General features: G+C 41.5%; 68 protein-coding genes (1 of these 68 only partly in view). 46 read left to right on the forward strand and 22 right to left on the reverse strand.

What is annotated here, in order from left to right; all coding sequences use genetic code 11:
• The 30 genes from HGJ91_RS09740 to rplQ all read left to right on the forward strand — a co-directional run.
• The coding region (locus HGJ91_RS09740; RefSeq protein WP_291346414.1) for a hypothetical protein at positions 1–117 on the forward strand (117 nt) is incomplete at its 5' end.
• A gap of 20 nt (positions 118–137) precedes the next feature.
• Entirely contained in the window at positions 138–446 is a 309-nt protein-coding gene (gene rpsJ, locus HGJ91_RS09745) for a 30S ribosomal protein S10 (RefSeq protein ID WP_291347553.1), read from the forward strand.
• A 17-nt stretch (positions 447–463) separates the two neighbouring features.
• Positions 464–1,084, forward strand: coding sequence for a 50S ribosomal protein L3 (rplC, locus tag HGJ91_RS09750; RefSeq protein ID WP_367142595.1), 621 nt, complete (start codon positions 464–466; stop codon positions 1,082–1,084).
• 74 nt (positions 1,085–1,158) lie between these two features.
• Positions 1,159–1,779: a 50S ribosomal protein L4 gene (rplD, locus tag HGJ91_RS09755; RefSeq protein ID WP_291347555.1), complete on the forward strand. Its 621-nt coding sequence runs from the start codon at positions 1,159–1,161 to the stop codon at positions 1,777–1,779.
• Position 1,780: 1 nt separating this feature from the next.
• The gene (gene rplW / locus HGJ91_RS09760) at positions 1,781–2,068 is read left to right on the forward strand and encodes a 50S ribosomal protein L23 (protein ID WP_291347556.1); all 288 of its coding nucleotides are present in this window, start codon (positions 1,781–1,783) and stop codon (positions 2,066–2,068) included.
• A gap of 12 nt (positions 2,069–2,080) precedes the next feature.
• On the forward strand, positions 2,081–2,908 hold the full coding sequence (gene rplB, locus HGJ91_RS09765) for a 50S ribosomal protein L2 (RefSeq protein WP_291347557.1): 828 nt from the start codon (positions 2,081–2,083) through the stop codon (positions 2,906–2,908).
• Between the two features lie 35 nt (positions 2,909–2,943).
• A complete protein-coding gene (rpsS, locus tag HGJ91_RS09770; protein WP_291347558.1) occupies positions 2,944–3,219 on the forward strand; it encodes a 30S ribosomal protein S19 in 276 nt (91 codons plus the stop codon).
• A 27-nt stretch (positions 3,220–3,246) separates the two neighbouring features.
• Entirely contained in the window at positions 3,247–3,585 is a 339-nt protein-coding gene (gene rplV, locus HGJ91_RS09775; protein WP_291347559.1) for a 50S ribosomal protein L22, read from the forward strand.
• 12 nt (positions 3,586–3,597) lie between these two features.
• Positions 3,598–4,248, forward strand: coding sequence for a 30S ribosomal protein S3 (rpsC, locus tag HGJ91_RS09780; RefSeq protein ID WP_291347560.1), 651 nt, complete (start codon positions 3,598–3,600; stop codon positions 4,246–4,248).
• A 23-nt stretch (positions 4,249–4,271) separates the two neighbouring features.
• A complete protein-coding gene (gene rplP, locus HGJ91_RS09785) occupies positions 4,272–4,679 on the forward strand; it encodes a 50S ribosomal protein L16 (protein ID WP_291347561.1) in 408 nt (135 codons plus the stop codon).
• 6 nt (positions 4,680–4,685) lie between these two features.
• Complete coding sequence (gene rpmC / locus HGJ91_RS09790; protein ID WP_291347562.1) at positions 4,686–4,898, forward strand: 50S ribosomal protein L29; 213 nt, start codon at positions 4,686–4,688, stop codon at positions 4,896–4,898.
• A gap of 17 nt (positions 4,899–4,915) precedes the next feature.
• Complete coding sequence (gene rpsQ, locus HGJ91_RS09795) at positions 4,916–5,176, forward strand: 30S ribosomal protein S17 (RefSeq protein ID WP_291347563.1); 261 nt, start codon at positions 4,916–4,918, stop codon at positions 5,174–5,176.
• A gap of 16 nt (positions 5,177–5,192) precedes the next feature.
• Positions 5,193–5,561: a 50S ribosomal protein L14 gene (gene rplN / locus HGJ91_RS09800; RefSeq protein WP_291347564.1), complete on the forward strand. Its 369-nt coding sequence runs from the start codon at positions 5,193–5,195 to the stop codon at positions 5,559–5,561.
• A gap of 42 nt (positions 5,562–5,603) precedes the next feature.
• The gene (rplX, locus tag HGJ91_RS09805; RefSeq protein WP_291347652.1) at positions 5,604–5,918 is read left to right on the forward strand and encodes a 50S ribosomal protein L24; all 315 of its coding nucleotides are present in this window, start codon (positions 5,604–5,606) and stop codon (positions 5,916–5,918) included.
• Between the two features lie 21 nt (positions 5,919–5,939).
• Positions 5,940–6,479 (forward strand): 50S ribosomal protein L5, encoded by a 540-nt coding sequence (rplE, locus tag HGJ91_RS09810; RefSeq protein WP_291347565.1) that lies wholly within the window; start codon positions 5,940–5,942, stop codon positions 6,477–6,479.
• A gap of 19 nt (positions 6,480–6,498) precedes the next feature.
• Complete coding sequence (locus HGJ91_RS09815) at positions 6,499–6,684, forward strand: type Z 30S ribosomal protein S14 (RefSeq protein ID WP_291347566.1); 186 nt, start codon at positions 6,499–6,501, stop codon at positions 6,682–6,684.
• A gap of 51 nt (positions 6,685–6,735) precedes the next feature.
• Positions 6,736–7,134: a 30S ribosomal protein S8 gene (gene rpsH / locus HGJ91_RS09820; RefSeq protein ID WP_291347567.1), complete on the forward strand. Its 399-nt coding sequence runs from the start codon at positions 6,736–6,738 to the stop codon at positions 7,132–7,134.
• A 14-nt stretch (positions 7,135–7,148) separates the two neighbouring features.
• Positions 7,149–7,691, forward strand: coding sequence for a 50S ribosomal protein L6 (rplF, locus tag HGJ91_RS09825; RefSeq protein ID WP_291347568.1), 543 nt, complete (start codon positions 7,149–7,151; stop codon positions 7,689–7,691).
• 38 nt (positions 7,692–7,729) lie between these two features.
• A complete protein-coding gene (gene rplR, locus HGJ91_RS09830) occupies positions 7,730–8,098 on the forward strand; it encodes a 50S ribosomal protein L18 (protein ID WP_367142594.1) in 369 nt (122 codons plus the stop codon).
• 16 nt (positions 8,099–8,114) lie between these two features.
• Positions 8,115–8,609 (forward strand): 30S ribosomal protein S5, encoded by a 495-nt coding sequence (gene rpsE / locus HGJ91_RS09835; protein WP_291347569.1) that lies wholly within the window; start codon positions 8,115–8,117, stop codon positions 8,607–8,609.
• Between the two features lie 13 nt (positions 8,610–8,622).
• Positions 8,623–8,805: a 50S ribosomal protein L30 gene (gene rpmD, locus HGJ91_RS09840; RefSeq protein WP_291347570.1), complete on the forward strand. Its 183-nt coding sequence runs from the start codon at positions 8,623–8,625 to the stop codon at positions 8,803–8,805.
• A gap of 1 nt (position 8,806) precedes the next feature.
• Positions 8,807–9,241: a 50S ribosomal protein L15 gene (rplO, locus tag HGJ91_RS09845; protein ID WP_291347571.1), complete on the forward strand. Its 435-nt coding sequence runs from the start codon at positions 8,807–8,809 to the stop codon at positions 9,239–9,241.
• Between the two features lie 31 nt (positions 9,242–9,272).
• Positions 9,273–10,592, forward strand: a complete 1,320-nt coding sequence (gene secY, locus HGJ91_RS09850) for a preprotein translocase subunit SecY (RefSeq protein WP_291347572.1) — start codon at positions 9,273–9,275, stop codon at positions 10,590–10,592.
• A gap of 36 nt (positions 10,593–10,628) precedes the next feature.
• Complete coding sequence (gene infA / locus HGJ91_RS09855) at positions 10,629–10,847, forward strand: translation initiation factor IF-1 (protein WP_004073836.1); 219 nt, start codon at positions 10,629–10,631, stop codon at positions 10,845–10,847.
• A 48-nt stretch (positions 10,848–10,895) separates the two neighbouring features.
• Positions 10,896–11,009 carry a 50S ribosomal protein L36 gene (gene rpmJ / locus HGJ91_RS09860; RefSeq protein WP_006963720.1) on the forward strand — a complete coding sequence of 38 codons (114 nt, stop codon included), beginning with the start codon at positions 10,896–10,898 and terminating at the stop codon, positions 11,007–11,009.
• 12 nt (positions 11,010–11,021) lie between these two features.
• The gene (gene rpsM, locus HGJ91_RS09865; protein ID WP_291347573.1) at positions 11,022–11,390 is read left to right on the forward strand and encodes a 30S ribosomal protein S13; all 369 of its coding nucleotides are present in this window, start codon (positions 11,022–11,024) and stop codon (positions 11,388–11,390) included.
• Positions 11,391–11,416: 26 nt separating this feature from the next.
• Positions 11,417–11,812: a 30S ribosomal protein S11 gene (gene rpsK, locus HGJ91_RS09870; RefSeq protein WP_291347574.1), complete on the forward strand. Its 396-nt coding sequence runs from the start codon at positions 11,417–11,419 to the stop codon at positions 11,810–11,812.
• A 29-nt stretch (positions 11,813–11,841) separates the two neighbouring features.
• A complete protein-coding gene (rpsD, locus tag HGJ91_RS09875) occupies positions 11,842–12,468 on the forward strand; it encodes a 30S ribosomal protein S4 (RefSeq protein WP_291347575.1) in 627 nt (208 codons plus the stop codon).
• Between the two features lie 47 nt (positions 12,469–12,515).
• A complete protein-coding gene (locus tag HGJ91_RS09880) occupies positions 12,516–13,553 on the forward strand; it encodes a DNA-directed RNA polymerase subunit alpha (protein WP_291347576.1) in 1,038 nt (345 codons plus the stop codon).
• A complete protein-coding gene (gene rplQ / locus HGJ91_RS09885; RefSeq protein ID WP_291347577.1) occupies positions 13,543–13,899 on the forward strand; it encodes a 50S ribosomal protein L17 in 357 nt (118 codons plus the stop codon). The genes HGJ91_RS09880 and rplQ overlap by 11 nt, the downstream gene beginning before the upstream one ends.
• A gap of 120 nt (positions 13,900–14,019) precedes the next feature.
• Here rplQ and HGJ91_RS09890 read toward each other — a convergent pair whose 3' ends face one another.
• Positions 14,020–15,033 carry a sensor domain-containing diguanylate cyclase gene (locus HGJ91_RS09890; RefSeq protein WP_291347578.1) on the reverse strand — a complete coding sequence of 338 codons (1,014 nt, stop codon included), beginning with the start codon at positions 15,031–15,033 and terminating at the stop codon, positions 14,020–14,022.
• 213 nt (positions 15,034–15,246) lie between these two features.
• On the opposite strand from HGJ91_RS09890, the gene HGJ91_RS09895 reads away from it, so the two are divergent.
• Positions 15,247–16,479 (forward strand): MFS transporter, encoded by a 1,233-nt coding sequence (locus tag HGJ91_RS09895; protein WP_291347579.1) that lies wholly within the window; start codon positions 15,247–15,249, stop codon positions 16,477–16,479.
• Between the two features lie 132 nt (positions 16,480–16,611).
• On the opposite strand, the gene glpK is transcribed toward HGJ91_RS09895, so the two are convergent.
• Positions 16,612–18,120 (reverse strand): glycerol kinase GlpK, encoded by a 1,509-nt coding sequence (gene glpK / locus HGJ91_RS09900; RefSeq protein WP_291347580.1) that lies wholly within the window; start codon positions 18,118–18,120, stop codon positions 16,612–16,614.
• Positions 18,121–18,307: 187 nt separating this feature from the next.
• On the opposite strand from glpK, the gene HGJ91_RS09905 reads away from it, so the two are divergent.
• On the forward strand, positions 18,308–19,360 hold the full coding sequence (locus tag HGJ91_RS09905; protein WP_291347581.1) for an AI-2E family transporter: 1,053 nt from the start codon (positions 18,308–18,310) through the stop codon (positions 19,358–19,360).
• Here HGJ91_RS09905 and moaA read toward each other — a convergent pair whose 3' ends face one another.
• The 10 genes from moaA to ilvN form a co-directional block, all read right to left on the reverse strand.
• Positions 19,361–20,344: a GTP 3',8-cyclase MoaA gene (gene moaA / locus HGJ91_RS09910; RefSeq protein ID WP_291347582.1), complete on the reverse strand. Its 984-nt coding sequence runs from the start codon at positions 20,342–20,344 to the stop codon at positions 19,361–19,363.
• A gap of 2 nt (positions 20,345–20,346) precedes the next feature.
• Positions 20,347–21,879, reverse strand: a complete 1,533-nt coding sequence (cobA, locus tag HGJ91_RS09915; RefSeq protein ID WP_291347583.1) for a uroporphyrinogen-III C-methyltransferase — start codon at positions 21,877–21,879, stop codon at positions 20,347–20,349.
• Complete coding sequence (gene hemC / locus HGJ91_RS09920) at positions 21,869–22,801, reverse strand: hydroxymethylbilane synthase (protein ID WP_291347584.1); 933 nt, start codon at positions 22,799–22,801, stop codon at positions 21,869–21,871. The genes cobA and hemC overlap by 11 nt, the downstream gene beginning before the upstream one ends.
• Positions 22,802–22,807: 6 nt before the next feature.
• Positions 22,808–23,050: a zinc ribbon domain-containing protein gene (locus tag HGJ91_RS09925; protein ID WP_291347585.1), complete on the reverse strand. Its 243-nt coding sequence runs from the start codon at positions 23,048–23,050 to the stop codon at positions 22,808–22,810.
• 168 nt (positions 23,051–23,218) lie between these two features.
• On the reverse strand, positions 23,219–23,587 hold the full coding sequence (locus HGJ91_RS09930) for a cytoplasmic protein (RefSeq protein WP_291347586.1): 369 nt from the start codon (positions 23,585–23,587) through the stop codon (positions 23,219–23,221).
• A 145-nt stretch (positions 23,588–23,732) separates the two neighbouring features.
• On the reverse strand, positions 23,733–24,677 hold the full coding sequence (locus tag HGJ91_RS09935; RefSeq protein WP_291347587.1) for a hypothetical protein: 945 nt from the start codon (positions 24,675–24,677) through the stop codon (positions 23,733–23,735).
• Complete coding sequence (locus HGJ91_RS09940) at positions 24,670–25,239, reverse strand: SIS domain-containing protein (protein ID WP_291347588.1); 570 nt, start codon at positions 25,237–25,239, stop codon at positions 24,670–24,672. The genes HGJ91_RS09935 and HGJ91_RS09940 overlap by 8 nt, the downstream gene beginning before the upstream one ends.
• Positions 25,240–25,266: 27 nt before the next feature.
• Positions 25,267–26,490 (reverse strand): hypothetical protein, encoded by a 1,224-nt coding sequence (locus tag HGJ91_RS09945; RefSeq protein WP_291347589.1) that lies wholly within the window; start codon positions 26,488–26,490, stop codon positions 25,267–25,269.
• Entirely contained in the window at positions 26,487–27,893 is a 1,407-nt protein-coding gene (gene selA / locus HGJ91_RS09950; RefSeq protein WP_291347590.1) for an L-seryl-tRNA(Sec) selenium transferase, read from the reverse strand. Before selA ends, HGJ91_RS09945 begins: the two co-directional genes overlap by 4 nt.
• Positions 27,890–28,387, reverse strand: a complete 498-nt coding sequence (gene ilvN, locus HGJ91_RS09955; protein WP_291347591.1) for an acetolactate synthase small subunit — start codon at positions 28,385–28,387, stop codon at positions 27,890–27,892. The genes selA and ilvN overlap by 4 nt, the downstream gene beginning before the upstream one ends.
• A gap of 134 nt (positions 28,388–28,521) precedes the next feature.
• On the opposite strand from ilvN, the gene HGJ91_RS09960 reads away from it, so the two are divergent.
• The 3 genes from HGJ91_RS09960 to pyrF all read left to right on the forward strand — a co-directional run bounded on the left by HGJ91_RS09960 (position 28,522) and on the right by pyrF (position 33,921).
• Positions 28,522–32,160 (forward strand): PAS domain-containing hybrid sensor histidine kinase/response regulator, encoded by a 3,639-nt coding sequence (locus HGJ91_RS09960; protein WP_291347592.1) that lies wholly within the window; start codon positions 28,522–28,524, stop codon positions 32,158–32,160.
• Positions 32,157–33,065 (forward strand): diguanylate cyclase, encoded by a 909-nt coding sequence (locus tag HGJ91_RS09965; RefSeq protein ID WP_291347593.1) that lies wholly within the window; start codon positions 32,157–32,159, stop codon positions 33,063–33,065. The genes HGJ91_RS09960 and HGJ91_RS09965 overlap by 4 nt, the downstream gene beginning before the upstream one ends.
• Before the next feature lie 115 nt (positions 33,066–33,180).
• Positions 33,181–33,921: an orotidine-5'-phosphate decarboxylase gene (gene pyrF / locus HGJ91_RS09970; RefSeq protein WP_291347594.1), complete on the forward strand. Its 741-nt coding sequence runs from the start codon at positions 33,181–33,183 to the stop codon at positions 33,919–33,921.
• 3 nt (positions 33,922–33,924) lie between these two features.
• Here the strand turns inward: pyrF and HGJ91_RS09975 are convergent, their stop codons facing one another.
• Genes HGJ91_RS09975 through HGJ91_RS09995 form a run of 5 tightly spaced genes read right to left on the reverse strand, consistent with a single transcriptional unit; the run spans position 33,925 to position 38,818 of the window.
• Positions 33,925–35,145, reverse strand: a complete 1,221-nt coding sequence (locus HGJ91_RS09975; protein WP_291347595.1) for an aspartate kinase — start codon at positions 35,143–35,145, stop codon at positions 33,925–33,927.
• A 30-nt stretch (positions 35,146–35,175) separates the two neighbouring features.
• Positions 35,176–35,640, reverse strand: coding sequence for a tRNA (adenosine(37)-N6)-threonylcarbamoyltransferase complex ATPase subunit type 1 TsaE (gene tsaE, locus HGJ91_RS09980; protein ID WP_291347596.1), 465 nt, complete (start codon positions 35,638–35,640; stop codon positions 35,176–35,178).
• Entirely contained in the window at positions 35,637–37,199 is a 1,563-nt protein-coding gene (locus HGJ91_RS09985; RefSeq protein WP_291347597.1) for an NAD(P)H-hydrate dehydratase, read from the reverse strand. Before HGJ91_RS09985 ends, tsaE begins: the two co-directional genes overlap by 4 nt.
• 57 nt (positions 37,200–37,256) lie before the next feature.
• Entirely contained in the window at positions 37,257–38,252 is a 996-nt protein-coding gene (locus HGJ91_RS09990; protein ID WP_291347598.1) for a DUF2804 domain-containing protein, read from the reverse strand.
• Positions 38,252–38,818: a DNA-3-methyladenine glycosylase I gene (locus HGJ91_RS09995; RefSeq protein ID WP_291347599.1), complete on the reverse strand. Its 567-nt coding sequence runs from the start codon at positions 38,816–38,818 to the stop codon at positions 38,252–38,254. The genes HGJ91_RS09990 and HGJ91_RS09995 overlap by 1 nt, the downstream gene beginning before the upstream one ends.
• Positions 38,819–39,199: 381 nt before the next feature.
• Here HGJ91_RS09995 and HGJ91_RS10000 point away from each other — a divergent pair, with 381 nt between their 5' ends.
• The 5 genes from HGJ91_RS10000 (at position 39,200) to HGJ91_RS10020 (ending at position 41,782) form a co-directional block, all read left to right on the forward strand.
• Positions 39,200–39,514, forward strand: a complete 315-nt coding sequence (locus HGJ91_RS10000) for a hypothetical protein (RefSeq protein ID WP_291347600.1) — start codon at positions 39,200–39,202, stop codon at positions 39,512–39,514.
• A 57-nt stretch (positions 39,515–39,571) separates the two neighbouring features.
• Positions 39,572–39,964: a hypothetical protein gene (locus HGJ91_RS10005; RefSeq protein WP_291347601.1), complete on the forward strand. Its 393-nt coding sequence runs from the start codon at positions 39,572–39,574 to the stop codon at positions 39,962–39,964.
• A gap of 81 nt (positions 39,965–40,045) precedes the next feature.
• Positions 40,046–40,603: a hypothetical protein gene (locus HGJ91_RS10010; RefSeq protein ID WP_291347602.1), complete on the forward strand. Its 558-nt coding sequence runs from the start codon at positions 40,046–40,048 to the stop codon at positions 40,601–40,603.
• A gap of 24 nt (positions 40,604–40,627) precedes the next feature.
• Positions 40,628–40,774 carry a hypothetical protein gene (locus HGJ91_RS10015; protein WP_291347603.1) on the forward strand — a complete coding sequence of 49 codons (147 nt, stop codon included), beginning with the start codon at positions 40,628–40,630 and terminating at the stop codon, positions 40,772–40,774.
• Positions 40,775–40,963: 189 nt separating this feature from the next.
• A complete protein-coding gene (locus tag HGJ91_RS10020; RefSeq protein ID WP_291347604.1) occupies positions 40,964–41,782 on the forward strand; it encodes a DUF5677 domain-containing protein in 819 nt (272 codons plus the stop codon).
• A gap of 227 nt (positions 41,783–42,009) precedes the next feature.
• Here the strand turns inward: HGJ91_RS10020 and HGJ91_RS10025 are convergent, their stop codons facing one another.
• Together HGJ91_RS10025 and nfo are read right to left on the reverse strand one after the other, a co-directional pair.
• Positions 42,010–42,171 carry a hypothetical protein gene (locus HGJ91_RS10025; protein ID WP_291347605.1) on the reverse strand — a complete coding sequence of 54 codons (162 nt, stop codon included), beginning with the start codon at positions 42,169–42,171 and terminating at the stop codon, positions 42,010–42,012.
• A gap of 120 nt (positions 42,172–42,291) precedes the next feature.
• Entirely contained in the window at positions 42,292–43,134 is an 843-nt protein-coding gene (gene nfo / locus HGJ91_RS10030; RefSeq protein ID WP_291347606.1) for a deoxyribonuclease IV, read from the reverse strand.
• Between the two features lie 124 nt (positions 43,135–43,258).
• Here nfo and ispF point away from each other — a divergent pair, with 124 nt between their 5' ends.
• Complete coding sequence (ispF, locus tag HGJ91_RS10035) at positions 43,259–43,759, forward strand: 2-C-methyl-D-erythritol 2,4-cyclodiphosphate synthase (RefSeq protein WP_291347607.1); 501 nt, start codon at positions 43,259–43,261, stop codon at positions 43,757–43,759.
• 29 nt (positions 43,760–43,788) lie between these two features.
• Positions 43,789–45,222 carry a cysteine--tRNA ligase gene (gene cysS / locus HGJ91_RS10040; RefSeq protein ID WP_291347608.1) on the forward strand — a complete coding sequence of 478 codons (1,434 nt, stop codon included), beginning with the start codon at positions 43,789–43,791 and terminating at the stop codon, positions 45,220–45,222.
• An 8-nt stretch (positions 45,223–45,230) separates the two neighbouring features.
• Here the strand turns inward: cysS and HGJ91_RS10045 are convergent, their stop codons facing one another.
• Positions 45,231–46,919, reverse strand: coding sequence for a glutamine--tRNA ligase/YqeY domain fusion protein (locus HGJ91_RS10045; RefSeq protein WP_291347609.1), 1,689 nt, complete (start codon positions 46,917–46,919; stop codon positions 45,231–45,233).
• Positions 46,920–47,085: 166 nt separating this feature from the next.
• On the opposite strand from HGJ91_RS10045, the gene trkA reads away from it, so the two are divergent.
• Positions 47,086–48,504 (forward strand): Trk system potassium transporter TrkA, encoded by a 1,419-nt coding sequence (gene trkA / locus HGJ91_RS10050; RefSeq protein WP_291347610.1) that lies wholly within the window; start codon positions 47,086–47,088, stop codon positions 48,502–48,504.
• A gap of 6 nt (positions 48,505–48,510) precedes the next feature.
• Here the strand turns inward: trkA and HGJ91_RS10055 are convergent, their stop codons facing one another.
• Both HGJ91_RS10055 and HGJ91_RS10060 read right to left on the reverse strand, forming a co-directional pair.
• Positions 48,511–49,965, reverse strand: a complete 1,455-nt coding sequence (locus HGJ91_RS10055; RefSeq protein ID WP_291347611.1) for a TrkH family potassium uptake protein — start codon at positions 49,963–49,965, stop codon at positions 48,511–48,513.
• 93 nt (positions 49,966–50,058) lie between these two features.
• Complete coding sequence (locus tag HGJ91_RS10060) at positions 50,059–51,180, reverse strand: NADH:flavin oxidoreductase (RefSeq protein WP_291347612.1); 1,122 nt, start codon at positions 51,178–51,180, stop codon at positions 50,059–50,061.
• A 144-nt stretch (positions 51,181–51,324) separates the two neighbouring features.
• On the opposite strand from HGJ91_RS10060, the gene uvrB reads away from it, so the two are divergent.
• The 3 genes from uvrB to HGJ91_RS10075 all read left to right on the forward strand — a co-directional run.
• Positions 51,325–53,316: an excinuclease ABC subunit UvrB gene (gene uvrB / locus HGJ91_RS10065; protein WP_291347613.1), complete on the forward strand. Its 1,992-nt coding sequence runs from the start codon at positions 51,325–51,327 to the stop codon at positions 53,314–53,316.
• Between the two features lie 5 nt (positions 53,317–53,321).
• Positions 53,322–55,145, forward strand: coding sequence for an excinuclease ABC subunit UvrC (uvrC, locus tag HGJ91_RS10070; protein WP_291347614.1), 1,824 nt, complete (start codon positions 53,322–53,324; stop codon positions 55,143–55,145).
• Between the two features lie 95 nt (positions 55,146–55,240).
• Positions 55,241–56,160 carry the beginning of an acyl-CoA dehydratase activase gene (locus HGJ91_RS10075; protein WP_291347615.1) on the forward strand. The gene runs 3,328 nt beyond the window's last position, so 920 of the gene's 4,248 nt are visible here — the first part of the coding sequence; its start codon is at positions 55,241–55,243; its stop codon lies beyond the right edge, outside the window.

Here is a 56,160-nt window from a genome sequence, read left to right on the forward strand (position 1 = left end):
GCGACCATTAACGTGGAGCTGATTAACCCCATCGCAATGGAAAAAGAGCTCAGGTTTGCCATCAGAGAAGGTGGCCGTACTGTTGGTGCCGGTGTTATCGGTGAAATTGTAGAGTAAGTTAGGAAGAATGATCTATCATGTTGAAAACTAAAATTAGGATCAGGCTCAGAGCATACGATCATAAACTCATTGATCAGTCTTCAGTAGATATTGTTGATACCGCAAGGAAGACCGGCGCCAAAATTGTTGGACCGGTGCCGCTTCCGACTCGGATAAACAAATTTACTGTATTGCGTTCTCCCCACGTGAACAAAAAATCACGTGAACAATTTGAAATTAGAACGCATAAAAGGATGATGGATATTCTGGAACCCACCCAGCAGACAGTTGACGCGTTAATGAAACTTGATCTTTCGCCGGGTGTGGATGTGGAAATTAAATTATAGTTCAATAACAGGAACCAATTATGAGCGCATTACTTGGAAAAAAAATCGGAATGACCAATGTGTTTTCCTCAGATGGGAAGCTTGTTCCTGTTACTGTTGTGCAGGTCGGACCATGTGTTGTTACTCAGCTCAAAACCAAAGAGACTGATGGATATAATGCTCTTCAGCTTGGATTTGATGAAAAACCGGTTGAAAAACTGAACAAACCCATGGCAGGGCACTTGAAAAAAGCTGGTGATAAAGGATTCCGCGTTTTACGGGAATTTAGAACCGATGACCTTGAAGATGTTGAAGCCGGTGCTACCATAGGAATTGATGTATTTGCCGTAGGTGATAAAGTAAATATATCTGGAATTTCTAAAGGACGCGGTTTTCAAGGTACGATTAAAAGACACGGTTTTAGCCGTGGTCCTGAAACACATGGTAGCAGAAATCACAGAAAACCAGGGTCTATTGGAAATAGTGCCTGGCCTGGAAAAGTTTTTAAGGGAAAGAAACTTCCCGGCCACATGGGCACAAACAGAGAGACCGTAAAGAATCTCACAATTGTAGACATTAAGCATGAAGATAATCTCCTGTTGGTGAAAGGCGCAGTGCCGGGTTTTAAAACAGGAATATTGGAAGTGCATAAAGTATAAGACTAAAATGCGGCTATGGGTATTGCAATATTTTCGCAGTGATGCATAGCTGATCAAAATTTATGAGGAAGAATATGGCTGCTGTAGATGTATTAAACAGTGCAGGTAAAAAAGTGTCTGAAACTCAGCTTCCTGAAGAGATTTTCAACATACCCGTTAGAACAAGTGTTCTTCACCAGGTCGTTCGCTCCCAGCTCGTTTCAAAACGGGAAGGGACGGCTGCGTGTAAAACCAGGAGTATGGTGAAAGGCAGTACCAAAAAGCTTTTCAGGCAGAAAGGAACCGGTAATGCACGTGCCGGTAGTGTGAAATCCCCTTTAAGAAAGGGTGGTGGGGTGATTTTTGGGCCGTCTCAAAGGTCCTATGCGATAAAGGTGCCCAAAAAGGTAAGAAAGCTAGCATTGAAAATGGCGTTAAGCTCTAAGATGGAAAATAATACTATTTATGTAATTGATGATTTCAATCTTGAAGCCGTTAAGACTAGAGAATTTGCCAATGTCCTTAAAATTTTAGAGCTTTCAGATCTGTTGATTGTTTCTGATGCAGATGATACAAATCTTCTGCTTTCCTCCAGAAATATTCCGGATATCAAGGTGATAAAGACAGAGGGACTCAATGTGGTTGATATCTTAAAGTTTAAAAACCTTCTTCTAGTAGAATCTAGCATTAATAATATCAAGGGGAGGTTAAGCTAAGATGGAACGATATGATATTATCAGAGGCCCTTTGGTTACTGAAAAAACAACTCTTCAAAAAGAATTGAACAACCAGGTGACATTTAAAGTTGATAAAAGAGCTAACCGGGTTGAAATCAAAGATGCTGTTGAGAAAAATTTCAATACCAAGGTAAAACAGGTCCGAACTGTACAGGTAAAAGGAAAAGCAAAACAGCGCGGCAGAATTATCGGGAAAAGAAAAGACTGGAAAAAAGCGATAATTACATTGATGCCAGGACAAAGAATTGATTTTTTTGAAGGTGTTTAAAGAGGTATATATATGTCAACAATAATTAAGACAAAGCCGACATCTCCCGGAAGACGGTCTCAGGAATACCTTTCTTTTGAAGAAATTACCAAAACCAGTCCTGAGAGACGACTGACAAAAAAGTTAAATAAACATTCCGGTCGTAATTCCTACGGAAGAATTACTGTAAGACATAGAGGTGGCGGAGCAAAAAAGAAATATCGCATCATTGATTTTAGAAGAGATAAAGAAGGTATTCCGGCAAAGGTATCGGCCATTGAATATGACCCCAACAGGAGCGCCAGGATTGCTCTTCTGGTTTATGCTGACGGTGAAAAAAGATATATTCTGGCACCGTTGGATATAAAAGTCGGTGATATTCTGGAAACTGGCCCGGGAGCTGATATTAAACCGGGTAACTGCATGCCCCTTGAAAATATCCCTACGGGTACAAGGATTCATAATATTGAATTGAAGCAGAACAAGGGTGGCCAGATCGTTAGAAGCGCCGGTGGCTATGCACGGCTTATGGCAAAGGAAGGCAGTTATGCTCAGGTTCTTCTGCCTTCAGGTGAGGTCAGAATGATTCATCTGAAATGCAAAGCAACTATCGGTAGAGTGGGTAATGAAAAACATGGTGATGTAAAGATCGGTAAAGCCGGTCGGTCTCGATGGATGGGAAGACGTCCGTCTGTCCGTGGTGTTGCTATGAACCCGGTTGATCATCCTATGGGTGGTGGTGAGGGAAGATCTTCAGGCGGCAGGCAGCCTTGTACACCCTGGGGCGTGCCGACAAAAGGCAAGAGAACCAGAAAGAGCAGCAGAACCGATCGGTATATTGTTAAAAGAAGAGCTAAGTGAAAATAAATACCAAGAGAAAATAAATAGGTTGAATTATGCCAAGATCATTAAAAAAAGGACCCTACATTGCACCGCAACTTTTAAAGAAAGTTTTGGGAGCAACTAAATCCAAAAGCAACAAAGTTATCAAAACCTGGTCGCGTAGATCCACTATATTTCCTGAAATGGTCGGCATCACATTTGCTGTACATAACGGTAAAAAATTCATACCTGTTTTTGTTACAGAGAATATGGTTGGTCATAAGCTTGGTGAGTTTTCACCTACTAGAACATTTTGGGGCCATGCCGGAGATAAAAGATCCAAGAGGTAATCTCTTGTCTGATTAAAGGATATTGATATGGAAGTTAAAGCAACTACAAGATATACAAGGATTTCACCATTTAAGCTCCGGTTGCCCATTAATGAAGTAAAAGGCAAAAATGCCGGGCAGGCCCTGACGCTTTTAAAATTTATGCCGCTCAAAGCTGCAGGGGTTATTTATAAAACCTTGCAGTCAGCTATCGCTAATGCTGAGCATAACAATGAGCTTGATGTGGATAAGCTGATTGTCAAAAATATAATTGTTGATCATGGCCCTACCATGAAACGGTTCAGACCAAGGGCCAGGGGAAGAGCAAGCAGGATTTTGAAAAGAAGCAGTCATTTAACTATAATTGTTGAAGAAACTGACAAATAGGAGGAGATAAGCTTGGGTCAGAAAGTACATCCAACCGGATTTAGATTAGGTATCGTCAGGACTTGGGATTCCAGATGGTATGCGGATAAAGAATATGCCTCTTTTGTTGAAGAAGATTTCAAAGTCAGGAAATTTTTGAAAAAGAAACTCTTTCACGCGGGTATTTCAAAAATAGAAATAGAACGGTTTTCTAAACAGATTCGACTGAGAGTGTTTGCAGCAAGGCCTGGTATTATTATCGGGAAAAAAGGATCAGAGATTGCATTGCTTAAACAGGAACTTGAAAAAATGCTCGATCCTGCGGTGCTGATCGATATCAAAGAAGTCAGACGTCCTGAAATTGATGCTCAGTTGGTTGCGGAGAATATTGCGCTTCAGCTGGAAAGAAGAATTGCTTTCAGAAGAGCGATGAAACGCAGTGTGTCTTCTGCCATGCGGTTTGGAGCAAAAGGAATTAAAATTATTTGTTCCGGTCGACTGGGGGGTGCTGAAATGGCAAGAACGGAGTGGTACAAAGAAGGCCGTATCCCTCTTCATACCTTAAGAGCTGATGTTGATTACGGCTTTACCGAAGCAAGAACTACATACGGAACCATTGGAATTAAAACTTTTATTTTCAAGGGTGAAGTATTAAATCCTGGTGAACAAGCGCTGGCTAAATAGAGGCGATTAGGAGAAATTAAGAAATGCTTAGTCCAAAAAATGTAAAATTCCGGAAACAGTTTCGTGGCAGAACAAAGGGATCTCCAGGCAGAGGTAACACATTAAGCTTTGGTGACTTCGGCCTTCAGGCAATCGAATGCGGATATGTAAGTGCAAGACAGATTGAAGCAGCAAGGGTGGCGCTAACCCGCCATGCAAAAAGAGCAGGTAAAAGTTGGATTAGATTTTTTCCGGATCACCCAGTTACGAAAAAACCGGCAGAAGTCAGAATGGGTAAGGGTAAGGGTGCTACAGATGCTTGGGTTGCCAGAGTGAAACCGGGTAAGATTCTTTATGAGATGGAAGGTATCCCAAAAGAGGTTGCCAAAGAGGCCATGAAACTTGCAGCTGCAAAACTTTCCGTGAAAACCCGTTTTGTGGAAAGGAGCTAAGTAAATATGAAAGCCAGTAAAATAAAAGCAGGTGAAATTAGAGAGATGGGAGCAGACCAGATGAAAGAAAAGCTTGTAGAATTAAAAAAAGAGCTTTTTAATCTTCGCTTTCAGAACGATGTTGGACAGCTTGAGAACACATCGACACTTTCAAACGTCAAAAAAGATATTGCAAAACTTTACACAATATCTAAGGAAATGAACGTAAACATAAGCTAATTTGCGAAGATACTACTATGGAAAATATTCAAAAAAATAAAAAAGAGCTGATAGGCCTTATCATATCAGATAAAATGAATAAATCGGTAGTCGTTCAGATCGAAAGATTTGTTCAGCACAAGATTTATAAAAAATTCATGAAACAGTATAAAAAATACCATGCTCATGATGAGAAAAATGAATGCAGGATCGGTGATATAGTTAAAATCATCGAGACAAGACCCTTGAGCAAGCTTAAGCGTTTCAGAGTCAGTGAAATCGTTAAAAAAGCTGTTTGATTAAAGGAATTGAGAAATGATTCAGAGTGAAACAAGATTAACTGTCGCAGACAACTCCGGGGCAAAGGAACTGTACTGCATCAAGGTACTTGGCGGATCCAGAAGACGATATGCCAGCATAGGTGATATCATCACTTGCTCTGTTAAGGAAGCAATCCCCAATGCAAAAGTAAGGAAGGGTGATATTGTTCAGGCGGTGATTGTCAGAACCAAAAAGGAAATATCCAGACTTGATGGCTCAATGATTAGATTTGACGATAACTCAGCTGTTATTTTAACTAAATCAAATGAACCGGTTGGAACGCGTATCTTTGGTCCGGTGGCAAGAGAGTTAAGGGCCAAAAGATTTATGAAAATCGTCTCTCTGGCTCCTGATGTTCTTTAATTATTTGGATTTTGGAGAAAAATTCTTATGGGAACAATGAAAATCAGAATGAAAAAAGATGATAAGGTTAAAATACTGACCGGAAAAGATAAAGGTAAAATCGGTAAAGTGTTGAAAGTCGTTAGAAAGACCAACCGTGTCATTGTTGAAAATATTAATGTTGTTAAGGTTCATCAGAAACCAACACAGGCAAATCCACAAGGTGGTATCGTGGAAAAAACCATGCCGATTCAAATTTCTAATCTTATGGTTATGTGTAATGCGTGTGTAAAACCGACAAGAATTGGAATGAAACAATTGGAAGATGGAAAACGGGTAAGAATCTGCAAAAAATGCAATCAGCAGATAGATTCTTAAGACCAAAGGCGGAGAGAATACATGTCAACCCTTAAGGAAAAATACAATAACGAGGTTGTTCCCCAGCTTAAGGGAACCTTTAATTATATAAATGAATTACAGGTGCCTAAGTTAGAGAAAATCGTGTTAAACATGGGACTTGGAGAAGCGGTCAGAAATCCCAAGATCGTTGATCCGGCAGCCTCAGAACTGGCGTTGATCGCCGGTCAGAAAGCAGTAATTACAAGAGCCAAAAAACCGATTGCAAATTTTAAACTCCGCGCTGACCTACCCATCGGGTGCAAGGTTACCCTGCGCAGTGAAAAAATGTATGATTTTTTTGACAGACTTGTGAATATTGCTTTACCACGTGTCAGGGACTTTCGGGGAATATCGCCAAAGGCTTTTGACGGCAGGGGCAATTACACCCTTGGTATCACAGAGCACATTATATTCCCTGAAATAGATTATGATAAGACCGACAGTATCAAAGGTCTTAATATTACTATTGTGACAACAGCTAAAACGGATGAGGAAGGCAAAGTATTCTTGAAAATGTTGGGAATGCCTTTCAAAAATTAAGGATCTTAAGGAGGAAGGCTTGGCTAAAAAAGCTTTAATTGCAAAGGCGCAAAGAAAACCTAAGTTTTCAGTGCGTGCATATAACAGATGCCCTTTATGCGGTAGACCAAGAGCATTTATTAGAAAAGCTGGTATTTGCAGAATTTGTTTTAGGAAACTTGCATCAGAAGGCAAGCTTCCAGGGGTTACCAAATCAAGTTGGTAATTGACAGATTTTAAAAAAAATATATATCAGCGGATTTTAAGGAGATTTCAAATGGCAATTAGTGATCCAATTGCAGACATGCTGACAATTATTAGAAATGGTGGTAAAGCAGAGTTTGTTAAAGTGGATATCCCCGGGTCAAAAATTAAGTTGGAAATGGTTCGGGTGCTTAAGGAACAAGGTTACATCAAGGATTTTAAATTCCTGGAGAATGAGACACAAGGAGTGCTTCGTGTCTATTTAAAATATGTATCCGAGGGACAGTCCACAATTTTTGGTATTGAAAGAGTGAGTAAACCATCTTGCAGGGTTTACAATAAATCAAAACAGATTAAGCCGGTTTTAAATGGCCTGGGCATATCTATCGTCTCAACCTCCAAAGGATTGATGACAGATAAACAGGCTATCGAAGCGAACGTCGGTGGTGAAATTCTTTGTAACGTATGGTAGGTCAGGAGTAATATATGTCTAGAATAGGAAAAAAGCCGGTTCAGCTTCCAGATAAGGTCCAATTTGCCCTGAAGGGTGATATGATTTCAGTCAAAGGACCCAAAGGTAATCTCGAACGTCAACTGCACCCGGCTATCGAAATAAGTATAAATGACGATATTGTAACCGTTAAAACAGATACCAGCAACAAGAAAAAAGTGGCCTTGCAAGGATTATTCAGATCCCTTATTTCCAATATGGTGACCGGTGTTACTGTCGGATATGAGAAAAAACTTCTGCTTTCCGGTATTGGTTATCGTGCAGAAGTAAAAGACAAGAGTCTTATACTCAATGTTGGATATTCCAACCCGGTTGAATTTACACTTCCTGAAGGGATTTCTGTTAATGTTGAAAAAAATACACAGATTTTCTTATCAGGAATTGATAAGGAAACGCTTGGCCAGACTGCGGCAAACATACGAAAAATCAGACCACCTGAACCTTATAAAGGCAAAGGCATAATGTATGCCGATGAAAGAATTATGAGAAAAGCTGGTAAGACTGCAGGCAAGGAATAACCTGAAGGTCACACGTAAAAGACGGGAATATAAAGATTATGGGAAATACAGCACCAAGGCTTAAAGCAAGGCTTAAAAGAAAGAAGAGAATCAGAAAAAATATTTTTGGTAATCAGGATCGTCCGAGATTAAGTGTGTTCAGAAGTTCAAAGCATATCTACGCTCAAATTATTGATGATACCTGCGCCAGCACACTTGTGTCTGCCTCTACCCTTGATAAGGAGTTCAGGGAAAACAAGGCAGAGGGCAAAAAGGCAGAAATTGCAAAGGCAGTTGGAAACCTCGTCGGCAAGAGAGCTCTTGATAAAGGAATTAAAAAAGTAGTCCTGGACAGGAACGGATTTTTATATCATGGGCGCATTAAAGCGCTTTCAGACGGAGCCCGTGAAGCCGGATTGAATTTTTAATTAAGGAGGAACACCCTTGGCAAGACAGCAGATGGAAGATAATGGATTAATTGATAAGGTCGTCAGGATCAATCGTGTTGCAAAAGTTGTAAAAGGCGGTAGAAACTTCAGCTTTAGTGCACTCGTTGTTGTGGGTGACGGTGAAGGTCAAGTTGGTTACGGTCTTGGAAAAGCAAAAGAAGTCCCTGAAGCCATTAAAAAAGGTATGGAAAAGGCAAAAAGAAATATGGTTAAAATTTCTTTACTTAAGGGGACTATCCCGTTTGAAGTTATCGGAAAATCAGGCGCCGGTCGAGTATTGCTGAAACCGGCTTCGCCGGGTACCGGTCTGATTGCCGGCGGCGGGATTCGTGCAGTCCTTGAGGCAGTCGGAGTAACCGATATCCTGACAAAATGTATCGGAACACATAACACCCAAAATATTGTCCGGGCAACGATGGCAGGCCTTCAATCACTTTGTACAAAAGAAGAAGTAGCAAAACGTCGTGGTCTTAGACCTGAAGAGATATAAGAGGTTGTGAAAAATGGCTGATAGAATTAGAATCACACAAGTTAAAAGCACAATAGGAAGACCTGCCAAACATGGTCGGATTATTCGTTCCCTTGGATTGAGAAAAATGAATCATACAGTTGAGCATAATGCTGACCCGGTTATCCTGGGACAGGTTAAAAAAGTGTCTCATCTCATTAAAGTAGAGGATGTGTAATATGCAGCTTCATGATTTAGCACCTGCGCAGGGCTCCAGAAAAAAAAGGAAAAAAGTCGGTAGGGGTCCGGGGTCAGGAATGGGTAAAACCAGTACCCGCGGCCACAAAGGTCTGAAAGCAAGATCCGGCGGTAATGTAAGACCAGGGTTTGAAGGCGGTCAGATGCCGATTTACAGGAGACTTCCCAAAAGAGGTTTTTTCAATATATTTAAAACAAACAATGCTGTCTTAAATGTAAAAGATCTGGACAGATTTGAAGATGGTGCAACGATTGATATTGATGCCTTAAGAGAAGCCGGACTGGTAAAAGGGCGTGTTGATGGCGTTAAAATTCTCGGTCTGGGTGAAACAACCAAGAAATTTTCCTTAAAAAATATTCTTGTTTCCAAGACGGCCAAAGAAAAAGTCGAATCTGCCGGCGGAAGTATAGAATAACGATTAAGAAAAGGATGTAAGGAACCAATAAATGATCCAGAACAGCTACCAGAATTTATTTAAACTTCCTGAGCTTAAAAGAAAGATTTTCATTACACTCGCGTTGCTGTTTGTTTACCGTATCGGGATTCATGTCCCCACACCCGGGGTTAATGGTGCAGCACTATCCTCTTTTTTTGCCGCAGCTGAGGGAACCTTATTTTCCATGTTCAATATGTTTTCAGGTGGCGCATTGGAAAGATTTTCCATATTCGCATTAGGAATTATGCCTTATATCAGTGCTTCGATTATTTTAGAGCTGATGACAGTGGTTGTACCGCACCTTGAACAGCTTAAAAAAGAGGGTGACGCAGGTCGTAAAAAGAAAACTCAGTATACCAGATATGGGACAGTTATCTTGAGTGTTATCCAGGGATTGGGTATCAGTGTCGGGCTTGAATCCATGACTTCACCAGCCGGAGTGGCGATTGTTCCCTATGCCGGATGGGGTTTCAGACTTGTCACCATTATTACGCTTACTGCAGGTACTTCATTTATCATGTGGCTGGGAGAACAGATTACTGAAAGAGGAATAGGAAACGGTATTTCTCTCATCATTTTTGCAGGTATTGTTGCAAGTATGCCATCTGCACTGGGAAACACCTTGCAGCTAATGACGACCGGAGAAATGGGGATTTTTATCATTATTATCCTTACGGTTCTCATGATAGCCGTTATTGCTGCTATTATCTATATGGAACAGGCACAGCGAAGGATACCGGTACATTATGCCAAGCGTGTAGTGGGTCGAAAAATGTATGGGGGGCAAACCTCGCATCTTCCACTAAAAATAAACACTGCTGGTGTTATACCACCTATTTTTGCATCCTCTATCATTATGTTCCCGACTACTCTGGCACAATTTATGGATATACCGGTTATGAAAACAGTGGCAGCCATGTTCAGCCCGGGAACAATCTGGTACTATCTTCTCTATGTAGGGTTTATTATTTTCTTTTGTTTTTTCTACACAGCCGTACAGTTTAATCCTGAAGATGTTGCCGAGAACATGAAAAAGAATGGGGGATATATCCCTGGAATCAGACCGGGTAAAAGAACGTCAGAATACATTGATAAAGTGTTGACAAGAATAACTGTTGGCGGTGCTTTATATGTGTCTGCTGTTTGTGTTCTGCCCACCTTTTTGATGAGTAAGTTTAATGTTCCGTTTTATTTTGGCGGCACTGCGCTTTTGATTGTTGTGGGGGTGTCCATTGATACTATTTCCCAAATAGAGTCCCATCTGATTACAGGTAATTATGAAGGCTTTTTGGGAAGATCCGGCAGTAAAAGAATAAAAGGCAGATCCTGATTTAACGGTTTAAAACTATAGGAGATTAATAAATCTATGGCAAAAGAAGAACCCATTAAAGTTGACGGGAAAGTACTTGAAACACTACCCAATGCCATGTTTAAAGTTGAGCTCGAAAACAAGCATGTATTGTTAGCTCATATTTCAGGCAAAATGAGAATGCATTTTATTAAGATCTTACCAGGGGACAGGGTGACTGTAGAAATTTCACCTTATGATTTAAGCCGAGGCAGAATTACATATAGATATAAATAAATATTTGATTTTATATAATATAATAGATATTAGGTTAGGAGTTAATGGATGAAAGTCAGGGCATCTGTAAAAAAAATCTGTAGAGATTGTAAAATAATAAAAAGACGTGGTGTCATAAGAGTTATTTGTATTAATAAACGCCATAAACAGCGTCAGGGATAGGGGGAAAGAAATTTGGCACGTATCGCAGGAGTAGATTTACCAAGAGATAAGCATGCATGGATAGCTTTAACCTATATCTACGGAATAGGGGCAAGTAGATCAAAGCTAATACTTGAAAAAACAGGCATTGATCCTACTACAAAAGCAAATAACCTGACCGAAGAACAGGTTAACGACATCAGAAAAGTCATTGACGCGGAGTATAAGGTTGAAGGTGAACTCAGAAGTGAAGTTTCCATGAATATTAAAAGGTTCATGGATCTGGGTTGTTACAGAGGATTACGTCATCGTAAAGGCCTTCCCTGTCATGGTCAAAGAACCAGTACAAACGCTAGAACAAGAAAAGGTCCCAAAAGGACTGCGGTTAAAAAGAAAAATTAGGATAATCTAAAAAGGTACTGTGAATTATGGCAAAAAAGTCCAAAAAAAATGTATCCAAAAAACGGGTAAGAAAGAATATTTCCACAGGCATTGTACATATTCAATCTACTTTTAATAATACAATCGTCACAATTGCCGATGAAAACGGAAATACCATTTCATGGTCCAGTGCGGGTGTGCAGGGATTTAAAGGTTCCCGAAAAAGTACGCCTTTTGCGGCTAAACTGGTTGCAGAAGATGCCGGTGCAAAAGCGATGGAACACGGCATGAAAAATATTGGTGTATATGTTAAAGGACCCGGGCCTGGTCGAGAATCAGCTTTAAGGGCACTGCATGCGCTCGGATTCAATATATCCATGATCAAAGATGTTACCCCGGTTCCCCATAATGGATGCCGTCCGCCAAAAAGAAGAAGAGTATAAGTTTACCGGTTTGATAAAGGAGAAAAACATTGTCACGTTATAGAGGTTCTGTTTGCCGACAATGCAGACGCGAAAACATAAAACTTTTTTTGAAAGGCGATAGATGCTTTTCAGATAAATGCAGTTTTGATAGAAGAGGATATCCCCCTGGACAGCATGGACAGAGAAGGAGCAAATTATCAGATTACGGAATTCAGCTCAGAGAAAAACAGAAAGTCAGAAGGCTTTACGGGATATCGGAAAAACAGTTCAGAATTTCGTTTAAAAAGGCGGATAGACAAAAAGGAATTACTGGTACTAACCTTTTAAGCCTTTTGGAAACACGTCTTGATAATACTGTTTTTAGAATGGGATTTGTGAATTCCAGAACTCAGGGCAGACATTTTGTAAGACACAATCATTTTATAGTAAATGGTAAAAAAGTAAATATTCCATCTTACCAGGTTAAAAAAGGTGATGTGATCGAACTTCGGGAAAAAAGCAAAAAAATTCAGACGATTTCAGATTCTCTGGATGCCATTGTAAGACGCGGTATCCCCCAATGGCTTGAAATCAACAAAGAGAAGTTTAAAGGCGAAGTTCTTGGCGTTCCTGTACGTGAAGATATTACTCTTCCTATTCAGGAACAATTAATTGTAGAGCTTTACTCAAAATAGGCAAACCATTGATATGGTTTATTCAAATATTTATTCAGGAGATATAGATGTCATCTGAAAAACTTGCGTATGTGAACTGGCGAGAGATGATCAAGCCGGAGAAGCTTGACGTTACCACAACTTCAACATATGGTAAATTTGTATGTGAACCCCTTGAAAGAGGATATGGTATCACTATCGGGAACTCTCTGCGACGTATTATTCTTTCATCCATATATGGCCCAGCCATTGTATCGGTTAAATTTGATGATGCTCTTCATGAATATAGTGTGATATCAGATATTAGAGAAGATGTTTCCGAAATCATTTTAAACCTGAAAGAGCTGAAACTCAGGGTTGAAGACATGGAAGACAAAATATTAACATTGAGTGCCAAGGGTGAATGCGAAGTTACGGGTGCTGACATTGTAAGCCCGGACGGTAAGGTTGAAATCCTTAACCCTGAGCAGCATATTGCCACCATTTCCAAAAAGGGTGTATTAAACATGACCCTGGTTGCAAAAACCGGAAAAGGCTATGCGCTTTCTTCGGCTAACAAGGATGAGGATTCTCCCATTGGGACTATCCCTGTTGATAGTGTGTTTTCTCCCATTAAGCGTGTGAAATATGTGGTAGGAACAACTAGAGTCGGACATAAAACTGATTATGATAAGCTCACCCTTGAAGTATGGACGGATGGTTCCGTAACCCCGGACAATTCGATTGCATATGCGGCTAAAATTCTCAAAGAGCAAATGAATCCATTTATCAATTTTGATGAAGATATGGAACCCGATTATGTCGATGAAAATTTAAATGAGTCAGATCTTGGCCTTAACGAGAATATTTACAGACCTGTGGATGAGCTTGAATTATCTGTCAGGAGTTCCAATTGTTTGAAAAATGCCAGAATCCATACTATTTATCAATTGGTACAAAAAACAGACAGTGAAATGCTGAAAACTAAAAACTTTGGTAGAAAATCCTTAAATGAAATAAAGGAAGTCCTTGCTTCCATGGATCTTTCACTCGGTATGGATCTCGAAGGTTTTGAACCACCAGAAGATGAGAACAATCAGGAAGGAGAATATATCCATGAAACATAGAAAATCAGTATTAAAATTAAACAGGACCTCAAGCCATAGAAAGGCTATGTTCAGGAACATGGTAACTTCTCTGTTCAAACATGATAAAATTAAAACGACTGAAGCAAAAGCAAAAGGGTTAAGACAGATTGCAGATAAAATGGTAACGCTTGCCAAAAGAGGGAATTTGCATGCAAGACGACAGGCTCTCGCAGTGATTCGGGAAAAAGATGTTGTTCATACCCTTTTTAATGAAGTTTCAGAGAAGTTTAGTTCAAGACAGGGTGGGTATACTAGGATTATCAAACTAGGCCCCAGAAAAGGGGATGTTGCCCCAATGGTACAGATTGAATTGATTTTTGACTGATACCCCTCAGCTCAAAAGTTAAAAAAACATTAAAATCCCTGGCAGGCAAAAGCTGCCAGGGATTTTTGCGTTTATTTTTCCAATTTTCAACTATGACATGATAGAAAGCCTGAGTGAAAATCATTTGTTCTGTTTGGCTTGGTAAAGTCTTTTGTCCGCCGCTTTTAAAAGAATTGCCGATGAATTCATTCCTTTTTCAAACACAGAAGAAAGGCCATGGCTTAATTTGACATAAAAAGTGGTGTTGTTGGCAGATAAAGGGTCACTTGCAAGTTTTTGTTTTACTCTGTTGATATAGTTTGCCGCTTGATTTTTATTTGTGGAAGGCAGAATGACCACAAATTCATCGCCTGCAAATCGAGCCACAATATCAGAATCCCGCCCATGGCTTTTCAGACAATTTGCAGTATGACATAATGCCATATCCCCGTTATCATGGCCAAAAGTATCGTTGATGGATTTAAGATCATCCAGATCCAGGAAGAGAACTGTCAGATCAATGTGATACCGTTTGGACCGTTGAAATTCCCTTTCAAGAGCTCTTTCCATTACCCCCCGGTTTAAAAGACCTGTCAATGGATCATGGAATGCAAGAAACTTTAGCTGTTCATGTGCCGTTACATTGGAGAGACATAAAGACACTTTAAGTGCCAGTTGTTCCAATAAAGATGTGTCAATACCCGGTTCAAACCTGTGAATATTTTTATCGGCCTGATTAATGCTTCCTACAATTTCGCCGTCCAGAGTGATGGGTGCAATAGCAATGGAACCGAGTTTATATTCTGATGCCTCAGGGATCAATGGATGGAATTCGGTTAGATTTTTATTGGCCAGTAAGGGTTTCAGCTGGTTTCGGGTTATACTTGAAAAATTTTTTTCGGGTAAAAATGCCGTTGATGTCTTTAAGAATTTTGAATTTTGAATATTTTGAAGATATCTGGAAATACTGCTTTCTTCAATAATGGAGAGCCATGTATAAGGAACAGAAAATTTTGAACTGATTTCAAACAACAATTTTTTAATAAAATCCTGAAAATTTAAAATGGTCAAAATACTGATTTCAATTTCATGAAATTTTCTGGCAGTAATTTCGTTATTTTTGAGTCGTTCTAAAACTGAATGTGGAATTGTCATGTCTTTTCTTTAAGTCGCATAACAGAGAAAGTCAATATGAATCGTGATTTTGAGCAAGGTAATGGCAGGTAGATTTTTTTAAATTGTAAATAAACCTGCAACAATTGACATAATGGAATTATTTTTTGTTTTGCACTTGAAAACAAGTCCTTCTTTGTGACATATTAGCTTCGCATTGTTTAGGAGATCCTGAATGAAAACGAGACATCAGCATTGACAAAAATTAAAAAACCATCCCTTTTTTATGGCTACACGATCATCGTAGCCTCCTTTTTTATCCAGGCCATTGTCTGGGGTACCAGCAACAGTTTTGGTATATTTTTTGTTCCATTAATAAGTGAATTCGGATGGTCGAGAGCAACTATTTCAGGTGCGGCCTCTTTATGTTTCCTGGTGCATGGTTTAGCCAGTATTCTCTTGGGAAATCTAAACGACAGGTTCGGACCCAGACTCATCATGAGTGCCTGTGGTTTCTTCCTTGGGCTGGGCTTTCTGTTGATGGCAAACGTCAATTCTGTCTGGCAGCTGTATCTATTCTATGGGCTGATTGCCGGTATTGGGCTCGGTGGTATAGATGTTATACCTCTGTCAACTGTGGCAAGATGGTTTAAAAAGAAACGAGGAATGATGAGCGGCATCATCAAAGTCGGTACCGGAGTTGGAATGTTCATCATGCCTTTTTTCATTACGTGGCTTTTGAAAAGTTATGGATGGCGCACTTCATTTGCAGTGTTAGCAGTTATTATCATGGTCTCTGTAATATTTGTTGCCCAGTTTCTGGTGAGAGATCCAATCCAGAAAGCACAATTTATTGATAATAAAAACAGCCATACAACGGATAATTTAAATAAAACTGAAGAGGGATTGACTTTTCAGAAAGCGCTCCATACCAGACAATTATGGACGATTTGTGCCATCTATTTCATTATCCTCATCTGTGTTTACACCATCTTGATACATATTGTTCAACATGCCATTGATCTTGGCATTCCAGTGGCAGTTGCAGCAGGACTTTTAGCGACTATTGGCGGAGTGAGTATCTTGGGCAGATTTTTGATGGGTGGGGCCGGGGACAGAATCGGTGAAAAATCGGCGCTGTTCATCTGTCTTTTGTTCCTGTTAACAGCACTATGCTGGCTACAGGCAGTTAAAACTTTATGGATGTTTTATTTATTCGCAATCTTATATGGGTTTGCCCATGGCGGTTTTTTTTCTTTAGCTTCACCGTTGATTGCAAGGCTGTTCGGGACAAGATCTCACGGTCTTCTTTTCGGGATTGTCATTTTTTGCAGCACCATTGGCGGAGCTATCGGTCCGGTTGTGGCCGGATACATATTCGATGTAACCTGTAGCTACAAAATCGTTTTTTTGATTCTGGCAGCCCTATGTATTGTTGCCCTGGCCTTAACTGCATCACTAAAATCCTTCCGTCGGGGCAGTGTATAGAATGGAGAGACTCATTTTTAAAGAAAGTGCAATACGATTATGGAACCATTTTAAATCCCAGCATATTATAATGTGATTTTTAATCAAACATCTGATATATTTATCCTAATTTATGGGTTGTAACCATAAAAATTACACCCAGTTAAAAGATTTTTCAATGGCTTTTTTCCATTTGGAATACAGATCGTCGCATTTTTTTTGGGACATGGAGGGAAGCCATCTTTTATCCTCTGACCAGTTTGCTTTCAAATCCTGAGTACTATTCCAGAATCCTGTGGCAAGCCCGGCAGCATATGCTGCCCCCAATGCAGTTGTTTCGATTACCGTCGGCCGTATAATCGGTACGTTGAGAATATCAGACTGAAACTGCATGAGCAATTCGTTTAGAACCATTCCCCCGTCAACTTTGAGCAGGCTAAGATCTACTCCTGAATCTTTTTTCATTGCAGTGGTGATATCACGTGTCTGATAGGCGTTTGCCTCAAGAACTGCTCTTGCCAGATGCCCTTTATTAGCAAATCTTGTTATCCCGGTAATAACGCCCCTTGCGTCGGATCGCCAGTAGGGGGCAAACAGTCCGGAAAATGCAGGTACAAAATAAATATCGCCATTATCCTCCACTGTTTTTGCCAGGTCTTCAATTTGTGAAGCAGACTTGATAATACCTAAGTTATCCCGCATCCACTGTACCAGAGCGCCGGCAATGGCAATGGAGCCTTCCAGGCAGTACACGACTTTTTCATTGTTGATCTGATATCCGACAGTGGTCAAAAGACCGTGCTGAGAGATGATGGGTGTATTCCCTGTATTCATCAACAAGAAACAACCCGTCCCATAGGTGTTTTTAGCTTCCCCTTTGGAAAAACAGGTTTGACCGAAAAGTGCTGCCTGCTGATCACCCAGCGCACCGCAAACAGGTGTTTCACCTTTGAAAGGACCGTCCTTTAGTGTTCTTCCCCAGGTATTAGAGTCTATGGAAGGCTTTATATCCGGTAGTATGGATATGGGGATACCCAGCGCATCTAAAAGCTCTTTATCCCATTCAAGGGAGTTGATATTCATCATCATGGTCCGGCTGGCATTGGAAACATCTGTAATGTGTGATCCTTTTTCCGGGCCTCCGGTCAGCCACCAGATAATCCAGGTTTCGATTGTTCCGAACAGAACATCGTCTGATAAGATATCTTTTTTTGCATCTGGTATATTGTCAAATACCCATTTTGCTTTTGGGCCTGAAAAATAGGTTGCTACGGGCAGGCCTGTTTTTTCAGTGAAGAATGCCTCTCCGGTCTCTGTTGCAAGATTTTTACAGATATCATCTGTTCTTGTACATTGCCATACAATCGCATTATAATATGGCTTTCCTGTTTTCTGGTTCCAGACGACACAGGTTTCTCTTTGATTGGTTATTCCAATCGAATCAATCGATTGGACTGAAATTTTGGTTTTAGCCATCACTTCTTCAATGACGGAACAAGTGTTTTTCCAGATCTCAACAGGGTCATGTTCAACCCAGCCTGGTTTTGGGAAAATTTGTTGGTGCTCCTTTTGTGCTGAAGCAAAAATATTCCCTTTTTTATCAAAGAGAATGAATCTGATGCTGGTTGTCCCAAGGTCTATCGAACCGACATATTTTGGCATAATTTTGCCCCCGGATATTTAAAAATCATAACTTGTAAAGTGTCTTTCAACCTTGATATAAAACCATATCATTTAGATAGTGTCGTTTAAACATTTAAATATATATTTTCGCATTCATTTTCTTGACTTTGCAATTGAGTTTGAATACAAGTGGTTAAAATCAAAGATAATAAAAGGTATCATCATTATGGAAGTAATGCCTTATCGCAATAGTCCCCTGATTAAGTTTGCTGCATTTGTTATTGTCGTTGCCGGAATGAAAACTGCTGCAGTGCTTGTTGTCCCCCTTTTATTGGCTGTATTTTTATCCATTATTTGTGTGCCCCCATTGTTCTGGATGCAAAAAAAAGGTATTCCAAGCCTTGTCGGCATCCTTATCCTGATGCTGGGTGTGATAGCCATACAAATGCTTTTAGTGACACTTGTTTCTTCATCAATAGCAGATTTTTCACGCAATATTCCTTTTTATCAGGAGCGGTTAAAAATTTTGACCTTTGAAAGTTTGCAATTTTTGTCAAGGTATGGTGTTGAACTTGAAATAGAAAAACTGACCGAAATATTTAATCCAAGCCATATTCTTAAACTTGTTGCAAACACACTGAATGGGATGGGAGGTGTTCTGACCAATACATTTTTTATTTTTTTAACTTTTATTTTTATTCTTTCAGAGGCTGCCGGATTTCCCAATAAATTGCGGGCTATTTTAAATGATAAAAATACAGATCTTAAAAAATATGCTGAAATTACAGCCGGCGTGAACAAGTATTTGGGAATAAAAACTCTCACCAGTCTTGCTACAGGAATTGTGATTTTTATCTGGCTGGCTGTTCAGGGAGTCGATTTTCCCGTCATGTGGGGTGTGTTTGCATTTTTATTAAATTATATTCCCAATATCGGTTCTATCATTGCTGCTGTTCCGGCTGTTCTCCTTACCCTCATCCAGTTGGGGCCATTGGCTGCCGGCATTGCTTCCTTGGGTTTTTTAATTGTAAACATACTGGTGGGAAGTGTGATTGAACCCAAGGTCATGGGGCAGGGGACCGGACTTTCCGCCCTGGTGGTATTTTTATCTCTGGCTTTTTGGGGATGGGTGCTGGGACCGGTGGGTATGCTGCTTTCCGTTCCCTTGACCATGGGCGTCAAAATTGCTCTGGGTGGGAGGGAATCCACAAAATGGCTGTCTGTCTTATTGGGGTCAAACAAGGAGGCTTCCAGACTGCTTCGGGCAAAAAATCAATAATTATCCGCCAATAGATGTCATATGACTGATGGGTATGTTTTCGGAGGACTGATCAGTTAACCCGTGAAAGGCTGGTTTCTTTGTCAGTGCAGAAAGGATAATTTTTTTTAACTCATCATCAGACGCACCATTCCGAAGCGGATTTAAAATATTTTTTTCATAGTTATTTAAGAGGCAGGGGCGTAGTGTCCCCCTTGATGTCAGTCTTAACCTATTGCACTCACTACAGAAATGAGAACTGATCGGAGTAATAAAACCCACAATTCCCCTGGCGCCTGAAATTTGGAATTTTTTTGCAGGGCCATCATTGAAAGTTCTTTCTACAGGCACAAGTTTTCCAAATCTGGATTCGATTTTTTCTCTAATTTCCTGGGTTAATATCTGCTGTTGTTTTTCGACTGCAGAATTGCCCATGGGCATGTATTCGATGAACCGGATATGAAATGGATATTTTAATGTCAAGGCGGTAAGATTTTCAATTTCATCATCATTAATCCCCCTTAAAATGACAGCATTGATTTTTACAGGGGATATTCCCAGTTCATGGGAAGCAAAAATGGATTCCCAAACCTGTTTGAACCTATCCCTGCCTGTGATCTGAGAAAATTTAACAGGGTCCAGGGTATCCAGGCTGAAATTGAGCCGTTTGATACCAAAAGAGGTCAGCTGTTCTATTTTTTTCCGGGTCAACAATGCCCCATTGGTAGTAATGGAAATGTCCTTGAGGTTTTCAATGGCACACAACCGATTCAGGAATGAAAAGATATCCTTTCTTACAAAAGGTTCTCCTCCGGTAATTCTGACTTTTGTTATGCCAAGTTCGCAGGCAAGTTTTGTGATTCGCAAAATTTCCTCGTACCGGGCAATTTTTTTATGTTCAATCACTGAGAACGGGGAAGAGGGTACACAATATAGACACCTGAAGTTACACCGGTCAGTAACTGAGATGCGGAGATAATTAATGGTGCGGTTACTGGCAATCATTTTTATTTTCTGCTTTCATAGTAAGTCAACAAAGAATCCACAAGACCTTGAATGGTATACTCTTTAGCTTCAATGTCAGGTTCAATATCAAAGGATCTTGCCGTGTCGGACGTGATAGGCCCGATAGAGGCCGTCACCACATTTTTTAGAAGTTTTTTGGCCTCTTTTAATTCAAGCAGTGATATAAAATTGGATACCGTGGAAGAACTTGTGAAGGTTATGGCGTCAATTTCATTGTTTTCCAAAAGTGAGATCAACTCTTCTTTTCCATCAGCATTGAGCCGGGTTTCATAGGCGGTAACTTCATCAAGGCGCGCCCCCATTTTTGTCAATTCTTCAGGCAGGATGGTTCTGGCTAGTTTTGCCCTTGGCAGCAATACCTTTTTATCCTTTATTCCAAGGGTTGAAAAGGCATCAATCACACTTTCAGCCCTGTAGGTTTCAGGCAGGATATCACTGATAATGCCGTAATCTTTTAACCGTTCCTTTGTCACAGGGCCGATACATGCAAATTTAAGGTGTCCCAATGCTCTCACATCTTTGCCCATATCAAATAAGGTATCAAAAAAGTATTTAACACCATTGACACTGGTAAAGATAAGCCAGTCATAATTTTTTATATTTTTAATGGATTCTTTTAAAGGGGCTGTATCTTCAGGCGGAGCAATTTGAATGGTTGGAATTTCAATGCACAGGGCTCCAAGTTTTGAAAGCGTTGACACAAGGCCGCTTGACTGGGCGCGGGCTCTGGTAATCACAATTCGTTTCCCAAATAAGGGCCTTTTATCGAACCATGAAAGCTCATCCCTTAACGAGACCACATGACCGATAACAATAATAGCCGGTGATTTAAGATTTGCCTGTTTAACACGCTCAGCAATATTTTCAAGGGTTCCTGTGACGGTCTGCTGCCTGGCAGTAGTGCCCCATCTGACCAGGGCAACCGGTGTGTCTGAAGGTTTGCCATGTTTAATCAGATTTTTTACAATATTTTCAAGGTTTTTAACCCCCATTAAAAACACAAGGGTGGCATTGGATTTGGCATATACGTCCCATTGCATGGAGGTATCTTTTTTTGTGGGATCTTCATGCCCGGTAATAAAGGATACAAAAGAGGTATGATCCCTGTGGGTCACCGGAATTCCTGCATAGGCAGGGGCGGCAATAGCCGAGGTAACACCTGGGATCACTTCATAGGGCACCCCGTGGCTCAAAAGCATCTGGGCCTCTTCACCACCCCGGCCGAATACGAATGGATCACCGCCTTTCAGCCTGGCCACATCAAACCCCTGTTTGGCCTTGTCCACCAGCAACAGGTTGATTTTATTCTGGGAAAGGGTGTGGTCCCCGCCTTTTTTACCCACATAAATAATCTGGGCATCGCTTTTGGCATAATCCAGTAAAAAAGGAGATGCAAGATAATCATAGACCACAACGTCTGCATGTTCGATACAGTCTTTTGCCTTAATGGTTAAAAGGCCCGGATCACCCGGACCGGCCCCAATCAGATATACCGTGCCCGTCTTATCCTTCATTTGAATTCAAACTCTCCAGTATTCTTTTCCCGCCTTTTTCAAGGACCTGGTCGGCTAGCGCCTGACCATGGCTTTCCACTTTATCCATCGGGGAAACAATTTGTTCTTTAATTAACGCTTTACCGTCGACCGAGGCGACAACCGCAGTCAGTACCACTTCATTGCCTGTAATTTTGCCGAAACAGGCCACCGGGATATGGCAGGAGCCTTCTATCTGTTTTAAAAATGCCCGTTCTCCTGTCACACAGATCCGGGTGTCAGAATGGTCGAGTTTTTTCATTATAGGGGCAATATCATCATCATTTTCTCTGGTTTCGATACAAAGCGCTCCCTGTCCCACAGCCGGCAGCATAATCGTTTCATCCAGGTATTCGGTGATCTCGTTTTTCTGTCCCAGACGCCGAAGACCCGCTGCCGCCAGCACAATGGCATCATAGTCACCGGATTTCAGTTTTTTGATCCGGGTGTCTAAATTACCCCGGATGGATTCAATGGTGACATCCGGCCTGATATGTTTAATCTGGGAGGCACGCCTGAGACTTGAAGTGCCGATTTTAGCCCCCTTTTTATAATCAGCCAACAAATAATTGTCTTTTGAAATGAGAACATCAAACGGGTTTTCTCTTTCAGGGATAGCGCCTATCACAAGGCCTTCAGGAAGTTCACCCGGCATGTCCTTCATACTGTGAACAGCAAGATCGATATCGCTGTTTAAGAGCGCATTCTCGATCTCCTTGACAAACAGGCCTTTCCCCCCCACCAGGGCAAGGGGTCGGTCCGTGATCCTGTCACCGGTTGTTTTAATGATATTCAATTCAACATCAAGGACAGGGAAAAGACGTTCGATTTCTGATTTGATAAAATTGGCCTGCCACAAAGCAAGCTTACTTCCCCTGGTACCAATACGTATTTTTTTTTTCATGGAAGCTTATCCAACCCCGCAGGAAGAACAGTTGGTAGATGAGCAGCTGCCGCATGCTGAGGAACCCGCTGATGATTTGACTTGAGTTTCACCGGAAGGCCCGGATGATTTTGAAATAAATCCGCAGGCAGACATCAGCCGGGATAGGTCCTGGCTGTCACATGACGGACATTCAGGTGTTGAGCCCCCCATAACAAGGGCCTCAAAGTTTTCTCCACAATGGTTGCATTTATATTCATAGATTGGCATTTTTTTAACCCTATCTTTTTTCTGATTTATTTAAACAAACCAATATAAGGATTTAATTGAGGATTTTCAAGTCAGTATTTTTATGCCTTCAGGGGGATCTCTTGTAAATTGAAAAAAGGTTTTACTATCAATTTATAACCCAGCTTATATTGCTGGAAATTATAAAGATCAATTATTCATTCCCGGCATAATAATTCTTGATTCTTTTTCCTTTTTCTGCTGTTCCTGCATCTGTCTAAAACTCTCCACTACCTTCTGGGTTTCAGCTTCCATAGCTTTCGGGAATATGTCCATGGCCTCTTCAAGTGTTTTGGCCGCAAGTTTTGCCTGTATGGGCACAGGGCCCTGGGGAGTGCTAAGCTGGGTTCTTCCCAGAAAAATGGTTTCTCTGCTGCTGTCTTCTGATTCGTCAAGATGTACAGGTACCAGCCGCTGTATGTTGGCGATCTTGAGGTCTGTGATAGATTCTTCACGATAGAGGTTGTTTTTGTCCACGGTAAAATTCAAGCTGACAGGTTGTCCGCCGGTACTCTTCATAGTATGTCTCCATTCTTAAATTTAAAAAAAAGAATCCTGACCGTTTTTATCAGGATTCTTTGGCATTCTTAACGTGTTTACAAAATGAGCGCAAGGAAAGATTCATCTTTCTAACAGGCACGCCGAATTTTTTCACCATGTTTTTTTACAGGGATTCAATCACGCCGGCGGCAATCAAAGGAATCAGGATTTCATGATGCCCGACAATGCTGTAACCTTTTCCTTTTCCAAGGGTAGGGCGGTTCACCACATTGGTCATGGGCCTGTAATGGCGGATAAAATCAAGATTAACCGTTGTAAAATCATCCAGCGGATGCCCGAGATTTCTGACCAGGGTGACAGCCTTTAAAAATATTTCCGGCAGGATGACAGCAGAGCCGGCATTGATAAACACCCCTTTTTCCAGATCAGTGATTTTTGAGGCAAACAACTTGAAATCATAATGGGACGCTTCTCCACAGGCCCCTGCATCAAAATCAGGATGCATGTGGATGATATCCGTACCAATGGCTACATGAACGGTGACCGGGATATCAAGGGCGCACCCTTTTGCTGTCAGGCTCAGATGTTTGTATTTGAGGTTTTCTTTGAGAATCATGTCTCCCACTGCTTTTCCCAGTCCAATGGATTGTTTTTTAGCATTTTTGATGGCCTGATTGAGAAAAGCTGATGTCTCTTTTGCCATGCCAAAGCTGCCATTGCCAAGGGATTGTGCCACATCTTCCGATGTTCTTCCCGTCATGGCAATTTCAAGGTCATGGATAATGCCGGCCCCGTTCATGGAGACCAGGGTGAAAACATTTTTTTCCATCAGATCAATTACAATGGGAGACATGCCTGTTTTTATGACATGGCCGCCCATGGCAAAACAGACCTGGTTTTTGTTTTTGGCAGCAAGGCTGATAGCCTTTATGACACAGCGAAGATCATTGCCGGCCAGGATGGATGGCAGGGTATCAAGAAATGCTGAAAGGCAACTTCCTTTTTCCCATGGTGTTGAAAAATCCTTTATATCAACTTTGCTGTGTCTGTCCTTGATGGAATAGGTTTTAAGCTTGCTGTAATCTAAGGGTTTAAATGGATCACTCATTGAAAAGAATCCTTTCTGTAAGGTCACACAAAATGTGAGCCAGAAGAATATGAACTTCCTGTATTCTTGCTGTGGTACTCGAATCAACACAAAAGGGGAAATCGCTCAATTCCTTTAATTTGCCCTTGTTTCCTGAGAAACCAATAATGGAAAGCCCCAGTTGTTTTGCTTCCCGAACCGCTTTTATGATATTTGGAGAATTACCTGAAGTTGAGATGCCAAGGGCAATATCTCCTTTTTTCCCGAAAGCCTGGAGTTGTTTGAAAAAGATATCATCATAGGAATAATCATTACCTATACTGGTGATAATGGATGTGTCCGTGGTAAGCGCAAGAGCCGGCAGCGGTCTTCTTTCCATCTGGAATCTGTTGACAAATTCAGCGGCAATATGCTGGCAGTCTGCTGCACTGCCGCCATTTCCGAATAAGAGTATTTTCCTGCCTTTTTTTAGTGTGAGGGCCATCATGGATGCACAGGCTTCTATTTTTTCAATATTCCCGGCGAAAAATTCTTTTTTTGCTTTGATACTCTCTTCAACAGATTGTTGAATCAGTTTTTTCATGATTATTTATTCTTTTGAATAGGTTAATTATGCTATTTTATTTTTTTCTTTGTGAGAAGTTGTGCCTTCAATTTTTCCCTGGATAATTTTTAATCTTTCCTTGAACAGTTTATTGTCCGGTTCAAAGGTAATACTGTTTTTCGCAAAGGTAAGAGCGATATTCAGATTTTTTTCCTGAAGCTCCAGAGATTTTGCATATCCTGACAAAGAAACTGCATCAGAAGGATTAAGCTTAATGGCCTTGTTAAATTCCTTCCCTGCTTTTTCAGGAAGATTTTTATCAAGATAAATTTCACCTTTCATTCTGAACGCCAGGCCTGATTTCGGATTTATCCGGCCGGCCGTTTCCAGATGCGGCATGGCCTGGTCCAGAAGTTCTTTTTTTATGAGCAAATGCCCAAGGAGAAGTTCAACTTCAAAAAGACAAGGATCAATGCCGTGGGCTTTTCGTAAATAGATGATCGCTTTGTCAAGATCACCTTCAATTTGATAAAGAAGGCCGATATTATAAATTACCAAAAGTTCATTGGGGTTAATCGCCATGGCTTTTTTGAATTCAAGTTTTGCCTTATCAAGGTTCCCCATGACACCGAAACAGACCCCGAGGCTGTTGATCAGGTTAATATCATTGGAGTCTATTTCAAGGCCTTTTTCATATTCTATGATTGCCATATCAGATTTATTCAGCTGATAAAGTCGATCTCCGCTGATATTTAATGATGTGGCATTAAAATGGGTCAGAGTGGCTGGTGTGAAAAAGGCAGCATGATCTATGGCTTTGAGGGCGTTGGAAAAGGTTTGAGATTTTGAAAAGTCATGACAGGGGAATTTTGCCACACCCATAAGAATATCTGCTTTAAGGGCAGTTGATATTTTATTTTTTAGTGCAACAATCAGCTGAGAGGCTTTTTTTTCACTATCATAGTCCCAGAATGCCAGGACAAAGGAAGTTTTGTCTAAGTTTTCCCAGAGTCCTCTTTTATTATTCAGAAATGAGTTAAAGGTGGCTTCAAACGTATTGGTTGCTTTTTTTTGAATGGAGTCTGATACATCCGATGAAATCTGGATCACGGCAATAAAAAATTTTTCTCCAGGGATTTTTGTTTCTGAAAGTCTTTTCTCAAAGGCTTTAATCTGGACCGTTTTTGTCCAAAGAAGATCACTAAAATAGGTTTCAGGCGGGTTGAAGTTGGAATCGGCAGAATCGGTTTTTAGAAAATGAATTTCTTTTGAAGAGAATTTACTTGTCATTTTTTTACCAGTACTTTGGCTAAGGTTGAAGAGATGATTGCTTCCTGGCCGTTTTGAATTGTTCTGGGATCCAAAATATATTTATTATTTTCTATCCTGCCGATGATGGCCGGTGTTGCCAGGCGCATGTTGATTTCAAGTTTGGATACCGACATGTTTTTAGGCTGAATAGTGATACACCGGGTCGGAAGATTCAGATCGGGAAATGATCCGCCTCCCGGTCTTGAATTCAGGTCCGCAAAATCAAAATCAGCCAGAGATCCGATATCACCCTTAATAGTTTTGAATAACAGGGTGGCTTTTTCACAAATATCTTTAAAGGACAGGGTCAGCATTTTTAAGGTGGGTATTTCCCGGACGGCTTTTTCCTCATCTCTGTAAAGTTTTAATGTGGATTCAAGGGCTGCAAGGGTCAGCTTGTCAACTCTCAGGGCCCGGGTTAAAGGATTTTTTTTGATTTGATCAATGGTTTCTTTTCGTCCGACAATGATTCCGGTTTGAGGACCCCCCAAAAGTTTGTCTCCGCTGAATGTTACAACATCTGCGCCGGAACGAACAGAATCTGCAACTGTGGGTTCCGGGGGAAGACCGTATTTTGAGAAATCAATTAAGGTTCCGGATCCAAGGTCTTCCATAACCGGGATGTTTGTATTTTTTCCAAGTAATACCAGGTCTTTTAAGGCAACACTGGCTGTAAAGCCTTCAATTTTATAATTACTGGCATGAACTTTTAAAAAAAGCCCTGTGTTATCCGATATGGCATTTTCATAATCCTTGAGATGCGTCCGGTTTGTGGTACCCACTTCCTTTAAGATGCACCCGCTTTTTGACATCACATCCGGTACTCTGAAAGATCCGCCGATTTCAACAAGCTCGCCTCTGGATACAACAACTTGTGTGTCTTCTGCAATGGTGTTTAACGCCAGTAAAACAGCACCGGCATTATTGTTTACTGCAATGGCACTTTGGGCACCGGTCAATTCACAGATCAGTTCATCCACTGCTTCATATCGAATTCCTCTTTTTCCGGTTTTAATTTTCAGCTCAAGGTTGGAATAGGATTGGGCAACACTTGTTATATTTTTCAATGCATCGTCACATAAAAGAGCCCGGCCGAGATTGGTGTGGAGAACTACGCCGGTGGCATTGATGACACTAACAAGTCTGGGTCGGATCTTCTCTTTTGCAATGAGTTGCATCTTCATAAGGATGGTGTCATCGGTTATGGGTGTTTCAATATCTGCCAGAATATTTTTTCTTATATTTTCCAGGGCGGATCTTACGGAATCAAGAATCACACTTCGGGGGATATCAAGGAAGCGATCATCCTTTTTTACAAGTTCCAGAATATGATCAACACCTGGCAAATTCTTGAGGCTTTCATGCTTATCCGAACGGGTCATTTCTCCCCCTTGGATTCTTTATAAAGAGCCAGTACTCCTGATCTTGCAAGTTTCTTGATGCCAAACGGTTCAAGCAGGGCAAGAAGGTCATCAATCGTGTCTTCATTGCCGGTTGCTTCGAAAATATAATAGTGCTGCCCCTCATCCATTATGCGACCGTCGTAGTCTGTGATAATCTTCTTTATTTTTTCCCGGGTTTCAGGCGTTAATTTAATACAGACAAGGGCCATTTCACGTTTTACAGCTTTTTCTCCTGTCATGTTTCTGAGTTTAATGACATTCACAAGGCGCTTAATCTGTTTTTTGCATTGTTCGAGCTGGAGTGGAGTGGCTTTCGTTGTAATGGTGATTCTGGACATTTTTGGATTGGCTGTAGGGGCACCGCAGATGGTTTCAATATTATAGCCCCGTCCGGCAAAAAGTCCTGCAATTCTGGCGGTTACACCGGGTTCGTTTTCTACCAGCATGGTAAGTATGTATTTTTCCTGATTCATAATTTGAATCAGTATCAATGATTGCCGGATTTGTAAAGCTAAGAATAAACTGACGAGATTGTTGACTAAACCCTCTCACCAGACTATAGGAGAGAATACGTCATTTTTCACTTTTTAATGCAGGGTATTCTTGTATGAAAAAAAAATTAAGTTACGAAGCACTGGAGCGCAGGGTAAAAGAATTAGAACAGCAGGTTTTCAGGCATAGCAGTGACTACCAGGCCCGAAAATATCTTTCTATTGCCAGGGTCTTATTTGTTGCCCTTGATAAAGAAGGGAATATCACGCTCATTAATGAATACGGCTTGGAAATTCTGGGTTATCAGAGAGAAGAACTTGTGGGTAAAAACTGGGTTAAAACCTGTGTGCCGGAACGGTTTCAAAAAGAAGTTCTAACGGTTTATCATCAATTGATGGCAGGTGCTATCGAACCGATTGAGTATTATGAAAATACAGTGTTAAGAAAAAATGGAACAAAGCGTATTATTGCCTGGCACAACGCTATCTTTAAAAATTCAAATGGTGATATTGTTGGATCTTTAAGTTCAGGAAATGACATCACTGAGCAAAAACAGACCGAACAGGCGCTTGTCGAAAGTGAGGAAAAATATCGTATCCTGTTTGAAAAATCCAAAGATGCTATTTTGATAATCGAAAATGAAAAATTTGTTGACTGCAACCAGTCAGCAGTGGATATGCTGGGGTATAAAAACAAAACAGAATTTCTTAAAACCCATCCTTCGGAACTTTCCCCGGACAATCAGCCGGATGGTGAAAACTCTTTCGTAAAAGCAAAAAGAATGCTGGATCTTGCGTTGAAAAATGGCAGCCACTTGTTTGAATGGGATCACACCAGAGCAAATGGAGAAGTTTTTCCTGTAGAGGTTCTTCTAACGACAATCTCCAACCAGGAAGGCAACCGGAAAATTCATACTATCTGGCGGGATATCACCCATCGCAGAAAGGAAGAAAAAGCCCGACAAAAAGAGAAAGAAACCCTTTCGACAATTCTTGAAAGCACGCCCCATGGAATTGCATTGATTGGCAGCCATGGTAAATATCGCTATGTAAATCCTTTTTTTACAAAAATTACAGGATATACGCTTGAAGATATTGCCACCAAAGAAGACTGGTTCAAGAAAGCGTATCCAGATAAAAAGTATCGAAAGAAGGTTTCTGAAGTATGGACCAATGACAACAATCATTCATATCGGGGAAAGCATCGAGAATTCAAGATCAGGTGTAAAGATGGTCAGTCAAAATATATAGAATTCAGATCTACTTTTTTAAAGGATCGAAAAATTTCTGTGCTGACAGATGTTACACAACGCAGGAAAATCGAGGAAGCACTGAGAGAAAGCGAAGAAAGGCTTCGGACTTTGATGGAAACCATTGTAGACCCGGTGCTGGTATATGATGTAAAAGGGAAGGTGTCATACCTTAATCCTGCTTTTACCCGTGTGTTTGGATGGAGTTCGGACGAGCTTGTGGGTCACCGGATCGACTTTGTTCCGGATAAAGAAAATTCAGTAGCGAAAAAAGTCGTAGCCGAGGTTCTAAAAGGGAAGGGCCTGTCCGGATTTGAGACAGAGCGGAAAACCAGAAGCGGCCGTACGATTGCCGTCCGGATCGGTGCAGCACGGCTTCTGGATATCCATGACAAGCCCGACGGCATTGTGGTTAATTTTCAGGACATCACCCGGGAAAAACGAGCACAGGATGAATTAAACCAGATGAACCAGGAGCTTGAAAAAGCAATTGAACAGGCAAACATGATGGCGCAAAGAGCTGAAATTGCCAACGCTGCCAAAAGTGAATTTCTTGCCAACATGAGCCATGAAATCCGCACCCCTTTAAACGGCGTCCTTGGGATGGCCGGTCTTTTACTGGATACAGTTCTTACCAATGACCAGCGGCATTATGCCAACATTGTGCAGAACAGTGGAGAATCCCTCTTAACCGTGGTTAACGATATCCTTGATTTTTCAAAAATAGAAGCCGGCAAGCTTGAGATGGAAGTCATCGATTTTGACCTGCGTTCCCTGCTTGATGATTTTGCGTCCATGATGTCTTTTCGGATTCAGAAAAAGAACCTGGAATTTATTTGCGCCGCATCCCCGGACATGCCTGCCCTGATCCGGGGTGACCCCGGACGGCTTCGGCAGATTCTTACCAACCTTGTGGGCAATGCTGTCAAATTTACTGCTAAAGGAGAAATTTCAGTTCGGTCGTACCTGGAAAAAGAGACCCCAAAAGAGGTTAAACTTTTATTCTCCGTAAAAGATACCGGTATCGGGATCCCTGAAGAAAAGCAGGACTTGCTCTTTCAAAGTTTTAGACAGGCAGATGCTTCTACTACCCGGAAATTCGGGGGCACGGGTCTGGGCCTGACCATCTCCAAAAAACTGTGTGAAATGATGGGGGGCAAAATTGGCATAAACAGTGAAGTTGACAAAGGATCTGAATTTTGGTTTACAGCGTGTTTTAAGAAACAGGAAGAACCCGAACATCCTGTCATGCCGGTGCATATACCTGACATGAAGGGATGCCACATCCTGGTGGTGGATGACAATGAGACCAACCGTGACATACTTCAGGGCCAGTTAGGTTCCTGGGGGTGCAGGGTAAAAGATGCAGTGGATGGGTCTGACGCCCTGCGTAAATTCTATCAGGCAGACATTGAAAAAGATCCCTTTCAAGTTGCTATTTTAGATATGCAGATGCCTGGAATGGACGGTCTGTCATTAGGTAAGGTCATTAAAGCAGATGATAACCTCAAATCAGTTCACCTGATCATGATGACCTCAATGGGGCAGGTGGGTGATGCCAAATTATTTGAAAAAGCAGGATTTGCAGCTTATTTAATGAAACCGGTGGGTCATTCAGAGCTGTTTGACTGCCTGTCAACTATTATATCCGGTGATTCCAAACCCCTACAGGAAAGTGCCATTATCACCCGACACACGGTTCGGGAAATGCAAAGAAAGAATATTCGTATCCTCCTGGCCGAAGATAACATTACAAATCAGCAGGTCGCCACAGGCCTCTTAAAAAAGTTTGGTTTTATTGGTGTAAAGACGGTATTAAATGGTGTCCATGCAGTAAAAGCACTTGAAGACTCTTTTTATAATCTTGTTTTAATGGATGTGCAGATGCCGGAAATGGACGGTTTTGAAGCCACACGTCAAATTCGAAAAAAAGAATTTGAATCCGGTAAAAAAAGAATACCCATTATCGCAATGACCGCTCACGCCATGAAAAAAGATCGAGATAAATGCATTTCAGTCGGTATGGATGACTATGTCTCTAAACCGGTAGATGCAAAACTTTTTTTGGAAGCCATAGAACGCTGGTTACCTATGGAGAAGGCGGCATCGGATCCTTTGGCTTCAGAGCCTGGCAACACACTGAACCCGGAAACAAACGGGGGAATCAATCTGAGGGTATTTGATAAAGATGCCCTGATGGAACGGGTGATGGGGGACACGAAACTGGCCGAAACGGTCATCTTAAGTTTTCTGGATGACATACCCAGGCAGATGGGTGCGCTCATAAAGTTTATCGATCAAAAAAATACAGGGGATGCAGGAAAACAGGGACATCTAATCAAAGGCGCAGCCGGCAATGTAGGGGCAGATACCCTCAGAAAAATTGCGTATGACATCGAGACAGCCGGGAAAGTCGGGGATTTAGATATGCTTATCCTTCTTGTGCCCCAATTGGAAGAAGCATTTGATCAATTGAAAGTGATAATGGAGGAAATGATCCGATGAAAATATTGATTGCCGAAGATGACAAAACTTCCCGGATCATGTTGGAGTCAGTTTTAAAAAAATGGGGATTTACCCTGGTTTTGGCATGCAATGGGAAAGAAGCATGGGATATCATGCAATCTAAAGATGCGCCTAAGCTTGCCATCCTTGACTGGCAAATGCCTGAAATGAACGGGATTGAGGTTTGTCAAAGGATACGTGAAATCGGCACCTCCAATCCACCCTACCTGATTGTCCTGACGTCAAAAGATGAGAAAAAGGATATCGTCAAGGCCCTTGAAGCTGGTGCAAACGATTTTATTTCAAAACCCTATGATGCTCAAGAGCTGCGAGCCAGAATCAATGTTGGCAAACGGATGGTAAAGCTCCAATTCAACCTTTCCGATGCATATAAAAAATTGAAATATGAAGCCATGCATGATCTTTTGACGAATATTTACAACCGTCGAGCAATTATGGAACTGCTGGAAAAAGAAATCGCAAGGGGAAAACGGGAAAAAACCGGTCTGTGCGTTGGGTTGTGTGATCTTGATCATTTTAAAAAGGTGAATGATACCTATGGCCATCAAATTGGTGATGAGGTATTAATTGCTTTTACTCGATTGGTCACGGACAAGTTGCGGTTAAATGACCATGTGGGCCGGATTGGGGGTGAAGAATTTCTGATTGTGGCTTCTGGATCTAAAGGGTTAAAACAAGACGTCATGTTTGAACGGATCTGTGAGTACGTTCGTAGCAGTGAAATCTCCACTGAAAAAGGGAGTGTCCCCATTACTGTCAGTATCGGGGTGGCCCGATATACGGGTGTTGAAAATTCTGACGTCTTGCTGGCAACAGCAGATACGGCCTTATACCATGCCAAGAAAACGGGACGAGACAGCGTTGTTTATGCAGATAATATATAGCAACCCTGTAAGATAATGGATTTTTTTAAAAATCAGTATTGCTATATTTGTGATTCAGAAAGAGGCATCTTTGATAGAGAAACAGGAAAAATAAATATTTGATAAGGATTTGGTTATGCAAAAAACTGGCAAGGATTATATTGTATTTCCATTGGATTTTGCTTCTGTAAAGGAAGCAAAAGAGTATGTAAAACTCCTTGATGCAAAGGTGGGAATGTTTAAAATCGGGCTGGAACTGTTTATTGATCAGGGACCGTCCGTAGTTCAAATGGTCAAAGAGATGAGCGGCGCAAAAATATTTCTTGATCTTAAGCTTCATGATATTTCAGCTACTGTTTTAAGAGCCATGGGAAGGATTGCAAATTTAGGAGTTGATCTTGTAACCGTCCATTGCTCATCATCAAAAAATATGCTTGAAAAGGCTGTGCAGGGCGGACAGGGGAAAACAGGGGTACTGGGTGTTACCCTTTTAACAGATAATGATGCAGAAGCGGTTAAAGCTTCAGGGTTTAAAGATGAATTTGTGGGAAACCCCCAGCATCTTGTCATGCTTCGGGCAAAGATGGCATATGATGCCGGGTGCAAAGGGGTGGTCTGCTCAGGCCAGGAAGTTCAAGAGATAAAGAAAAGTTTTGGGAAATCTTTCCTTGCCGTAACACCGGGGATCAGACCGGCATGGACGCTTCTTGAAAATGATGATCAAAAAAGGGTAACTACGCCCGGCAAGGCAGTTACCCTTGGCAGTGATCTGATTGTCATCGGCCGGCCCATAAGGAATGCCGATGATCCTGCTGCGGCTGCACAAAAAGTAATTAAAGAGATCGAAGCAGCTCTGAACCCGTCAGATAATATCTAGAGTTTATTTTTCCGGATCAAGCCCGAATGCCGTGTGAAGCGTTCTTACCGCAAGTTCCGCATATTTTGCCAGGATGATGCAGGAAATCCTGATCTCGGAAGTACTGATCAGCCGGATATTGATATTTTCAGATGCCAGGGCCTGGAACATGGTGGCTGCCACACCGGAATGACTTTTCATTCCCAGTCCAATAACTGAAACCTTGGCAATTTCTTCAGCTGTGAGAATTTCAACAGCACCCAAGTTCTTGGCAACTTTGTGGGAAATTTCTTTTGCCTGTTCAAAGTCATCCTTGGGCACAGTAAAGGTCAGGTCTGTCTCACCACCGGAGCGGGTATTCTGAATAATCATGTCCACGCATATTTCCGCTTCGGCAAGGGGGGTGAATATTTTTGCCGAAACACCGGGCTGGTCAGGAACCTTCTTTAAGGTTATTCTTGCTTCGTTCATATCACAGGTAATACCTGATACAACGACACTTTCCATATCAGAACTCTCGTTGACGACCATTGTTCCTTCCTCCTCACTGAATGATGACCTTACATGTATGGGCACATTATATTTTTTTGCAAATTCAACCGAACGGATCTGAAGAACCTTGGCACCCAGTATGGCCATTTCAAGCATTTCTTCATAGGATATTTTGTTAATTTTTCTCGCATTGCTGCAAATTCTTGGGTCTGTAGTATATACGCCATCCACATCTGTGAAGATTTCACAGACATCGGCTTTCAGGGACGATGCAATGGCAACGGCTGATGTGTCGGACCCTCCCCGGCCGAGAGTAGTGATGGTACCATCTTCATCCGCACCCTGAAATCCTGCAACTACGGCAATATTTCCTTCTTTAAGGGCCGATTGTATATTTTGACCGTTAATATCAAGTATTCTTGCCTTGCCGGATGTTTTATCCGTATGAATTCCTGCCTGAAAACCAAGAAACGATTTTGCCTTGTATCCTCTTGATTTGAGGATCATGGCAAGAAGGGCTGCAGTTGTCTGTTCACCCGTGGCAAGAAGTGCGTCAAGCTCCCTTTTGTCAGGCCTTTTTGAGGCCTGTTTGGCAAGAGAAATAAGACTGTCGGTTACGCCTGACATGGCAGAGAGTACAACGACAAGCTTGTCTCCTTTATCGTGTGCTTTCTGGACCCTGTCTGCAACATGGTTGATATGTTCAATGTCTGCAACAGAGGTTCCCCCATATTTTTGTACTCTTAAAGCCATACTAACTCCGGTATTGGTAAATATTATAATTTATAAAAATAAGTTGCTTAACAAATTTGATCCTGGTTGTCCAGAGGCAATAACAGATATTATTCTGTTATACTGCGCATCAAATTTAAAATTTATTTCAATATCAAATTTAAAAGAAATACGCTTAAGAATTTCAGGCCATTCAACAACAATAATATGGTTGTCATTAACAAGATCATCAAACCCGATACCTTCAAGTTCGTCCGCAGACTCAAGTCTGTAAAGATCAAGATGATAAAGGGTAAATAAGCCAGCCGGGTACTCATTGATGATGGTGTATGTCGGGCTTGTGATATAATATTTTTCAGACACTCCAAGTCCTTTGGCAAGCCCTTGGGCAAAGGTTGTCTTTCCTGCGCCCAGTTCACCTTTGAGGGCAACACAGATCCTCTGGGTAATCTCTTTGCCTACAGCTTCCCCCAATTTAAAGGTCTGTTTTGAACTCTTTGATTCTATGATTTTCATAACAGGTAGTGATGAATGGTTTTCGGAATCATCTGAATCATGTCTGTAGCAACAAACCCAAACGCACCGATATCTTTGGCAAGGATATCAGCACACATACCATGAATATAAACGCCTGCAAGACTTGCCTTTTCAGTGGAAAATCCCTGGGCACAAAAGCCTGCAATCATGCCGGTGAGCACATCCCCCATGCCGCCGGAAGCCATACCGGGATTGCCGGTGGGACAAATAGCGGATCTTCCGTCCGGGAAGCTGATAACGGTCTGGGCACCTTTCAGGACCAGAATGATATCATAGGTTTTTGCAAATTGTGAGGCAATGCCTAACCTGTCTGCCTGGATATCCCGGGTTGTCATATTACAAAGCCTTGCCATTTCACCGGGATGGGGGGTTAATATGGCAGGAGAGTTTTTTTTTAGAATTTCGGGGTTTTGAGCAATACAATTGATTGCATCCGCATCAATAATGAGCGGCACATCACTTTTTTCAATGAGTTTTTCAACAAGTTTTTTTGTGTCTTTTTGAGTGCCGATACCCGGACCCAAAGCAAGGGCCTGTTTTCCTTTTAAAAGTGTTTGAATTTCATCAAAACAATTGTCTGATAAAAATCCTTTTTCTTTTTCAGGTAAAGGATGGGTCATGGGTTCAATGACCTGGGGTTCAATGCTTTTATTGAGGCTTTTGGCAACTCCTAATGTCACAAGACCTGTGCCGCACCGCATGGCTGCATTGGCGCAAAGGGCAGCAGCCCCTGTCTTTCCGGCTGAACCTGCAATAACCAGTAAATGTCCGAAGCTGCCTTTATGGCTTTGGAATTCCCTGGGACTGAAACAGGCAGAGATTTCATTTTTTTCAACCAGGGAGAGTTTAATGTTTTTTTCACGGGCAATAAATTTTGGAATGCCAATATCAATGACTTCAAGATCGCCGGTGTAACTATTTCCCGGATAGAGAAGTTGACCGGCCTTGGCAAATGCAAAGGTGGCTGTAGCATCCGCTTTTACAGCGATTCCCAGTGGCTGTCCCGTATCCGAGTGAAGCCCTGAAGGGATATCAACTGAAAAAACAGGTCGTTGGGAAGAATTTATCAATTCAATGGCATTCTTGAAAAATCCCCTGACATCTGAATTAAGACCGGTTCCCAAAATGGCATCAATAAAGAGGTCATGGTGGAGAATACGGGTTTTTTGCTTTTTAAATATATCTGCATCCGGGATTTCAATAATGGAACAGGTGCGGGATCGATCGCATAATTTCTGGGCAAGCTCCATATTGACTTTTGCATCGCCTTGTACTTTTTCTTTTGAAGATAATAAAAAGGTGTTAACAACCATCCCTTTTTCCATCAAATACCGTGCAATAACAAATCCATCACCGCCATTGTTGCCCCTACCGGCTATCACGGCAATTTTTTTTGTTTTAATACCTTTAAATTTTTTAAGAAGTATTTTAACTGCACCCCTTCCGGCGTTTTCCATTAAAACGAGTCCGGGGATACCAAAAGATTCTATGGTCTTTCTATCCATATCCTGCATTTGACCAGCCGTGACAAGAAACATGTTATTCCTCCCTTAAATCGTTTTTATAAATGAGATCAGCCTGGATTTCAAGACATTTTACCATTTGGCGAAATGCTCTTCAACCACACCGCCGACACAAGAAAGATGAAAGCAAAGATTGTCGCAAGTTTTTATTGAACCCTCAAATGACCCACAGGGCTGTATGAATTTACTCTTAATAATGCCAAGGTTGTCATTTGCTTTTCGGATGCCTTCAGGCTTGAACCTAAGATTGATAAGATTATCTTTGCTTTTGATCTGCCACGGATGTTCAGGGTTTTTTGTGTCATAGGTAAATATGATCTCCCCCTGTTTTATGGGTGTCCCGTTAATCCAGACCGTATTTTCCAGCAAACCGTTTTCATAGACACCGGATGAAAAATTAAGCCCGATTTGAGTCCCATCATCTGCAAAGCCTGCACCACATGCCCAGTTCCAGAATGTTTGTCTGGGGTAAAATCCATTGGTCCAGTCAAACACGGCAAACGTATTTTCAGATGTAAGGTCAAAGATCTTTTTATTGACAATGATTTTCCCTCTGGCTTTCAACCCGGCGGTTTTAGTCGTAAATGCAGGCCTGCTGTTTCCCATTGGCATCAAAAAGTGCATGGGTGATATGCTGCCATCCGGTTCAATGATCTCAATATCGGCTGTCAGAGATTTGCCCGGCAGAGAAAAAGAGACATCAATTGATCTTTTGTCATGTTTTTTATCATGGGTGAGGATCAATCTGCCCCGGAGACTTTTGTAGCTGCAGATGCCGTTTTCGGGGTTTCGATCATATCGAACCTGTCCTAAAGGGGGAAATACAAGAGAGTGGTTCATCATTTTTTGTCGCTGTCGGTCAAAGCCAAAGGCAAACGCACTTGAAATATATCCAAGATGCACCACTGCACACCCGAAAATAATATCCGGGTGAATGATACCCATATAACACCAGCGTTTTTCTTTGAATCGTTCAAAAGAAAAGAAACGGTCATTTAAATTCAATAGACCTTTGGTGTCAGGATAATTAAAATCGCCGGACCATTCAGAACCGTTTTTTTTGCACATTATTCCACCATCACTTCTTTATATCTGAAACAGGAGACAAGATGGTCATTGACCATGCCCACTGCCTGCATATGGGCATAGATAATGGTAGATCCCACAAACTTAAATCCACGCTGCTTGAGATCTTTTGAAAAGGCATCAGATTCCCTGGTTGTAGCCGGCACCTGGTCAAGGGTTTTAAATTCGTTTACTTTCTGTTTCCCGTCAACAAAACGCCATGAGTATTTGTCAAAAGATCCGAATTCTTCCTGGATTTTAATAAAGACCGTGGCATTTGACACAGCAGCATTGACCTTGAGCCTGTTACGGATAATGCCCGGGTCCAAAAGCAGTCTTTCAATTTTTTCAGGAGTGAATCTTGCCACTTTTTCAACATCAAAATTGGCAAATGCTTTTTTATATCCCGGCCTTCTTTTAAGAATCGTCAGCCAGGAGAGCCCTGCCTGGGCACCCTCCAATATGATAAATTCAAAGAGTTTTTTATCATCATGAACCGGTACTCCCCATTCCTCATCATGGTATTTTATATAAATCGGATCATTTGTTACCCAGCCGCATCGTTCCATTTTGAATATCCTTAAGAGGCATCTCAATTTTTTTCAATTGGTATTATCATAGTGTACACTTTTTTTTTGAAAAATAAAGACAATGCCTGGACAAAATTCTTAGTTTTTAAGCCCGTGTGTTAATCTTCAATCAATTTAGTCTTTTTTACGGGATTAAAAAATTGCAAATGCCCATTGAATTGAATGAATGTTTTTTTCTCCAATAAAGAACATTTTGGTAGACCCTTTCTGAATAAATTATATTTTCACCATAGTTGAATTTTTGAAATGCCTTTACAGGTTATCGGGGATGGTGATATGAAATTCTTATCCAGATTTTTTTATTTATCTGGCCGGATATCATTCAAAATTAGTAATATGCTGATCAGTAATTAACTGGTTATGCTTATAAAAAAAGAAGAGAGGAGGGATATGGAGGGCTTGGGGGCATTTTCCGGAATTGTTACTATTGTTATTCTAATAGCTGCTGTTTTAGCTTTTTTAATGCCATTCTTCATTTTTAGAATTCGAAATGAAATTATTTCAATGAATCAAAAAATGACTGAACTTGTTAAAATCCTAGGGGGCAGTAATAAAAACGATTCAAATATAGAATTCACAAAATCTGGAAAAAAAGTTAAAAAATGTATGCAGTGCGGAACAAATAATAGATACGAAGATTATAATTGTATGAAATGTGGTTCGGCTCTTCTTTAAATAATTAAGAAAATCGCCATTTCAATCAGGTATCCCAGGCAGGGAAAAGGATAAAATATGAGAAGACTATGGTTCTTAATATTGTTTGCATTGATAATTCCAGCATCTGTGAATGCTGAAGAAACAAAAATCCTTTATCACCGATCAAAAATAGCAGGACCGCAGGTTTCAAACGATTATTATATTAAAGAGAGTGTTAAAAGAGTTAACCCGAAGGTTCCGAATCTTCTCCAAGTTAAAACATATTCAACGGTTACTAGCCCAGAAGGTACAACTAAATATCGTCAGACTCTACATATCAATTGCGTAGCCTTAACATTTACAATAGCCGCATATTGGAGTTCTGGATTTGGATATGATAATGGGTTAATGGTCGATGGCAAATGGAGTTCTGTTGCGGAGTATGAAGATATCTTAGCGCTGACAAAAAAAATTTGCCCAAAACAGTAGAAACAACAGATCTGTTGATTTTTTTGAATTAGCACAATCAGACGGGTTTAAAATGTATTGTATTTGGGGGATTAAGTAAAAATGGGAATTTTCGATTGGTTGTTCGGTAAAAAATCAAAAGATATGCATCAAAAAATCTGGTTTCCTTTTCTTATATTAGAGGCAGGTGAAAAGGTTCCAATCAATAAATGGTTCCAAAAAGATACTGCAAAAAATAAAAATTTTGTTAAGTACAGAGGTAATTGGGGCTCCAATTGGAAATATGCCAGCGAAAGCAGTGCAAAAGTTGCAGGCATATCTCATGGAGATAGGGCTATTGATTTTGTACAATTAGCACAATCAGACGGTTTTAAAATATACTTGGAAGATGACCCAGCGAACCCTGTCAATAAAAATGCCAGAAAAGTTATGGTATCCGCCACAGTTGATGATGAATTAGTCACAAAACATATTGGTTATCTGCCAGATGAAATTGCCAATAGATATACTGGTGTTGAGATAAATATCAGTCCAAAATCAGCATTTCTTCCAACAAATGAAAATCTTAATGTTGGGCTTGAAGTTGCTTTGCTTCAGCGATCCGCTCGATATTTGAAGAAAAAAGCCAAAGAAGATTCTGCTAAAATACAAGATAGATAGGCTTTAATCCATCATGAGGCAATTATGATACTTTTAGAAATTGAAACAAGAGATGTAAGGTTATTATTCGATCTTTTAAATAATCCAAAATCTTTTAAAACAGGACATGCTGTTGATATTCCAGGGAATGCGAAGCTCATATACAAAGGAATGTTTGAGAAACGAGCATAAGATTTCCCAGCCATAATTGAAATTGTTATTGAACATGGCGATCAAATTTTAACGGGAATAGTAGCCGCCTGGATTTATGATAAGCTGAAAAATAGACCTATGAAATTAAGATCAAATAAAAAAGAAATTGAATTTTCTGAAAAAGCAATTGAAGCCCTTTTAAACCAACACCAAAAAAAGGACAACTAAATGAATAAAAGTCCTAAGCCCAACCTCCCCGTGGATGTATATGTGAAAGCAAGTGAGGCTCTGTATGGAGTTTCTGGAATGGTGCTCTTTGGATTCGGGAAAAATGAGTATTCAACTAAAGATCGTATACTAAGGAATTTTGTTGCAAAATCAGCAGTCTCACTCAAAAGCATATTCGCTCTGTGGGAACTAAGTGATTATCAGAGCGCATGGGTAATTCACCGTACAGTATTGGATAGACTGTTTCATCTGCACTCTATCGGAAAAAATGGAGAGTATGATATATTTGATGATTGGTCAGTATACCAACAGTATAAGGCTCAAAATAGGGTTAAAAGCGACAATGCCTTCAAGCATCAAGCCGTCGGATGGGTGTATGAATTAAGCGACGAGCAAAAAGCACGTATGGAATTGCTCTCCAAAAACAAGCCGGTATGGCGGCGTCCTAATGCAGAATCAGTAGCGAAAGACATGGGAATGTCTTTTTTATATAAGTACGGGTACGATTATGCTTCTAAGTCTGTTCATCCAATGTCAGACGATGGTCAACAAGAGTTTTATGCCATTACAGGGCTTGAACCAGCTCCTCATTTCCCATCTCAGATAAGTGTTTTATCGAACAGTATATTAGCTTCTACTATGATTCTCAATGAAGCTATTAACCAAAGCTCCTTTAGGTGGCATAAGATATTGTGGGATTTTTTGGAACAAATGCAGAACATGCTGGATGCAGGTGATGAATCGTACAATCTTTCATTTGCCAAGCTGGGCACTATATTCCATAGTGACAGTCTATGCAAGCACATGAATGTCGAATAAAAGGTCCCAGCAGACCGCAAAAAGCCGCAGCTGCTGAACCTTGGTTAAGCTTTATTCTCTGATAATCTTAATCGAGCTTATTTCCCCAAATTCAACTCTTTAATATATAAAAATTATACCTGGTTGCATTCAAGGATAATTATCCCTGTTCAGATTTTATGCGGGTCTTAAATTTAAAAGATACAGAGAATATATTATCAAAATTTTTCCGTAAGAACGAATTCCAATCAATTACTTGTTAGAACGCGAATTTCTTGAGCCGGATAATCAGAAAAAAAAGCATGTGACCAAAGACTTAACTCTTCTCTTTGCCCTGAATTTTTTAAAAAGGGTTCAACGTCATTTTTGGCCGGGTCAAAATCAATTTCTATTATTTTTCCGGCAAACAAACTGGGCAAGCTCATGGTTTTAATGGTAAACGGAATAGGGTGGAGACTGTGTGCTCTTAAAGGTGAACATGCCGGATTATGGGTTGTTAATGTAAGAGGTAACTGAAAGGAACCTGTCTTTTATTTAACCAGGCTATATAGGAGTTTGATTTCCTTTTTCCATATGGATTGATCCGGTGTTTCAAGAATCATGGGAATATGGTTAAAGCGCGGGTCGTTCATGATGAATCTGAAAGGCTCAAGCCCCAGTGATCCTTTTCCGATGCTCTCGTGTCGGTCTACCCGGCTTCCAAAAGGTTTTTTCGAATCGTTCAGGTGCATGGCTTTCAGGTAGCTGATCCCCACTACATTGTCAAATTCCTGGAATGTGTTTTCAAAAGCCCTGGCTGTTTTGATGTCATATCCGGCAGAATATGTATGACAGGTATCCAGGCAGACTCCTATACGGGTTTTGTCCCGGACATTTCCAATGATCCGGGCCAGGTGTTTGAATCGATGTCCCATATTAGTTCCCTGGCCGGCGGTGTTTTCGATGACCGCCGTGATGCCGGTTGTCTGACCCAGGGCCAGGTTGATGGATTCAGCGATCCGTTCCAGGCAGTGGTCAGGATCTATTCTGTTCAGGTGACTTCCCGGATGAAAGTTCAGGTATCGAAGGCCCAGTTGTTCACAACGCTGCATCTCGTCAAGGAACGCAATCCTTGATTTTTCAAGGCTGTCTTCTTCAGGGTGTCCAAGATTGATCAGATAGCTGTCATGGGGGAGGATGTGGCCGGGATCGTAACCGGCACTCTTGCAGTTCTCTTTGAATTGGGTAATATTCTTGTCAGTCAGGGGTTTTGACATCCACCGTCTCTGGTTCCTGGTGAATATGGCAAAAGCCTTTGCTCCAATACTTTCCGCATTTTGAGGGGCTTTTTCTGCGCCTCCGCTGATACTGACATGTGCTCCGATATACTTCATTTTTCTCCTTTTTCTATCATGAATTTTTTAAAAAAGTAAAATTTTGACTTTTCAAAGGAAAATGAATATATTATTTTTCAATTTTTATCTTGCATGATTGGATAAAGGATTAATATTTAAACATATGACAGGAGCAGACTATAAAATAGGATCAGGATATGATGTCCACAGGCTTGTGTCAGGCAGAAAGCTGATTATCGGCGGGGTGGATATTGATTTTGACCGGGGACTGTCGGGCCATTCCGATGCTGATGTGTTGATCCATGCGGTTTGTGATGCAATTTTAGGTGCAGCAGGCCTTGGGGACATTGGAGAGCATTTTCCTGATACTGATCCTGAATATAAAGGGATTTCAAGTATGATCCTGCTTGAAAAATGTGGGGCGCTGTTGGGAGAACAAGGATATGAAGTATCCAATATGGATTGCATTGTGTTTGCTCAGGTTCCAAAGATCAGTCCTTATAAGAAAAAAATGGAAGAAAATATTGCCGGGAGTTTGAATATGACTTCAAATCTTGTGAATGTAAAAGCCACCACAACTGAAAAATTGGGATTTATTGGAAAAGAGCAGGGTATTGCAGCCCAGTGTACACTATTAATAAAAGCCATTCCCCAAAAATTATAATTGGGTAAATATAACCAGGGAAAAATATAATGGGTTTAAAAGTTTATAATACATTACATGGTAAAAAAGAAGAGTTTGTACCCCTGAATGAAGGCAAGGTCGGGATGTACGTATGCGGACCCACCGTCTATGATACCAGTCATATCGGTCATGCCCGTTCCGTTGTCGTCTTTGACACGATTTTCAGATGGCTCATGGAGCTTAAGTATGAAGTCAGGTATATCAGAAACTTTACGGATGTGGATGACAAGATCATTAAAAAATCCAATGAAACCGGGGAAGACTGCATCGTCATTACAGAGAAATATATTGATGAATTTCACAATGAAATGGATGCACTCAATGTGTTAAGACCGAGTGTTGAACCCAAAGCCACCGAACATATCCAACACATTATTGATTTTATTCAGATGCTTATTGGAAAAGGCAAAGCCTATCATGTTGAGGGAGGGGATGTCTATTTTTCCATTGATTCCTTTAAGGATTACGGAAAACTTTCCGGCAGGAATCTTGAAGACATGAAGGCTGGGGCGAGGATTGCAGTGGACGAGAAAAAGAAGAATCCTTTTGATTTTGTCCTGTGGAAGCCTGCCAAACCGGGTGAACCTTTCTGGGAAAGTCCATGGGGTAACGGAAGACCCGGCTGGCACATTGAATGTTCAGCCATGAGCTATGAATACCTTGGACAAGGGTTTGATATCCATGGTGGTGGAAAAGATCTGATATTTCCACACCATGAAAACGAGATCGCCCAGAGCGAGGCGGCATTTGGCCGTCAATTTGTAAAATATTGGATTCACAACGGGTTTGTGGACATTAACAATGAAAAAATGTCAAAATCCCTGGATAATTTCACCATGATCAAGGAAGTCCTTGCGACATATTCCTCTGAGGTGATCCGCATGTTTCTTCTGTCAAAACATTACAGAAGTCCCATTGATTACACTGAAGACTCCATGAGAGAAGTTTCTCTGGGACTGGACAGGATTTATGCCTTTCTTGAAAGACTGGAAAAGGCAGGTATAAAAGTTGACGGGTCTAAAAAAGGAGAGCTGTGGAATGATTTTTCCAAAGCCATGAATGATGATTTTAATTCTGCAAAGGCATTGGCATCTATTTTTGAAGTGGTTAAAAAAGGGAACAAGCTTCTGGACGATACAAACGACGCCCCTGATGAAGGTACTCTTAAAATATTGAGTCCTTTCTATAACGATATTAAGGCCACCTCCAATATTCTTGGCATGTTTTTGCTGGACCCGCAATCCTATTTTAAGGCTAAAAAAGACAAGGGCGTGGCAGATATGGCCATTGATCCTGATGAAATTAAAGATCTCATCCTACAAAGGACAGAAGCCCGGAAAAACAAAGATTTTTCAAAATCAGATGAGATCAGAGACCATCTTAAAGCCAGGAATATCATCCTTGAGGATGGCCCGGAAGGGACGACCTGGAGATTTGAATAAAGCCCGCTTTATTTTTTTTTAAGTTTTGCCCAGGCATCCCTCATCGTCACTGTCCTGTTAAAAATCGGATTGCCCTTGGCGGCATCTTTAGAATCCCGATTTTTAGAATCCAGGCAAAAGTATCCAAGCCTTTCAAACTGGATAACGTTTTCCGGTTCAGCATTGGTGAGACTTTTTTCCAGTTTGCAGAACTCAAGTTCTTCCAGGGAGCCGGGATTTAAATTTTCAATAAGATCCTGTTTGTCCTGTTCCGGGTTCTCATCTTTAAACAACCGGTCATAGAGCCTTACTTTTGCATCAATGCAATCATTGGCATTAACCCAGTGAATGGTACCCTTGACTTTCCTGCCGTCCGGGGCATTACCGCCTCTTGTTGCCGGATCATAGGTGCAGACAAGTTCTGTCACATTGCCGGATTCATCCTTGATGATATCCTTGCAGGTAATAAGATACGCATATCGCAGCCTTACTTCCCGCCCAGGACCCAGGCGGAAGAATTTTTTCGGTGGATTTTCCATAAAATCATCCTGTTCCACATAGATCTCTTTGGAAAAGGTGATGGTTCTTGTTCCCATCTCTTCCTTCTGGGGATGATTTCTGGCAACAAGCTCCTCTTTCAGATCATCGGGATAATTTTCAATGGTCACTTTTAAGGGCTTTAGGACCCCCATGACCCTGGGGGCTTTTTCATTGAGGTCATTTCTCAGGCAGCTTTCTAAAAGCCCCATGTCAATGCGGCTGTCTTTTTTGGAAACACCGATAATATTGCAGAAATTTCTAATGGACTCAGGGGTATATCCTCTTCTTTTCATGCCTTCCAGGGTAGGAAGCCTTGGGTCATCCCACCCCTGTACATGGTTTTCTTCCACAAGTCGCTGCAGCTTTCTTTTACTTAAAACCGTATAATTGATATTCATTCGGGCAAATTCAATCTGCTGGGGATGGCAGGGGGTTTCAAGCGCATCCAGGGTCCAGTCGTACAAGGGTCTGTGATCTTCAAATTCAAGGCTGCACAGGGAATGGGTAATCCCTTCCAGAGAATCTGAAAGACAATGGGTAAAATCATACATGGGATAGATGCACCACTGGTTGCCGGTTCTAGGATGGGAGGCCTTTTTTACCCTGTAAATGATGGGATCACGAAGGTTAATGTTGGGTGATTTCATATCTATTTTTGCCCGGAGAATATGCTCACCCTCATCAAACTCTCCATTTTTCATCCGTGTAAAAAGATCCAGATTTTCCTCAACTGACCTTTCCCTGTAAGGACTGTCTTTTCCAGGTTCAGTCAAGGTGCCACGATATTCCCTGATTTCGTCGGCATTAAGACTGCACACATAGGCTTTTCCTTTTTTAATCAGTTCAACGGCAAAGTCATGGAGTTGATCAAAATAGTCGGATGCAAAAAGCGCGGTTCCAAACTCAAATCCCAGCCAGTTGACTGTTGATTTAATGGAATCAATATAGACTTGTTTTTCTTTTGCCGGGTTGGAATCATCAAATCTTAAATTGCATTTGCCATTAAATTTATTTGCCATGTTGAAATTCAGACAAATGGATTTTGCATGCCCGATATGAAGATAACCATTTGGCTCAGGAGGAAAACGGGTGACAACACTACCATCATTTTTATTGTTCTTTATATCTTCTTTGATAATTGATTCGATAAAATGCCCTTTTGTAATGTCTGTTTCCATTTATCTTTGTATCCTTGTTGTTATTATTAAATATAAATGTTTTATTTATCACATATTGGATTTATCAGGCAAACACTAATCCCCAAAGTTGACAAAAATCATTGTGTTTAGTATTTGGTTACCAACTGACCTTTTAAATGATGAATAGTTGGAAACGTTTGATATTATGAATGGAAACAAACCGGCAAAATTGACCAACATCTTGATTCTTGGCCTGGGGGGTGTAGGCTATTATCTGGCCAAGCGCCTTGTTCATGAGGGTTATGCAATCACCGTTATTGAGCAGGACAGTGGATCGATTCGACATGCTGACGGGAATATAGACGCCCGCCTGATTCAGGGCAATGCCATGAGTATCGAATGCTGGCGGGAAGCCGGTGCTGAAAAGATGGATTATCTTATCTCTGTTACCAACAATGATGCCGTGAATATGATGACCTGTTTGATTGGGGATCGTTTTGGCATTCCGCGGAAAATAGCCAGGGTGCGCTCCAGAGAGTTCGGGAATGAAAATTCCATTCTGAATGCCGGGGATCTTAAAGTCGATCTGATCATCCATCCGGAAGAGTTGGTTGCCCAGGAAATTTTCAGACTGATTAAGCTTCGGGCCGGAAACGATATTATTGCTGTAGCAAAAGGGCAGATACAGGCCATGGCCACCCGCATTCATGAGAAATCACCGCTGGCTTTCAGGAAATTGAAAGATATCTCTCAAGAGTATAATGAATTTCCATTTCGGGTGGTTGCAATTGCACGGGGGATCACCACGCTGATTCCCGGCGGTGAGGATGAATTATTGCCGCAGGATCAAGCCTTTTTTATGGCCAGTAACGAGAACTTGACCCGATTAATGGGTCTGACAGGTGTCGAACAGCAAAAACGCCACCGGGTGATGATTATAGGAGGAGGACTTGTGGGATCCCGTCTGGCTGAGCTGTTAGGCAAAACAGTCAAGGTCAGAATGATCGAGAAAGATGAACCCACAGCCCAGGAGCTTTCCTTTGCACTGAAGAACGCAGAAGTGTTATATGGTGATGGATCGGATTCAGATGTGCTGGTTTCAGCGGGACTGCTGGAGATGGACACCTTTATCACCGCTACCGGTGAAAATGAAACAAATATAATGGGCTGCGTACTGGCCAAACACCTGATGACTTCAAGAAGTACTCACAAACGCGGCAAACAACACAGCAAACACAGCAAATGTATTGCACTGGTTAACAAAGAAGATTATGTGGTGCTGGCTACGACAATGGGATCGGATCTTGCTTTGAACAAAAAAATACTGGCCGGCAACAAGATTTTAAAATTTATTCGCCGGGGTGAACTGCTTTCTGTGGCGCACCTGCATGGGTTTGATGCTGAAATGGTAGAAATTGTTGCCGCCCCAGATTCGCCGATTACCCGCAAGCCCCTTTCCAAAATAGGTTCTTATTATAATGGAAAAATGATGATAGGGAGCATCCATAGAGACGGCGTGTGGCAGGTTGCCATCGGGGACACACACATTCAAAACAATGAACGGGCGATCGTGGTGTGTATGTCACAGCACTTGAAAGATGTCCAGAAATTATTTTTGACCTGAACCTGTTTATTTTCTCCAGAAAGAGGGGTAGAATATGACCAGCGCCGAAAACATTTCCAGCCTGCCTACGAGCATGTTCCAGGATAAAAACCATTTGCCTGCATCCGAAATAAAGGCGTAATTTTTGGACGGACCCACCCCACCGAATCCCGGGCCGATGTTCATCAATGTTGAGACCACCGAACTCATGGCAGTAGTATAGTCCATTTGATCCACCAAAGTCATGAAACACCCCCCACCCAGAACCAGAAAAATGTTAACGATAAAATAACAGACAGACAGATAGATGATTTGGGGGTCGACCGGACGCTGGTTCAAACGGATCGATACCACAGCCATCGGTCGGAAGAAGATGCGCTTGATGGCTGCGATCCCGAATTTGCATATCAGGACATAATGAACGATTTTGATCCCGCTGGTGGTCGATCCGGCGCAGGCGCCGACAAAGCACACTGCATAGAGGAACATTTGTGCTGCCTGGGGCCATTGCTCATAATCAGCCGTGGTAAATCCCGTGGTTGTCAGGATAGAGGTGACCTGGAAGGTTCCGTAACGGATTGAATCTATCAGGCCATATGTGTTTTCCTTCCACAAGATCCATGACACCATTGCGCAGAAAAAGAGCATAACCCCTACATACCAGCGGAATTCGGTATTGATTTTTACGATGCCCCAGTTCCCCTGCGCCATGTGGTAAAAGAGCATAAAGGTCATGCCCCCCAGGAACATGAAAAGTATGATTACCCAGTCAAAGTAAGCATTGTCGTAATGCCCGATGCTGGCGTTCCACGGCGAGTAGCCGGAAGTTGACACCGTTCCGAAGGAATGACACAGTGAATCGAAAATCGACATGCCGCCCAGACACAACAAAAGGGTTTCCAGTATGTTCAGGGTTATATAGATTCCCCAGAGCCAGATCATTGTGTCCCGGTTGCGAGGTATGAATTTTTCCTTGGTAATGACCTGACCGGGACTCGACTCTGCCCGGAATATACGCACCCCCCCCATTCCATGGGGCAAAAATATTATGGTCAATGTTAAAAAACCCATTCCACCGAGTAAATGGGTTTGGCTGCGCCAAAATAGTAATCCGTGCGGAACCACTTCGATATCTGTCAGTATGGTCGCCCCACTGGTGGTATAGCCGGACATCATTTCGAAAAAGGCGTCGGTGAAAGAAGGAATCGATCCATGGATCATAAACGGCAGACCGGAAACTGCAGAAATCAGAATCCATCCAAAAAAAGCAATGAAAAAGCCGTCCTTTATGTTTAAATCGTTATACCTGCGAAAGAACCGCCATAACGGATATCCCAGACCAATAGTGATGATCGCGGTAATGCCAATTGCATTCAGGTCGTTTTCTTGGTAATAAAGCGAGCAGATCAATGGAAATACCATAGAACAGCCGGTAACGATCAATAATTTTCCCAGGACATTTGCGATAGTGTTGTAATTCATAGATATCCGAAATTTTAAATTTAAACCAATGTCCTAAAACCCCAAATCTTCTTTACCCTAAAATCCACCCTGGGATCAACTCAATTTATTTTTTTAAAAAGGCAGATTTTTATTGACCTTGCAAGCCATGGGAACACCCTTTCCAATGGTGGCAAAACATTTTAAGCATTCATCGCATGGAATCATATCATGATCATTTCCCTCAAGCATTTTTTGAGCGGATTTTGGATCACAGATCATCTGCCGGCCAATAGCCACCAGTTCAATTTTTCCATTTTCCATCGCGTTAGCAGCTGCCCGGCCAATACCGAACTTGCCCACCGCTATCACGGGACGCTTGATTTCTTCTCTGAATTTTTCCGTAAGGGCAATATTTGCGCCTGAAGGGTGATCCTTGGGTAAAACCGAAGATCCCACGAGGATTTTTTTATCATCAATCTCTTTCCAGCCACCCTGGGTAATCAAGGTAATATCAAAAACATCCACACCTTCATCTGCCAGTAATTTGCCGATGACAAGTGTATCCTCAAGGGTTTGTCCCCCGTCAATTCTTTCTTCGGCATTTATCCGGAAAAAAATCGGGTACGCTTGCCCCAGTTTTTTGCGGACCTTTCTTACTATTTCCAGTGCCAGTGTGGCCCGGCCTTTGGCATCACCACCATAGCGGTCCTCTCTTTTATTGGTCAATGGAGATAAAAACTGGCTCAATAAATAGAGATGGGCTCCGTGAATCTCAACACCGTCAAATCCGGCAGTTGCAGCTCGAATCGCTGCTTTGGAAAAATCATCAATCAATTGTTCAATGTCCCGGATATCCATGACAATTGGCTCGACATCCGGCCGGAAGGCCACACCGGACGGTGAAAAACCGTGTCTTTTGTTTTCATACGGTGTACACCTCGGTCCTGCATGGTTTAATTGTACAGCCGCCAGAGCGCCCTGTTGCTGTATGGTTTTTGCCAGCCGGGTCATGCCCGGAATATGGGAATCATTCCAGAGTCCGAGACTGCCCGGAACAATGCCCCCACTGGATTGAACCGCTGTTGCTTCAACAATGACAAGCCCCACATCTCTGGACCGTTCGGTGTAAAAACAAAGGATATCTTCTGTAACCAGACCTTTGGAAGTCCCGTAGTTTGTGGTAATCGGGGGCAGTACAAGCCTGTTTCTGACGGACATGGTTTTTATCTTAAGGTCACTGTTGAGTCTTGTCATTTGTCTTTTTCCTCAAGGATTTTAATGGAAGTGATCATTACATATTGTTTCCGGTCTTTCAACTTGATAACATAAAAATTCGATCTTAAATTGAAAAGCAGTATGAATGATTATGATTAAATTCCAAGGTGACAACGATATATCATGGGGTTATTTAATTTAGTTTCAGATTTTTCTCCCACAGGAGATCAGCCCAAAGCCATTGAATATCTTTCAAAGGGTGTGTTGAATAGTGAAAAGCACCAGGTTCTTTTAGGGGTAACCGGTTCCGGCAAGACGTTTACCATGGCCAATATTATTGCAGGGGTTGAAAAACCAAGCCTGATTATTGCCCCGAACAAAACTCTGGCAGCTCAGCTTTATAATGAATTCAAGGCGCTCTTTCCAGATAATTGTGTGGAATATTTTGTTTCTTATTATGACTATTATCAGCCCGAAGCCTATGTTCCCTCCAGTGATACCTATATTCAAAAGGATTCATCCATTAATGAGGTCATTGACAAGATGCGGCATTCAGCCACCCGATCCGTTCTTGCCAGAAGGGATGTGATTGTAGTGGCCAGTGTGTCCTGTATTTATGGTCTGGGTGCACCTGAAGATTATCTCGATCTAAGGGTGACGCTGGCTGTTGATATGGAAATTTCCCGGGAAAAGATGATAGAAAAATTTGTTAATATCCAGTATACTCGCAATGATACGGATTTCCACCGCGGGGTATTCAGGGTTCGGGGGGACAGGGTCGAGATTTTTCCGGCCTATGAAGAAGACAAAGCAGTTCGAATTGATTTTTTCGGAGATACCATTGAAGGAATTTCAGAATTTGATCCTTTAAAGGGGGATGTGCTGAAAAAATTTGATCAGGCGGTGATTTATCCGGCTTCCCATTATGTCACCAAGACCCAGACCCGAAAACGGGCCATGAAAAGGATTGTAGAAGAGTTGAAACAGCGGCTGGAAGTTCTTCGAAACCAAAACAAGCTTGTGGAAGCCCAGCGTCTTGAAGAAAGAACCCGGTATGATTTGGAAATGCTCAATGAAATCGGTTATTGCAACGGAATTGAAAATTATTCAAGGCATCTGACCGGGCGCAGGCAGGGAGAACCACCGCCAACTCTTCTGGATTATATGGATGATGATTTCCTTCTTTTTTTTGATGAAAGCCATATCTCTGTTTCCCAGTTAGGGGCCATGTACAAGGCAGATCGATCCAGAAAAACCACTTTGGTTGAGCATGGATTCAGGTTGCCATCAGCCGTGGACAACCGCCCCCTTCAATTTGAAGAGTTTAAACAAAAAGTCCCCCAGGTTGTCTATGTTTCTGCTACCCCGGCAGACTATGAATTGGAAAGGGCCAAAGATAAGGTAGCAGAGCAGATCGTCCGGCCCACAGGACTGATCGATCCTGAAATTGAGATTAGAGATGCAAAAGCCCAGGTAGATGATCTTTATGAAGAAATCATGAAAAGGGTTGAGGCAGGTGAAAGGGTTCTTGTAACCACCCTGACCAAGCGCATGGCAGAAGATCTGACGGACTACTATTCAGATCTGGGGGTAAAGGTTAAATATCTTCACTCAGATGTTCCTACAATGGAAAGAATAGATATTATCCAGGACCTTCGAAGGGGGTTGTTTGATGCGCTCATCGGCATCAATCTTCTGCGGGAAGGTCTTGATATTCCTGAAGTCTCTCTTGTGGCCATTCTGGATGCGGACAAAGAGGGATTTTTAAGATCTTTCAGGTCCTTTATACAGATTTTTGGGCGGGCTTCCAGAAATGTGTTTGGCAGGGTGATAATGTATGCGGAAAAAGAGACTGCATCCATGAAAAAAGCGATTTTTGAGACAAAAAGGCGGCAAAAAATTCAAAGGGCATATAATGAAAAACATCATATTGTGCCGACCACCATCCAAAAAAATATTAATTTGTTTGATTATTCAGCCCGGGACAGTAAGTCCGTTCTTGAAGGGTCAGTGGATGAAGACATACAGGCCTATGAAGGCCACGAACTGAACCTGGAGGATATTGTCAAAGATCTGGAATATAAAATGAAAAAGGCGGCTGAAAATCTTGAATTTGAAAAAGCGGCGGAATACAGGGATAAAATTAAAGAATTAATGGATATTCAACGGTTTTAAGGATCATGACCCGTCCGATACTAGAAAAATACCGGCAATCTCCCAGCAGTCCGGGTGTTTACCTGATGAAGGATGCCAAAGGCAGAACCATTTATGTGGGTAAGGCCCAAGATCTGAAAAAGAGGCTGTCGTCTTATTTTGTACAAAAAAGCAATCATGATGCAAAAACAGCCGCTCTCCTTGAAATGATCAAGGATTTTGAAATCATTATCACTTCTTCAGGTCATGAAGCCTTTATTCTTGAATCCAACCTGATCAAAGAATATAACCCCAAATACAATGTGATTCTTAAAGACGGGAAAAATTATCCCTTGCTCAGAATCGATATGAATGAGACCTATCCTGCTATTCAAAGGGTCAGAAAAATAAAAAATGACAAGGCCCATTATTTCGGCCCCTATTCATCCAGTCACAGCGTCAATAAAACCTTAAAGCAGATTCAAAAAATATTTAAGCTGCGCAGATGCAAAAATACCCAGTTTAAAAATCGGTCAAGGCCCTGTCTTAATTTTCAGATTAAGGCCTGCTTAGGTCTTTGCTGCAATGATGTCTCTCCGGTGGAATATAAAAAACAGGTTCAGGATGCTATTCTTTTTTTAAAAGGAAGATCAAAACAGGTCGTAAAAAAGCTCAAAGCCCAGATGATGGATCATTCTTTATCCCGGGAATATGAGAAAGCAGCTGAGATTCGGGATACTATATTTGCTATTGAAAATATTATGGAAAAACAGGTGGTGGTCAGCCCGGACATGAAAGACAGGGATATCATTGCCTTTGCTGCAAAAAAGGGCAGGGTGGTGATGATAGTAATGGCCGTTCGATCCGGTTATCTGATTGATACGGCACATTATCCCCTCGACCTGGGATTTAAGGAACCCAATGAAGTTTTATCTGCATTTATAGAACAATATTATAAGAATACAAAATTTTTGCCGTCTACTATTCTGTTAAACCAGGAGATTGAAAATACAGAATTTCTGGAACACCTTTTTACTGAAAAAAAAGGAAAAAAGGTGAGCATTCATGTTCCGGTCCGCGGTGAAAAAAGACAGCTTGTTGAAATGGCCCGCATAAATGCGTCAAGAGAGCTTGAAAAAAGGTTGCTTAAGGAAGAAGAAGAACGGGCATCCATCCTGATGTTGAAAGAGCTGTTGGGAATGGAAAGACTGCCGTTAAGGATCGAATGTTTTGATAACTCCAACCTTTCGGGACAGGACCCGGTATCTTCCATAGTGGTGTTTAAAGACGGAAGGCCTTATAAAAATGATTATCGGAAGTTTATTATCCGCGATCTCGATTTCCAGGATGACTATGCCTATATGGTCCAGGTGCTTAGCCGGCGTTTTTCAAAAGACCCTTCGGAAATGGAATACCCGGATCTTCTGGTGGTTGACGGTGGAAAAGGACAGCTTTCAATGGCTAAGGCCGTCATAAAAGAGCTGAATATTGAAAACAGGTTTTACGTGGCAGGCCTTGCAAAAAAGAATGAGACAAAAGGCGAGAACTTTGATAAAATTTATATTTCAGGGCGATCCAACCCGTTAAACACCGGTCAGGCTAAAAAAGCATTGTACCTGTTACAGCGGGTCAGGGATGAGGCCCACAGGGTTGCTATTACATTTCAAAGAAACCGTCGTGAAAAACGGGCCGGACTTTCAATTCTGGATTCCATTCCCGGTATAGGGCCAAAGAAAAAGAAAGTCTTATTGAAACATTTTAAAGGCATTGCTAAAATGAAAGCAGCATCAATTAAAGAGATTGCACTCGTTCCGGGAATCAATAAAACCTTGGCTAAAGCACTGACCCACACGCTTAACAGGAAGGATTGACGTGATCATGATCTCAGTTCTTTTTTTTTTTAAAAAAAGTTGAATTTTTAATAAAACTGATAAAGATGAAAGATTAGACGTCAGGGGGCGCCTAAATGGACCAGGCAAAAGTGTATAAAGCAGGCTTGGATATCGGCTCCACAACTGCGAAAATTGTTCTGCTGGATCAAAACAATACCCTTGTTTTTTCAGACTATCAGCGGCACCACGCAAAAATTTATGAGACGGCGATATTATTTTTTCATGATATTCTTGATCAAAAGGGCGATTGCTTTCTGGATCTGAAGTTAACCGGGTCCGCAGCCTTGGGGGCTTCAAAAAAACTTGATTTTCCTTTTGTTCAGGAAGTGATCGCAACCAATGCTGCAATAAATAAAAAATATCCTGATGTCAGAACTGCCGTGGATATCGGCGGGGAAGATTCAAAAATCATTTTTTTAAATAAGGGCAAGCTGCCTGATATAAGGATGAATGGAAGCTGTGCAGGCGGGACAGGCAGTTTTATTGATCAAATGGCCACCCTGCTGGATATCACCCCTTTTCAATTAAATGCTCTGGCCGGATCCCATCATCATATCTATCCTGTGGCATCCCGGTGCGGTGTGTTTGCCAAAACCGATGTTCAGAATATGCTCAGCCGTAATATCTCCCACAAGGATATAGCCGCATCCATATTCCATGCAGTGGCGGTTCAATGTATCAATTCCCTTGCACGGGGAAAGGATATAAAACCCAAAATACTTTTATGCGGCGGTGTGTTCACGTTCCTTCCCGAGCTTGTGAACATGTTTTTGAGGATTTTGAACTTTTCTGATTCTGATATGGTGATGCCCGAAAGATCAGAACTTATACCGGCAATCGGTGCAGCCGTGTTTGACAAGTACCCGCCCCTTTCCATATCTGTCAGCCAGGTAATCAAAGATCTGAAAAAAGAACTTGAAAATCCGGAGCCGGTCAAGGATCGAATCGATCCCCTGTTTAAGAGTCAACACCATTTTCTGCACTGGAAAGAACA

This window comes from Desulfobacula sp., from assembly GCF_014237455.1.
Lineage (GTDB): Bacteria > Desulfobacterota > Desulfobacteria > Desulfobacterales > Desulfobacteraceae > Desulfobacula.

Bases quoted from the DNA above. Each gene is read 5' to 3' on its own strand.
- rpsJ (WP_291347553.1), top strand. From the start codon at position 138: ATGTTGAAAACTAAAATTAGGATCAGGCTCAGAGCATACGATCATAAA.
- tsaE (WP_291347596.1), bottom strand. From the start codon at position 35,640: ATGAAAATCATAGAATCAAAGAGTTCAAAACAGACCTTTAAATTGGGG.
- HGJ91_RS10005 (WP_291347601.1), top strand. From the start codon at position 39,572: ATGAGAAGACTATGGTTCTTAATATTGTTTGCATTGATAATTCCAGCA.
- rpmC (WP_291347562.1), top strand. From the start codon at position 4,686: ATGAAAGCCAGTAAAATAAAAGCAGGTGAAATTAGAGAGATGGGAGCA.
- moaA (WP_291347582.1), bottom strand. From the start codon at position 20,344: ATGATTGCCAGTAACCGCACCATTAATTATCTCCGCATCTCAGTTACT.
- HGJ91_RS09995 (WP_291347599.1), bottom strand. From the start codon at position 38,818: ATGGAACGATGCGGCTGGGTAACAAATGATCCGATTTATATAAAATAC.
- HGJ91_RS09905 (WP_291347581.1), top strand. From the start codon at position 18,308: ATGGAAGTAATGCCTTATCGCAATAGTCCCCTGATTAAGTTTGCTGCA.
- rplR (WP_367142594.1), top strand. From the start codon at position 7,730: ATGGGAAATACAGCACCAAGGCTTAAAGCAAGGCTTAAAAGAAAGAAG.
- HGJ91_RS10010 (WP_291347602.1), top strand. From the start codon at position 40,046: ATGGGAATTTTCGATTGGTTGTTCGGTAAAAAATCAAAAGATATGCAT.
- HGJ91_RS09890 (WP_291347578.1), bottom strand. From the start codon at position 15,033: ATGACAATTCCACATTCAGTTTTAGAACGACTCAAAAATAACGAAATT.
- rplV (WP_291347559.1), top strand. From the start codon at position 3,247: ATGGAAGTTAAAGCAACTACAAGATATACAAGGATTTCACCATTTAAG.
- pyrF (WP_291347594.1), top strand. From the start codon at position 33,181: ATGCAAAAAACTGGCAAGGATTATATTGTATTTCCATTGGATTTTGCT.
- rpsH (WP_291347567.1), top strand. From the start codon at position 6,736: ATGGCAATTAGTGATCCAATTGCAGACATGCTGACAATTATTAGAAAT.
- trkA (WP_291347610.1), top strand. From the start codon at position 47,086: ATGAATGGAAACAAACCGGCAAAATTGACCAACATCTTGATTCTTGGC.
- HGJ91_RS10000 (WP_291347600.1), top strand. From the start codon at position 39,200: ATGCTTATAAAAAAAGAAGAGAGGAGGGATATGGAGGGCTTGGGGGCA.
- HGJ91_RS09935 (WP_291347587.1), bottom strand. From the start codon at position 24,677: ATGAGTGATCCATTTAAACCCTTAGATTACAGCAAGCTTAAAACCTAT.
- rplB (WP_291347557.1), top strand. From the start codon at position 2,081: ATGTCAACAATAATTAAGACAAAGCCGACATCTCCCGGAAGACGGTCT.
- rplO (WP_291347571.1), top strand. From the start codon at position 8,807: ATGCAGCTTCATGATTTAGCACCTGCGCAGGGCTCCAGAAAAAAAAGG.
- rpsQ (WP_291347563.1), top strand. From the start codon at position 4,916: ATGGAAAATATTCAAAAAAATAAAAAAGAGCTGATAGGCCTTATCATA.
- HGJ91_RS09960 (WP_291347592.1), top strand. From the start codon at position 28,522: ATGAAAAAAAAATTAAGTTACGAAGCACTGGAGCGCAGGGTAAAAGAA.
- rplP (WP_291347561.1), top strand. From the start codon at position 4,272: ATGCTTAGTCCAAAAAATGTAAAATTCCGGAAACAGTTTCGTGGCAGA.
- HGJ91_RS09880 (WP_291347576.1), top strand. From the start codon at position 12,516: ATGTCATCTGAAAAACTTGCGTATGTGAACTGGCGAGAGATGATCAAG.
- rpsS (WP_291347558.1), top strand. From the start codon at position 2,944: ATGCCAAGATCATTAAAAAAAGGACCCTACATTGCACCGCAACTTTTA.
- HGJ91_RS09945 (WP_291347589.1), bottom strand. From the start codon at position 26,490: ATGACAAGTAAATTCTCTTCAAAAGAAATTCATTTTCTAAAAACCGAT.
- selA (WP_291347590.1), bottom strand. From the start codon at position 27,893: ATGACCCGTTCGGATAAGCATGAAAGCCTCAAGAATTTGCCAGGTGTT.
- HGJ91_RS10060 (WP_291347612.1), bottom strand. From the start codon at position 51,180: ATGACAAGACTCAACAGTGACCTTAAGATAAAAACCATGTCCGTCAGA.
- HGJ91_RS09985 (WP_291347597.1), bottom strand. From the start codon at position 37,199: ATGTTTCTTGTCACGGCTGGTCAAATGCAGGATATGGATAGAAAGACC.
- rplF (WP_291347568.1), top strand. From the start codon at position 7,149: ATGTCTAGAATAGGAAAAAAGCCGGTTCAGCTTCCAGATAAGGTCCAA.
- hemC (WP_291347584.1), bottom strand. From the start codon at position 22,801: ATGAAAAAAAAAATACGTATTGGTACCAGGGGAAGTAAGCTTGCTTTG.
- uvrC (WP_291347614.1), top strand. From the start codon at position 53,322: ATGACCCGTCCGATACTAGAAAAATACCGGCAATCTCCCAGCAGTCCG.
- infA (WP_004073836.1), top strand. From the start codon at position 10,629: ATGGCAAAAGAAGAACCCATTAAAGTTGACGGGAAAGTACTTGAAACA.
- nfo (WP_291347606.1), bottom strand. From the start codon at position 43,134: ATGAAGTATATCGGAGCACATGTCAGTATCAGCGGAGGCGCAGAAAAA.
- uvrB (WP_291347613.1), top strand. From the start codon at position 51,325: ATGGGGTTATTTAATTTAGTTTCAGATTTTTCTCCCACAGGAGATCAG.
- ispF (WP_291347607.1), top strand. From the start codon at position 43,259: ATGACAGGAGCAGACTATAAAATAGGATCAGGATATGATGTCCACAGG.
- rpsK (WP_291347574.1), top strand. From the start codon at position 11,417: ATGGCAAAAAAGTCCAAAAAAAATGTATCCAAAAAACGGGTAAGAAAG.
- HGJ91_RS10020 (WP_291347604.1), top strand. From the start codon at position 40,964: ATGAATAAAAGTCCTAAGCCCAACCTCCCCGTGGATGTATATGTGAAA.
- rpmJ (WP_006963720.1), top strand. From the start codon at position 10,896: ATGAAAGTCAGGGCATCTGTAAAAAAAATCTGTAGAGATTGTAAAATA.
- HGJ91_RS09940 (WP_291347588.1), bottom strand. From the start codon at position 25,239: ATGAAAAAACTGATTCAACAATCTGTTGAAGAGAGTATCAAAGCAAAA.
- HGJ91_RS09925 (WP_291347585.1), bottom strand. From the start codon at position 23,050: ATGCCAATCTATGAATATAAATGCAACCATTGTGGAGAAAACTTTGAG.
- glpK (WP_291347580.1), bottom strand. From the start codon at position 18,120: ATGCCAAAATATGTCGGTTCGATAGACCTTGGGACAACCAGCATCAGA.
- ilvN (WP_291347591.1), bottom strand. From the start codon at position 28,387: ATGAATCAGGAAAAATACATACTTACCATGCTGGTAGAAAACGAACCC.
- secY (WP_291347572.1), top strand. From the start codon at position 9,273: ATGATCCAGAACAGCTACCAGAATTTATTTAAACTTCCTGAGCTTAAA.
- HGJ91_RS09930 (WP_291347586.1), bottom strand. From the start codon at position 23,587: ATGAAGAGTACCGGCGGACAACCTGTCAGCTTGAATTTTACCGTGGAC.
- HGJ91_RS10015 (WP_291347603.1), top strand. From the start codon at position 40,628: ATGATACTTTTAGAAATTGAAACAAGAGATGTAAGGTTATTATTCGAT.
- rplD (WP_291347555.1), top strand. From the start codon at position 1,159: ATGGCTGCTGTAGATGTATTAAACAGTGCAGGTAAAAAAGTGTCTGAA.
- HGJ91_RS10055 (WP_291347611.1), bottom strand. From the start codon at position 49,965: ATGAATTACAACACTATCGCAAATGTCCTGGGAAAATTATTGATCGTT.
- HGJ91_RS09975 (WP_291347595.1), bottom strand. From the start codon at position 35,145: ATGGCTTTAAGAGTACAAAAATATGGGGGAACCTCTGTTGCAGACATT.
- rpmD (WP_291347570.1), top strand. From the start codon at position 8,623: ATGGCTGATAGAATTAGAATCACACAAGTTAAAAGCACAATAGGAAGA.
- cysS (WP_291347608.1), top strand. From the start codon at position 43,789: ATGGGTTTAAAAGTTTATAATACATTACATGGTAAAAAAGAAGAGTTT.
- cobA (WP_291347583.1), bottom strand. From the start codon at position 21,879: ATGAAGGATAAGACGGGCACGGTATATCTGATTGGGGCCGGTCCGGGT.
- HGJ91_RS09965 (WP_291347593.1), top strand. From the start codon at position 32,157: ATGAAAATATTGATTGCCGAAGATGACAAAACTTCCCGGATCATGTTG.
- HGJ91_RS09990 (WP_291347598.1), bottom strand. From the start codon at position 38,252: ATGTGCAAAAAAAACGGTTCTGAATGGTCCGGCGATTTTAATTATCCT.
- rplE (WP_291347565.1), top strand. From the start codon at position 5,940: ATGTCAACCCTTAAGGAAAAATACAATAACGAGGTTGTTCCCCAGCTT.
- rplN (WP_291347564.1), top strand. From the start codon at position 5,193: ATGATTCAGAGTGAAACAAGATTAACTGTCGCAGACAACTCCGGGGCA.
- rplQ (WP_291347577.1), top strand. From the start codon at position 13,543: ATGAAACATAGAAAATCAGTATTAAAATTAAACAGGACCTCAAGCCAT.
- HGJ91_RS10045 (WP_291347609.1), bottom strand. From the start codon at position 46,919: ATGGAAACAGACATTACAAAAGGGCATTTTATCGAATCAATTATCAAA.
- rplW (WP_291347556.1), top strand. From the start codon at position 1,781: ATGGAACGATATGATATTATCAGAGGCCCTTTGGTTACTGAAAAAACA.